This is a genomic window from Ktedonospora formicarum, from assembly GCF_016587355.1.
Classification (GTDB): domain Bacteria; phylum Chloroflexota; class Ktedonobacteria; order Ktedonobacterales; family Ktedonobacteraceae; genus Ktedonobacter; species Ktedonobacter formicarum.
Genome location: NZ_BNJF01000001.1, coordinates 1,151,086 through 1,208,756, shown reverse-complemented (window position 1 = coordinate 1,208,756; position 57,671 = coordinate 1,151,086). Strand labels below are relative to the sequence as shown.

The window sequence follows — 57,671 nt, the reverse complement described above, 5'->3', positions numbered from 1 at the left end:
CGCAATGGCACGGTTCCGTCAGGAACGCCTGATACCGGCAATGGGACGCCAGCAATTTTACCATCGCCCACTATCCGCGTACAGGATGCGCCAACTGGCTCAAAGGTGGGATACTATACTTTTATCCGGCAGAGGCAACTATGGGTGGCGCTTAATAGCGAGAGCGCGACACAGCTCACGCATTTTGATTTTGCGCAGACTCCTGAAGTGTTCTGGCAGCCTCCCTCCTGGTCGGAGAACCATAAGTATCTTGCGTTTCTCTTTAATGCTTTGCCTGTAGGGGTTGGCGGTGGGGGCTGCCCTGGTCCCGATTATACGACGACCAGTAGCCTCTATGTATTGGATACCAGTACACAGCAACTTACCGCGCTTACCCTGCCTCAGGTGACCACGGACGCGAAAGCCGAGGGGAAGCCTTATAGTGATTCCTGGCAGTATGCGGTATGGGAGGATGCGAATCACCTCCTGGCATGGTACAATGGCGTTACAGGAAAAACAAGCACCGACGCGGGTCTCTATCGCTACGATGTACAGGCCCACAGCTTGAGCAAGGTTTTCTCTGGCGATGTGCTTGGCGCGAAGAATCCAGCCAACGCCCAACAGGGGCAGCCTATGTTGCTCTCGATGCGCTATGCTCAGGGCCAATTCTACTATCAGGTTGCTGAGCAACCCGGTCAGCAGAATAGTAGTTTGTCAATTTATCGTATCGATGTTAACAATGCGAGTGCTGGTCGTCAGCAGGTGATACGGCTTGGAAGCGAAGCTTGGTGTACTACGGGTAAGAGTGGCTCTATAGTGCGTCCAGGTTGGGATATCTCGCCTGATGGTACAATGCTGGTCGTCCAGACGATTGAGAACGGCACGCCGGGGAGCGAAGTGGGCGCTATAAAAGTCATACAGCACGATGGAAGCGTCTCTCAGACGCTCTTTACTCAGGCCCCGGCAGCTTTTCTGGCCCATGATGTTGTCCTGCGCTGGAGTCCACACGATAAGATGATTGCTGCGACTGAACTGCATCGTGTGAGTGGACAGGGGCCCTATGTGACTTCGCTTGATCAGGTTGAGCAGATGCAGGTTTACACGCCTTTTGTGGCAGGGCCTATCTCCTGGCGTGGTGATGGAGAGGCGTTCGCGTTACAAAGCAGCGAGGCTGCGGAGGGGGTTGCCCCATCTGATGTGTACTTGTTTTATCCTGGTGAAAAGAGCGCGCGCCTCCTGGAGAAGGATGCTCGCCTGTTCTCTTGGGGATAATAATTTCGGGGTTACATGTACATGCAGTTTGTTATACTCTCTTTCCTGAGCATCATTGCGTATATCGCGGGTTTTGTACTCATTTTGCGTGTGTCACCCAGGTTGCTAGGTGTGCCCTTTGATGAGCCTAAGTTCATGGGTCTGGCAATCCTGGATATCCTGGGTGCCATTCTGATGTTTTGCGCGGTCGTTGTTACCTTCGCTATCTTTAATGGGGCCTTTCCGGTACGTGTGCTGGACTTTGTGTTTCTGGCAGGGATCTTTTTTATCGCTGCTCGCATAACTCTGCATAGTTTTCAGCCTCCTGCCCATCTCTTGCGAAACTCGCACCGGATATCGCGTATCGCGTCAGCCGCTTATGGCATATTCCTGCTCGTTGCCTCTATTGTCTATATCGTTCAGTTGTTCACCGCGAAGTAAGTAGAGGCTTCCTTCCACTCAAGGGGACGAATAAAAATAGGCTGGTTTGCCAACAAACCAGCCTATTTTTATTACGAGTTATCGCAGAAGGTGCCATGCTTTCAGCAGTTCCTTCGTGGTTTGGTGATGCTTACAGAGAAGTCAATCGACTTCTCTGTAAGCTCTTTAGGCCTCTTTCATAAAGCGTTCAAACCAGGAAATGGTACGCCGGATGCGATCAAGGCGTTGCTGAGGCGTGCCTACGGTAGGCCAGTCCATCAGGTGACTGGTCTGAGGATAGCGAACCAGTTGTACGGTCTGTTTGCGTTTGCGTAGCTGCACAAACAACTGGACTGATTCGCTGATAGGACAACGCAGGTCGTTTTCGGCATGTAAGAGCAGCAGTGGTGTCTTGATGTGGTCAACGTAGGTGAGTGGCGAGCGCTCATGCTGTAGTTCTGGCGTTTCCATAGATAAGTTGAACCAGAGTGTTTGGTCCGAAAGGATACCTGCATGTGCAAGGTCGCTAATCCCGTTTCGGCTAACAGCGGCTTTGAAGCGCTCGGTCTGGGTAATGGCCCAGTTTGTCATATAGCCGCCATAGCTGATACCACTAATACCCAGGCGCTGTTCATCGACTGGTTCGGTGGCTATTACATGGCCCAGACCTTCCATGAGATCCTGGAAGTCGCCTCCACCCCAGTCATTGAGAACCGCGCGGCTAAATTGCTCTCCATAGCCAGAACTACCACGCGGATTAGGTGCTAGAATGGCATAACCTCGTCCCGCCAGGACCTGAAATTCGTGAGAGTAGCTATCACCCCAGGCCAGAGTTGGACCACCATGTGGAGCAAGAATCAGAGGTGCACGCTTCCCCTGAGGGAGTGTAGGAAGGTAGAGCCAGCCCTCGATATCTGTGATGCCATCTCCGCCTTTCCAGGTGATACGTTTGGGACGGATTAATTGACGCTGGCGTAATAGCGTGTCGTTGACGCGGGTAAGCTTGTGGAGGTTTCCTCCTGCCCCGTCCATGCTCCAGATATCGCCAGGGGTAAACCAGTCCGCGCGTACCATTGTGATAGCCTGCCCGTTCCGTTGCAAATGAGGGGCGAGATAGCGTCCATTTCCGCTGGTGAGGCGCTCAATGTGGTTGTTGGTCACATTCACACGCGTAAGGTGGACCTGGCCCTGAGCCTGTGTGGGGACCATGAAGGACTGGCTATCTGGATACCATTGTGGTGCTGCCAGGAATTCACTACGCAGTTCGTCGATGATCCACATCTGGCAGTTTAGCTCATCGGCACCTGCGGCGGCTGGTCTGGCCTCTTCTTTCCCACTTGCCGCAACAATCCAGGGAGAGATGTTGCCTGTTTCGGTCTGGTCAGATGTGTAAAGAAAGGCAATGGTTTTGCCATCTGGTGACCAGGATGGCATCTGAGCCAGGCCCTCCTCTGGTGTGAGGCGGCGCAGTTGGCCCGTCGCCAGGGTTAGTACCCAGAGCGCGGAGCTAACGCTCAAGTCTGGATCAGGCCGACGGTTAGCGCTAAATGCGATCTCGTTGCCATCTGGGGACCAGCAAGATTGCATGAGGTCAACGGGCTCAGAGGTCAGGCGCGTGGCCTGACCATCCAACGTCAGTAGCCAGAGCTGTTCATGCCGCCCTTGTTTATACCCTGTGCCATCCCAGTGTGAGGCGAGACGGGTCACTGCATAGGAGGTTTCTTCCTTCTCCTGTTGCTCTTGGTCGTCGGCAGGTTTCCAGGGACTATGAGCCAGGAGCATCGAGCCATCTGGACGCCAGCTATACTCGGAGACTCCAGTGGGCAGAGAACTGACCTGGCGTGCCTCGCCTCCTTGGAGGGGAAGGATATAGATTTGAGGTGAACCGCTGCGTGTGCTCACAAAGGCCAGGCTGTGTCCATTTGGGGACCAGCGAGGCGCGAAATCAAGATGTTCTCCGCTACTTATCTGCCGAGGTTCCTGGATTCTCCCTCCCTGACTCTCAACCAGCCAGATCGCGCTGCTGGTGCTGTTCTTCTCCGCATCGCATGTGAGAGCACTAAACGCGATCAGTGAGCCATCTGGCGAGATTTGAGGCTCTCCTGCGACTTGGAACTCTGTCAGATCTTCGATTCTCATAGAGGGAAGCGCTGAGAGAGGTTTCTTCTCTTCCGCTTGAGTTGGAATGTCCTTGACGGGGACATTGATGGTGGTGGCGCTTACAGCTGGCTCCTGCTCAGGCGTAGATGCTTCCGTGCTTTGTTGGGCTTCATTGTTTATTGGTGGCGTATGTGGCGCGTTAAGATGTTGTTGGGCATCTATGGCATGCTCATGCACTGAGGTTTCTTCGGTAGCGGGTTCATCGGCACTCGCTTCAGTAATCCGCTTCTCTGGAAGTGTGATGTCCCCTACTGTGTGCAGGCATTCCTGCTCTTGTTCTATGTCCGTTTCTGGCTGTGTAGGTGATGCTGTATCTCTGTTTTGATTATGTGATTGCTCCCCTTGATTGTCGAAAGGGAAATGGGGGCGTGGTGTGGTGTTTTCTGTATCTTCAGCCATATGTTGCTCCTTACACTACGTTCTCATTATACGCAAACCTGTGTTGTGGTATGCGCACTCTCTGGACGGATGCCTGAGTGCTTTGTTCCTCCGCATGGCACTCGGCTCTATTACAGATGATCTATCTGCCTCTGCCATATGAGCAAGTGTCCCTATTAGCTTGTCTATGCATATGTACGGAGGCGCGAAAGAGAAGTTGTGCCCTGTATGTAGTTCTGTGCTATGATACACACTGTGCGCACCTGAGAAGTTAGGCTCTACGCACACTGGCGCGCGTCTCCTCTATCTCCTCGTTTGCAAATGAAGTGCTCTACTGATGCCCATATGTATCTGTTGGGAGGGCAAATGATAGTTCAAGATATCATGTCAACCAAGCCAATAACCATTGCTCCGGATGATACACTGGCTCACGCTGTGAACCTGCTACGGCAGCATGGTTTTCATCATCTGCCAGTCGCTCGTGTGCGTCATGTGGCTGATGAGCAACAGACGAAAAAGAAGAAATACAAGACTTTACATCTATTAGAGGGGATGCTCACGTCGCAGGATATTGATCTTCAGGCCATGCTCGCTCGCCAGGAAGCATCGAGTCGCGCGCTCCAGCGCTCCTGGCTTGAGCGTCGTGTTGTTGAGGTTATGCATCGCGCGCTGATCCGTGTGCAACCAACGACGAGTGTTTCTTCCGCCGTTCAGATCATGGTTGAGCGCAATTTGAACTACCTACCAGTCGTGACTTATGAGCAGATAGATGGAGAGAGCAAGGCCCTGTTAGAAGGATTAGTGACTCGTAGCGATCTTCTGCTGGCCTTTTCGCGTGCGATGGGTGCTACTGAACCTGGTATGCAATTGGTGATAATGCTTCCTCTCGGTGATAGCTTACCCCTGGCGCGTTTCCTGGAGATTGCCTCTCAGATGCATGTTTATGTGCGTAGTGTGCTTGCTGCACCAACGGATGGGGGCGTTCCTACAGTCGCGACTATACGTCTGGGTACGATTAATCCCGCGCCTTTATTGCTACGTTTGCAACAGGAAGGCATTCATTACTCTATTGGAGCATCACCAATGGAAGGGGATATGATAGATGCCTGATGCCATTTCTCAGGCTCGGGAGCCGCGTGAGTCGGTTTCACCTCGGGCGCGTTTGATCTTCGATAATGAAGAGCTTAAATATGACTTTGGACCACAACATCCACTACAACCCACGCGCCTGCGCGCCTTAATGGATCTGTTGGAGACCTCGAAACTCTGGGATCAGACCCATGAGGAGACCAGGCTCCATACTCGCCTCGCGACCCGTGAGGAGTTGGGCCTGGTCCATGCCGAGGAATATATCGACGCAGTGCAACGTCTGAGTCAGCCTTGGAACGAGACAGGTGATTCAGAGGCGCTTAAGGAGCGGAAGCAACTCGAATTGCGCTATGGCTTTGGTAGTGATGACACACCAAGTTTGCCTGGTATGCATGAAGTTTCCGCGCGCATTGCGGGTGGTACACTAGTCGCCTTGAGCGCTGTTATGGGTTTGCCCGAAGGGGGGAGCTTTCCAGAGATTGAGCGTCCGTTACGTGTCTTTCACCCCTCTGGTGGTTTGCACCATGCCTGGCATGATCGCGCCTCTGGTTTCTGTATCTATAATGACGTCGCCATCGCGGTAGCCCATATCTTGCGTTCGAGCGAAGCGAAGATACTGTATATTGATTTTGATGCCCATCACGGCGATGGCGTGCAGCGGGCTTTTTATGATGAACCACGCGTAATGACCATTTCGCTACATGAGACGGGGCGCTACCTTTTTCCTGGGACTGGTGATGTACTGGAGACTGGGAGTGGTGGAGGGCGCGGTTTCGCGATCAACGTGCCCCTTGAGCCTTTTACCGAGGATGATTCCTATGTTGAGATCATGGAATCCATTCTGCGCCCATTGGTAGCTTCTTATTCGCCTGATGTTATCGTTACCCAGCATGGGTGTGATACACATGCATGGGACCCGTTGACCCATCTCAATCTGACTATGCGTGGCATTCGCGCGCAGATCAAAATGGCTCGTTCCCTGGCCGATACCTATAGCCAGGGGCGCTGGGTCGCGGTTGGTGGTGGTGGATACGCCCTTTACCGTGTGGTGCCGCGTGCCTGGAGCTTGCTCTGGGCAGAATTATCTGAGCAAGACCTGCCTGATAAACTCCCCGAGGAGTGGGTCGCGCGTTGGCGTCCTATCTGGGAGGCTGCGCGTGATAGCGATGAGGCGGCGCAGTCCGTGATGGGGAAATCTCCTGCATGGCATGAGTTTCCTACAAGCTTTATAGATGATGCTCGTCACTTTCCACCACAACCGCGTCGTATGTCGATAAATAGTATAAATAGGCATACGGCGGCCTTGGTGCGTCACCTGGTTATTCCTCCCTCGGTGCGTCAGGCTTTTCCTGCGCAAAGACCCCGCTCTCCACTTGCTGGGCTGTTTGATCTGCTACATTTAAATCATGACCCGACAAAATCACCTTCGCGTAGTCGCTCGTTTGACACTACGAGAGGGCCTTTGCTGATGCGCGATTTCAGCCCTGTTTCGTTGGTGGAGCGCTTGCATCCCGATCCCGGATTGCATACCTTCGCGCGCCTTCCCGAGCGAGAGCATCAGCTTTTGCTGGATATCGCACGTAGCCCTGACTGTGCCTTAACTCTGACCTATACGCCACAGGGAGCCATCGTGGGACAGGTGACAATCGCGCCCGCCGATGAGTGGTGGGAAGGTATTGAGAATCTATATGAAGTTGCCATCGAGGTCAGTTCTGACTGGCGGGGATTGAATATTGCGCGTCATATGTTAGCCTTTGCTCTGGAACTAGATGCCCTTGAGGATATGATTCTCTTCGCTATTGGCCTCTCATGGCACTGGGATACTGAGAGTCTGGGCCTCTCCGTCTATCGTTATCGTCAGTTGATCTCACGTCTCTTTGGTGCTCAAGGTTTCATTGAGTATCCCACAACGGAGCCAAATGTGAGCATGGAACCAAGCAATGTGTTGCTGGCTCGCATTGGCAAGCGTGTCGAGACGCGAACCGCGAATCAATTCTTGAGCCATTTACTTAGCTCCCCTAATCTTTCACGCTTCTAAGCTTAAGCTTAAGGAATGCTTGGGCTGGCTTAGGCTTCCATTATGGAGCGAGCCAGCCTTTGTATTGAAGTTTCTCACAATTTCTCCACTATTTTTACTTGTTGGAATTTGTATCAAGATGGCTTCCAAGGCTTTATGGCATATCATATTGACCGAGAAGTTATCGCAGATATTGAATCGGCATGTATCCCTTTGGTGGGGATAATGCGTGATATAGGTAGTTCCTTCCACATCCCAACCTCACTCTAGAAAGCCTTAAGCTTAAAGAGCGCTTAGAAACTCATTAGAGAATGATTAAAAATTGACTTACCTCCTTTTAAGATTTAGCTTATGTGGTCTTAAGGTTGTTAGTTTACGCTTAAAGTCGTTTATAGCAGAGCTTTTAAGCCCCAAAAATACTTGAATTCCCAACCTCAAGCGGCTACTCTATAGGGGACAAAAGAAAGCGAGGTTGGAATAAACATGCAAGTACGTGAACGCACCAAAGCTCAAACGAAGAATGAGGCTTCCCAAATTACCGATGGTATGTTGGTACAACGTACCATGGCTGGTGACCAGACTGGCTTTGAAATGTTGGTTAGTCGGTATCAAACCCCCCTGTTTAACTTTATCTGCCGTTGTCTGGGTGATTATGACCTGGCAAGTGACATTCTCCAGCAAGTGTTCCTGCAACTCTATATTTCCATGCCGAAACTGCGCACTGGTGAGCCGCTGAAGGCGTGGTTGTTCCAGGTTGCGCGTAACCGCTGTCTTGACGAACTGCGTCGCAAGCGTGCTATTCATTTTTCTGACCTGGAGTCATCAAGTGATGATGACGATCTCTCACCTCTGGACATTATGCCTGACAATAGTCCCTTGCCTGATGAAACCGCCGAACGTAATGATTTGCAGCGTGCTCTGCGAGAGGCTATCGATAACCTTCCACCAAAATTTCGCTCTGTTGTGTTGCTTCGCTATGCCGGTCAGTTAAGCTTCTCGGAGATTGGCCGTACGCTCAAGATGCCAGAGGCAACAGCGAAGACGTACTTCCAGCGTGCTCGCCCACTCCTTCGCAACGCGCTCGCGCTCCAGTGGCAAACAATGAAAGCAACCGTCTAAGTTTCCTAAGGGGATTTTTGAAAAAAAGATAAGAAGGCTTGGAAATCTGAAACTCCTTTCTTAGATCATTCGTGATACTCTCAGAAGCGATACGAACGACGTAAGAGGGAGCAAATATGAAACAGCAGCCATTCGACAAAGACCTTTTCATTGGAAACAGCGACGATTTCATGACAGATGATGAAATTGACAAGCTCTTTTTGCAGCTTGATCAGATAGAGCCTCCTACGGAAGTAATCGAGAACATTCTTACTACCGTTTCACGTTTGCCGCTGCCTCAGTATCTCTCTGATGAGGATATCGAGGAAGCCATGCGCTCTGCTCAGACGTTGCAGGCGAACCCTGAGGATTCTCTGCCGCCCGCGTTTGAAATTGTGGATGATCTGGTGGTGCATTATCCTCACCTCCAGCCCTCCTAAAATGGTTGGAATAGAAAGAGGCTAGGCCATGTTCAGGCCACCTGGAAATAGGCGTATTCGCCCAGGACCCTCGATGCCGCATAGAAAGTCTGGCGGCACCGCAGGGTCCTTTTCTTTGTGTGTTTAGAGCGGAGACTTCTCAACGCAAAGCATCCCCTGGCCTATGCGAGCTACCGTAGGTGGCGAGGGGCCTAAGCAGTTACGTGATGAAAACAAAAAGCGTTGAGAAATCAGAGATATTGCCTCTGATTTCTCAACACCATGTACTGCTAAAACAGGCATTGGAGACCTGCGTGTTGGCCTTTTAAGCGATCTGGTCGCTCAATTTCCCATTGGCGACGAGCCAGCGTATAAATTCCAGACGACGATTTGCGATTGCGGCCCGCTGCCTTTCCTTCTCAGCGTAGTAGGCTCGCAACTTGCTCAATTGTACGACCTCATTTTCGGCGAAACCACCCTTGCGCAGAATATCACGGTCTTCCTTGCGATCCATATGAACCTCCTTATATGAGAATCAATGGCCTCTAACTGGGTGCTACCATCAACATGCGTTGCACGCGTTTGAGCAGCTTCGGCATGGTGTATGGTTTTGCCAGATGGTCGAGCGTGGCTCGGCTTTCTGCCTGGTCTCGTAACTGTTTGCGCATTCCGTTGAGCGAACTGGTTGTGAGCAAGACCGGGGTGTTCATTGAGTGCCGTAGCGTTTCGAATACCTGCCAACCGTTCAATTGCCCTGCCAGTTCGATGTCCAGAAGCACAAGGTCAGGATGACCCTTGCGCAGAAAGGCTATAGCATCTTCTCCATTCTGTACAGTAATGACGGTAAAGCCATGAGCTGCCAGAAAATTTGCTTCCAGGCTCGCAAGGTCAAGATCGTCTTCAACCAACAGGATATGTGTATGAGGCTTTTGCATTGCCGATGTTTCTCTTGTGGGTTGGACCAATGCTTGTTGCAGTGCCTGCGCTCCTTTTGACAAGCTCGCATAATCGTCGGAACCAGTGCATTCGCAATCCGCTAGTATGTTGTGCATAACACCTACATCTCGCTCATATGTGATGTTTCGCCCTGCGGCGCGTCGGCTGGTGCGACGAGGAGGCCCAATCTCTACGGCCTCTGATCCAAAGTGTACCTGAAAAAGAGTGAGAAAGACGTAAAGATCGCGCCTGTTGTGTGAAAATGGCGTGAAAAGCTATGAAATTGCCAGAAGGCCCTTCTAGGTGGTTCTCATTGCTGAGAATGCGCGCTTTCGGCCTCTGCGTCCAATTCATCCGCATCGGGTGGGGGCACATAGTATCCTACCCCTAGCTCGTTGTGCAGAAAGCGCGGACGAGCAGGATCTGGTTCGAGTTTGCGGCGCAGGTGGCGAATAAAGGTGCGCAGGTAGGTGTTCTCAGCGCTGTAATCTGGCCCCCAGACTCGTTGGAGCAATTCGCGATGCGTCAGGACTTTACCCGCATTGTGGGTGAGTTCGCAGAGCAAATCATATTCCGTTGGGGTCAGGTGTACTTCTTGTCCGCCCGCGAGCACCTGGCGACGCGCGAAGTTAACCTGGAGGCCATCTTTCCCTCCACAATGGTAGGTGGGCCTTGGGGCCTCGGGAGCGGTACTGTTGCGCAGGCGCGCGGCTTCCTCGCTTCGTCTGAGTGAGACGCGAATGCGTGCGAGCAACTCGTTGAGGCTAAAAGGTTTGGTCAGGTAGTCATCTGCGCCCATATCAAGGGCTTTAATCTTGATTGGCTCCTCATCATGAGCCGAGAGAATGATAACTGGCGCGTTACTCCATTCACGTAGGCGGCGAAGGAATGCCAAGCCATCGAGCGAGGGAAGTGAGAGGTCAAGCAGTACAATTTGGGGTTGGAAGATGGCCGCGACATCAATAGCCTGCGCCCCATCCCGTACGGCTTGTGTGTGAAAGTCGCGCGCTTTCAACTGGGCTGTGAGGAATGTGCGCATTTGCGCGTCATCTTCAATACACAGTACACGAATTTTTTTCTCACTAGCTACCATAATGGGTTTCCCTTCCAGTACGTGTCCTCGCAAACTATTTCTGTGGCTCATGAGCGGCATGAACTGGAAGCGTGAAAGCGAAACTGGCTCCCTGTCCAGGGCTGGTCTTCAGCGTCAGTTTACTTCCGTGTGCCTCGATGATCCCTCGGCTGATGTAGAGCCCCAGGCCGGTGCCCGGACTCCAGCGAGCGCTTCCGCGTTTGCGTGGAAGAGTGAGTGACTCCTGCGAACGGGTGCTCATGGATGAGAAGGTATAGAAGCGCTGGAAGATGGCTTTCTGCTTCTCCGCTGACATGCCAGGTCCATGATCGGTGACGCGTAACGTTACTCCTGGGCCCCGGCGACCTTTCCCTCCACGCGCGATTTTTGCCTCTAACTGAATTATATCCCCATCTGGCGCGTAATTAAAGGCATTACTAAGCAGATTAGTAAGCACACTCATAAGCAGTTCGTAATCCCCATCAACAGCCGGTAGCTCTTCTGGCAGGAGAATCTGGAGCTGAATTTGGGAATCGGAGATCAGGGCCTCCAGCCGCTCTTGCAGGTCCTCGAAAAGTTCGGGAATGATGATTGGCTCCCTGTCGAGTCGTAAGGCACCCGCCTCGACGCGTGAGGCATCCAGGAAGTGATTCACCATGCCAACCAGGCGTTCTACCTGCTCATCTGCTGTTTGCAGGTAGTTCATCTGCTCTTCTTGTGTGACTCGTAGATCCGGTGTGAGAAGCGCGCTCAAGTGGGCGCGGATGTTTGCCAATGGCGTCTTGAGCTCATGGGCCATGGTATTGAAGAGGTCTTCGCGTGTCCGCTCAAGCGCTTTTGTGCGACTGATGTCATGCATGACAACAACCGCGCTGGTGATGGTGCCTCCTGCCGAGAGCATAGGCGCTGCGTTGATGAGCAGGCACATAATGGAGCCATCTTCAAGTATCAAGGATAATTCAGCCTCGCTTGCTTGTCCCTTGAAGAGGGCCAGATGCATCGGGCGTTCTTCATAGGGAACTAGGCGCCCAGACGAGTCATGCATGGCGAGATTATGTAGAAGGGTGTCGCATTCTAGTCCAAGGGCTTGCTGGGCGGCCAGGTCGGGATCATCGAGCGGTTCCAGGGGGGCGCCCATCTTCTGAAGCAGTTGCACTCCTCGGCGATTAATCAGGTTGATTGTCGTGTGTGGAGCGTCTACTAGCAGCACGCCAGAAGGCATGCGCTTCAGGAGAAGTTGGAGGCGAGCATTCGTGAGTTCTTGCTCCGCCTTGGACTGTTGTAGCGCTATGTTGTGCTGGGCCAGTTCGCGTGTTCGTTTGATTACTTCGGCTTCGATTCGCTCCAGGGCAGCCGCCCCTTCTGTTACATCATGGTAGACAATGATATAGGCGAAAATGTTTTCCTGCTCATCGGGTATGGGGGTATATGAGCAGCGTAGAGTGTAAGCACGCCCCTCAGAGTTGATGAGTTTCATCTCGTCGCTGGCACGTTTCTGCGCCCGCTCCTCTAGAATGGTAACAAAGTCTGGTTTCTCTGTGATTGAGAGCGGTAGAATAGGAGCGCTTCGTTTCACTAATTGCTGAAGTGAGAGACCAGTAATTTCATCGTCCCAGTCAAAGAGCATGCGTGCTGCTGGATTGGCACCAACGACTTGCCAGTGTGGGTCGAAGATGACGATTCCATCGGGGATAGCGCTCATCATTTTCTCTTGTTGGTGGGCATGCCGATTTGCGGTCCGTGCCCAGTTCTCGACATCCCGGAAGAGGCGTGCGTTATGTATTGCCAGCCCGGCCTGTTGCGCGAAGCGCTCCAAAAGCTGTACCTCTTCGCTGGGGAAACCGCGTGCGCGTTTATGATAAACTTCGATAGTCCCAAGTGTGCTGGATGTAGGCTGCCTTTCGTGAGCGATGGAGATATGGTCGTTTCCCTCATAAGGAATATGAATGGGAACGCACAGCACGGAGCCAGGGCGACATGCAGTCCCGTGGTCGTCAATATATGGGAGGTAGAGTTCTGGCTGTGTGTTAGTGTTTGGGACGATCAAGGCGTGTCCGCTTTGAGCGACCTGATTGAACAGGGTATGTTCATCTTCTCTCGAGCCCCATTCATAAGAGGTCGGGTGAATTCCCTGGCGTGCAACTATATGGATGGTTTGCTGCGTATGCTTGTTGCTTTGTATATCAAAGGGTTCCCCCTTATGCGTAGCCTGTTCCGTGAGCAAAATCGCGCAACGCTTGGCCCCGATCATTTCATGCAATGCCTGTAGGATGCGATCAAGTACCCTGGGAAGGGCTGTTGGTCCGGCAATAGCTGTGGATATAGTATGGATCGCGTGTAGATGCAGGCGCGAGCGTGCTCGTTCTGTAACATCTTCCAGGGTCACAAGCAATGTTGGTACGTTGTCTTGCCCCTCAAAGGCTATTTGAACGTGCTCAAGTGAGATCCGCCAGTAGGTGCGTCCTCGTATTTCTAGCAAGCCTTCATAGGGCACCTCCGCGTAATGTTGAGCCTGGTTGGTGTTGGCAACCTCCTGTAAAAGAGGCAGCGCACGCAGAAATACCTCTTCTGGTATGACCTCGCGCAGATGGTGTCCGCGAAGTTCCTGGTAGCTGTCCCAGGGATCGCTTAAGAGCGCGCGTAAGTAGGCATTTACATAACGGATATGGAGTGTCTGGGCATCAAGCAGTGCGACCCCACTGGAGAGATGCTCCAGGATAGGTTCAAGTTGCATTGCGGGTACTAGTTCCATTGGTTGTCGCTTCCCTGCTGCCTGTACTCCTGAGAGCTTCGCTTGATGGTTCGACTCATTGCACAACATAGTTGCTCCTCCCCTCCCCATCAACAACATTGCCAGCCATTCATTTGCCTGAGCGCAGCCGCCTGAGAGGCTCAGGCGTCACACAACACAAACTCAGCCTGAGGTGGAACCATGTGGCGGCGAAGCCAACTGCCGCACAGGCGGCGTTGGCAAATGCTTTTTATAGCTAGCTATCAACTTAGCGCGCACCGCTCTCGACTGGCTCTATTCGAGGCTATGCGCCAGATCATTGCCTGTTTCTTCTCCCTTGGTATCTCTATTTGTTGACAGAAACTATAGTATCTTTAATTGTATCACAAGATATCATGCCTGTGTATCATGTGTATAGCGTGCGTGAAAGACAAGAGATGTAGTCCAGAGCGTAGATTTATATGCACTTGTATTATGAATCTACCTGCATTTTACTGCTTGAGGGGTGCCTGCCAGATTGACGACTTGCCAGGTGCCATCGTCAATATTGGTGCTTACCTCATTGACGGTGCCTCCTGAAACCGTACAGGTGTGGGTGTCTGTTTTCTCTATACACTCACTACCCTGTGCCGTCTTCTTTTGAACTCCTTTGCGCCAGTAATGTGCTCCATTGAATGGGCCTGGACTGCTAACGATGATGACTGAAAGGGAGCAAGGCTGGGTATCAGTCGCTTGCTGAACCTGTGAGGTGTGATTGTTGAAGAGCAGTTGACTAATCGCCACGAGGTCTGGTAAGAAGATGAAGAGCAACAATGCCGCAAGCACTACCAGGGTTGCACCTCTGACAGCCGGATAGCGCGCGATACGGAAGATATGTTGGCCCGATGCCAGTACTCTGAAGCGGAGACCTCGCTTGGGTAGCTCCAGGTCCGTGAATTTGACCTCATCTTTGGACAGGCAATCATCTTTCTCGAAGTCAGACATATGCTCTCTCGTTTAGAACAACGGCAACATAAATAGAAAAAGGTTGCCGTATGAGAAACCAGTATGGCATGCATGAATTTGTATGCATAGTATAGCATATACGATTGTCTCTCCCTTGTGATTCTGGTATGATGAGAAGACGATGAAATAATGAAGCCGCTCAAAAACCTGAGCGCGGGAGCGCTAGCCGCGAGAGCGGCGTTGGTTTTTGTATAAGAGGGTAGAGGGAAGCGAGGGTTTGTGCTATGGACCTGCGGGGAAAGCGTGTGCTGGTCATGGGCCTGGGTTTGCAAGGCTCAGGAATGGCGGCTGCTCGTTATGCTGCTCAGCAAGGCGCTATTGTGCGCGTGACAGATATGAAGTCGCCAGAGGTGCTCGCGCCGAGTGTACGAGCGCTTGCTGGTCTGCCCATTGAATTTATTCTGGGCCAGCATCGCGACGAAGACTTTGTCTGGGCTGATATTGTGATCCGTAATCCTGGTGTGCCGCGCGATTCGCGCTACCTGCTTCTGGCACAGGAGCATGGGGCACGCATCGAAATGGAGATCGCGCTCTTCTTTATGGCCTGCCCAGGGCGTATTATTGGCATTACTGGTACACGTGGCAAGACAACAACGACGAGTCTCATTCACGCCATTTTACAGACACATGGCTTACAGGTTGTCATCGGTGGAAATGTGGCGGGTGTTGAGACGCTCTCGCTCCTGCCGCAGATTACTCCGGAGACGCAGGTCGTACTGGAACTCTCTAGCTGGCAGCTTGAGGGCCTGGCCCCCATAGTATTAGTCCTTCTGTCGCAGTTATGACCAACGTTTATCCTGACCATCTCAACACATATAACGGGATGGAGGATTATGCCGAGGCTAAGGCCAACATCTTCCGTTTCCAGACTGAAGAGGGGATCGCGGTTTTTAATTATGATAACCCCTGGACGCGCCGCTTTGGTCTGGAGGCTCCCGGCCAAGCCTGGTTTATCAGCGTTGAATTAGGGGGAAGCTTCCCACGCTCCGCTCTCGTTGATGGCACTCCCACCCATGTTGAGCCCTTTACCTTTGTAGAGACTCCTCTCAAAGGCAAACATAATCTGGAAAATATCTTGCTGGCGACGACAACTGCGCGCCTTCTTGGCGTCCCCGATGAAGTTATCGCCGAGGTGGTTCGTCACTTTGGTGCTGTCTCGCATCGCCTGGAAGAGATTGGGATCTGGCGTGATGTGCGCGTTATCAATGATAGCACCAGCACCTCGCCCATCGCGGGACAGGTCGCGTTGGAGGCTTTCGATCAGCCTATCGTGCTGGTAGCGGGCGGAAATACCAAGCATCTTCCTTTAGAGCATTGGCCCGAGACGATTATCCGGCGCTGCCGCGATGTTGTGCTACTGGCTGGTAACGGAACTGATGAACTCTTGCCTGCGCTGCGTGAGGAGGTTACGCGCCAGGAGGCAAGCGATCCTGTTCGAGGTGTGTTCAGCGATTTCCAGAAGGCGCTTGATACCGCGCTCGACCTGGCGCGTCCAGGCGATGTGCTCCTCTTCTCCCCTGGCTTCACCAGTTTCGGCATGTTCTTAAATGAGTTTGATCGTGGCGACAAGTTCGTAGAATATGTGCGCTCAAAATGTGAGTCTCCCAAGCATTAAAACGTCTGCGCTCAGAGCATCTCACAGGGGAGAGAGGTTGGCTGATTACTTGAGCAGCGTTCAGAAGGCTTGAGCCTACTATATAGGCGCATAGCTTAAGCTTGCTCAGCTCAGATCTCTCCTCTGTACGTATCGAGATGGCGAAAATCCTCCCAAATTGAACGTGTTGGATGTCCAATCCCTTTGGATATTCGCGATAGCAACACGTCTACATACCTATGCGATGAGAGTGACAATGTATTAAAAGTCCAGTTATAAAAATAACTCTACTATATCTGCGTTGGTGAATATAGTGGGTGCAGCCCTTGAATGCAATGAGAGGAGATCGTATGCGTATAGACATGTCACGGCGGTTGGGGAATCTGGCATTGATTTGCGTTTTGAGCTCACTACTGGCTTTGAGTGTGAGCTTACTTGTAAGTCAGTCAGCTCTGGCTGCGAGTGGAATATTAAAGGATGACGCGCACGTTCTGAATGCCCAACAGGTCATGGCTGAGGCGAATAATCTCTCCAAAACTATAGATATCTACACTACGAACTCTTTCAACGGTGATAAGAATGCTTTTGAGGACGATATCAAGGAAAAGGCCAATAAGGAGCCAGGCCATTTTGAGATGGGGATTGATACGGCGCATCGCTATTTCTGGCTACAGGGTGGGTCGAATATTGAGCTGAAGCAATCACAGTACGATGCGGCCTATGAGGCTTTTAAAAATAAAGTGGGGAGCAACAACTATACAGAGGGGACATTGGCCCTTCTGCGTTCACTCGAAGAATCGCTGAAGGGCGGAAATACTTCCGATGGCTTTGGGGAAGGGGCTCATAGCGCACTTGTTTGTCTGGGGGCTTTAGCTTTGGGAATTGGACTATTCTTTTTCAATCGCCTGACTGGCGGGCGTTTTCGTGGTTATCGTCGCCATCACTCCTGGCATGGAGGCTATAGCGGAGGCGGTGGTTTTGGAGGTGGTGGTGGCGGTGGTGGCGCAGGCGGAAGTTTCTAGCAACTGGTCGTATGCATACAGATGTTAGTTGGTGAAGTAGGAATTGATATAAAACCAACGTTATTGGCGTGTTCAGGCATTCGCCAAGGAGTGAAGCGAAGTTTTGATGAAAGAGATACTAATGAGTCGCGCGCGATATGTATACGCTGGTATTGTTCTCGCCTGTTTGCTAGCTTGCTTTATCGTTGTGTTATGCATATCAAGCGTTAGTTTGGTCAAGGTGAGTCGAATAGGTGAGGCGTTGCAATCGACGCAACGTGTGTCTTCATTGGTGGAGGAGAGGCTGCCAGTGATGCGTATCGCTCAGATCTATACCTCTAAGATTTCGTTGTCGCAGTCCAAGCGCCCAACATATCGGTATCGTTCGCATACATATTATCATCATTCAAGTGGTTCGTCATCCAGTGGCCCTCTGTCCGCATGGACCTGGATCCTGATAATTTGCGCGCTGGTCATTTGTATCATTATTGGCGTATGGCGACATTATGCGGGTAGTGACGATGATGGTGATTCCTTCGAGAGCAATTACTACTATTCAAACAATCGGACGATAGACTCGAAAAGTTCGAGAGGCGAGACTGGTGCGAAACATATCTGGGATAATGATTAAGATCGTACAAGGGTAGATAGAGCTTTAATCACATACAACAACGGGACCTGAATGTAACGCTTCAGGTCCCGTTGTTGTATGTGGTACTCTTGATCATTTATTGGAGCTTGTGATACCAGTGGAGCAGAACGAACGTTTGTAAGGTTATATAGCGCGTCCTTCTGGGGCGCGCATAGATTTTGTTCTTATTATGCATTTAGTTGTTCATCTTCTATGGATGTGGTTATGTGGGCCTTGTATGGTTGCACTATGACCACGAATTGTATTAAACTAACGGTGGTTAGGTTCGGGCCAGATGCGTTACATGGTACTCTGCGGTTAGAGTACTGACACCATTGTTGTTGTTAGCACGCATCAAGAGAGGAAATGGCCCAAAGGAGATATGCACTTATGACAATGATGATGAGCAGGAAGGCTCTGGAAGACTACGGTTTGACGAATCTCGGTTCTATTAACTGGAATCTGCCTCCTGCGGTGTTGATTGAGCACGCGCTGACGCGTAAAGAAGGGGTGCTTGCGTCCAATGGCGCTTTTAGCGCTACTACTGGATCCCATACAGGACGCTCGCCCAAAGATAAATTCATCGTTTCGAACCAGGAAACGGCATCGAAGATCTGGTGGGGAGAGAATAATCATCCTATGTCCCCAGAGACCTTCGCGGTCGTTCGCCAGAGTCTGGCGGACTATCTTCAAGGACGCGATGTCTATATTCTGGATGCGGCGGCTGGCGCAGACCCGCACTATCGTATGCCTATTCAGGTGATTACAGAGCTTGCCTGGCATAACCTTTTTGCGCGCCAGTTATTCTTGCGTGCGAATGAGAGTGATCGTACAAGCGAAAATCCTGGTTTTACCATTCTCTGTGTGCCTCACTTCCGCACGAACCCCCGCGCCCATGGGACTCGCTCTGAGACCGCTATTATTATTGATTTTGAAGAGCGCTTGGTGTTGATTGCGGGAACAGAGTACGCAGGCGAGATGAAGAAGTCAATTTTTACGGTGCTAAACTTCATCTTGCCCGCTGAAGGGGTGCTTCCAATGCACTGCTCGGCGAACGTAGGACTTGATGGGGATGTGGCACTCTTCTTCGGACTTTCGGGCACAGGTAAAACGAGCCTCTCCGCTGACCCTGAGCGCCGCCTGATTGGCGACGATGAGCATGGCTGGGGTGAGCAGGGCGTCTTTAACTTCGAGGGGGGCTGCTACGCGAAGTGCATCAATCTCTCACAGAAGCACGAGCCGCAGATCTGGAACGCGGTTCGTTTTGGCGCAGTCTATGAGAATGTGGTGCTTAAGGGAGAGTCTCGCCAGCCCGATTACAGCGATAGCTCACTGACCGAGAACACTCGCGCGGCCTATCCTATAGACTTTATCGACAATGTCGTAGAGTCGGGAATGGGTGGACAGCCAAAAGCGGTCATCTTCCTGACCGCTGATTCATTCGGTGTCTTGCCTCCGATTTCTAAGTTGACGACAGAGCAGGCTATGTACTACTTCCTTTCTGGCTATACCAGCAAGCTAGCTGGGACAGAACGCGGTGTGACATCCCCCCAGGCCACCTTTAGTTCGTGCTTTGGCGCGGCCTTCCTGCCCTTGCGTCCAACTGAGTATGCAAACCTCTTGCGTGAGCGTATTGAGCGTTACAATGTGCGTTGCTACCTGATTAACACAGGCTGGACGGGTGGCGCGTATGGCGTGGGAGAGCGTATCAACATCAACTATACACGTCAGATGGTCAATGCAGCGATCAGCGGGGTGATTGAGCAAGCTGAGACGGCGGTTGATCCTATCTTTGGTTTGCGTGTGCCGACCAGTTGCCCTGGGGTTCCGGGTGAGATGCTTCTGCCTCGCAATACCTGGAATGATAAGATGGCCTATGATCAGCAGGCGCGCCATCTGGCGGATCTGTTTAAGAAAAACTTTACACAGTTCATACCAGATAGCAACGATGTGCTTGTCGCTGGCCCACGCTAGCCAGCCAGAAGCACAGTATCTACGTAGAAGTTAATTAAAAAGTGTCGAAAATTTGTGGTGCGCACCACAAATTTTCGACACTTTTTGATTTAAAGAGAAGAAGGGTTTCTCAGAGGGTATGAGGCTTCATGAGAGTTCAATCAGGCAACCCTCATGCGCGCGCAGATTGAATGCGGAGAGGTTACAATTCCCCACACGATCCATCTGCGTTGAGAGTAGGATGCTGCCTGATTCTTCTAAGGGCATGTGTACTGTCTGCCCTGTATCCGTGAAATTGAGTGTTATCAGGTAACGTTGGTGTTCATGCTCACGCAGGTAAGCGAGGCAGTTAATGTTCTCCTGGGCAAGTGTCCGATAGGAGCCGAGTGTGAGTGACGAAGATGAGCGGCGCAGTGTGAGCAGCGCGCGCGTGAGCATGAGGATGGAGTGTGGGTCCTGGCTCTGAGATTCGACATTGGCTGTCTGATAATCTGGTGCGATGGGGAGCCAGAGATGGCTGCCAGGAATACTAAATCCTGCATTGGGACCTTTCGTCCATTGCATAGGTGTGCGCTCGCGGTCGCGTGTGTTGTCTGGGTCGTATTTTGCCTGTGGATCATGGCGTAGTGAGGGTGGAATGTCGACGTCCTCCATACCCAGTTCGTCTCCGTAATAGCAGGTTGGAGTCCCTCGTAGTGTAAGCAAGAGCATCTGAGCGATGCGTGCCTGCTCACGTCCTACACGCGAAGCTATGCGTGGCATATCGTGATTACCCAGGACCCAGTTAGGCCACGCTTGCGCGGGTAAGGCCGCCTCATATTCTTCAATGATCTGTTTGATCGCCTGTGCTTCCCAGACGCGGTTAGTGGCGAATTGGCAGTTGAGGGGGAGATGGGCTCCGTCTAGCATCTCGCCATAGTAGGCAACAAGGCGGTGAACTGGCAGGTAAACCTCGCCAATGAAGACGCGCTCCTTGTATTTGTCGAGTACGCTGCGTATCTCGCGCACGATAGCATGAATGCCGGGTTGATCCTCAGTATATTGACCTTCTTGAAGCTTGTTGAGTAGATCACAGGGCCCCCATACTGTGCGTGCGGGATTATCGCGTAACTGTTCATCTTTGAGGAGCATCCAGAGCGCATCGACACGGAAACCATCAATACCACGATCCAGCCAGAAGCGTAGGACATCGTACATAGCGGAGCGTACCTCAGGATTACGCCAGTTGAGATCAGGCTGCTTAGCGTCGAACATGTGCAGGTAGTATTGCTCGGTTTTGGTGTCCCATTGCCAGGCGGAACCGCCGAAGAAACCTGCCCAGTTGTTTGGCGGGCCTCCGTCGGGTGCCGAATCGCTCCATAGATACCAGCTGCGGCGGGGATTAGAGCGGCTTGCGCGTGACTGTTGAAACCAGGGATGTTCGTCGGAGGTGTGATTCGGCACGTAGTCAAGAATGAGCTTGAGGTCGCGCTTGTGTGCTTCCTCGATGAGCTTGTCCATGTCTGCGAGTGTGCCAAAGAGCGGGTGGGTGTTCGTATAGTCGGATATGTCATAGCCGAAGTCCGCCATGGGTGAAGGATAGATGGGAGAGAGCCAGATGGCGTCGATGCCCAACCAGCGTAAGTAATCGAGCCTGCTCAGGATGCCGGGCAGGTCGCCAATGCCATCACCATTCTCATCCTGAAAGCTACGGGGGTAGATCTGATAGATGACGTTCGTTTGCCACCAGGAAGGGTGTTGTGCCATGGTTTACCTCTCTACGACTGGTTGGGCATGTGTAGCCGTTTCAGGGGGCGCTTGCTTCAAGTACAGTGCCTACATATGTGAGGATATGGTCCTTTCTGTATCGTCCAGGGTTATAGATACATTTATTTTATCTTGTCAGTTTTATATGTGGTGGAAAACATAGTAGTTGCCCTGCTCATTGGTTTCGATGAGTTCTCCGAGGCGTTCCAGATGCAGGTGAATCTCTGGCGGAGGTTCGCTGGCTAACAGATCCTTTTCGCTCTGCCAGAAGCTCATAACAATCAGGCGCTCTTCCTCGCTCTCGCTTTTGAGGATTTGTGCTCCTTGAAAGCCCTGTTGGATTTGTGCGCTGGGGAGCACGATATCGCGAATGATGTTTAAGGCTTCTGTGGTGGTTCCTGGTTTCAGGCGAATGATTGAGGTGCGTACATGCATTGGATTATCCTCTCTGCTTCGCGGTGCGTATACATCTTATCCTCAGCTTAGCATATCACAAACGCGAGGTGAAAAATGAGTCCCTGAAAGCTCATTTACACTTAAGTGTGAGTGCTTTTCACTCTTAAGTGGTGCTCAGATTCACCCTTCTGTGGGATGTAGGGTGAAGATCTATTGGCATATACTGCGCGTAGATGTTACGTGACAGTTCGCGTAAGACTGAGTGATCTCTGGTTTTTCCGAGTAGATTCCCATGCATGTATCGTGTGTCCATACATTCGGCTTGGAGGTTTACCAGTCATGGATAATGAGTATCAACGTGACCAGAATCTAAATCAGGGGCAAGATACGAACCTGGGGAATGAGTCCAGCGCCAGTCAGCCATCGGAGAGAAAGGGCTTGTTCGAACGCGCGAAAGACTTTGTGCTTGGAAAGAACGAGGACGAAACCTATCAGCGGGATGAGGATGTGACACAGAACGCCCCTGAGGCCGACTATGAGAGCTATGGCTCAGGTACGAGGCGTGATACTATCTCTCAACGCGATGATGACATTATGGCTCAGAGGCCAACTCAGGGCAATGTAGAGCGCGAGCCCTATCAACAAGGATCTATGCAGCCGGATCAGGACATACCTGGGGGTGGGGTATCACAAGGGCCAAGACAGGGAGATGTTTTACAAGAACCATTACAGCAAGAGCCAGCGCAAGGGGATGTATCACAAAGACCGCTCCAAGGCGATATTGCACAGGAGCCATTTCAACGGGACGTAACGCAGCAGGATCAGAGCACAATGCCTGATATGAACCAGCTTGATCGAGAGGCGTTTGATCGTAGCCAGAATATGAGTCAGGGGACGATGAAGGATAATTCCACCCCGTTAGATCGCGACCAGGGTTTGAATCAGGAGCCCCTACATTCGCAGCAGTTTGATAATCAGCCCGAAGAGAATTTTGTCACTGGCTCAGAGGAATATGATGAGGCGGGCTCGTTTGATCTCTTTAGCGAGCGTGATGAGGAGATGTACGAGCGTAGTTGGGATCGAGACGACGAAGTAGGCGAGCAATACGCACGCTCAACAGACGACACCCTAGTCGAGGAGCCCTATGAACGTCGAGATATAGAGGTTGAGGATAGTACGTCGGAACAGGATCGTTTATCCGGACGCTCAGGTGAGCGAGTGCAGGATAAGTTGAAGGATCTCTTTAAGGATTCTGGTGACGCGCGTTCTGACCGTTAATCCAGGTAGTGCGGATGTGGAATGAACGTGGCGGTATTGCATTGAAGTGGCGAGCGAGTGTTGATGGGTACAGTAATGGATGTGGGGTACTCGCTCGCCACGTTTCCCATGCAGACATCTCTAGAGATGCCCAGCCGCGCCGGTTGCTCAAACCGGCGCGGCTATTTATGCTTGATTTGCATCCACGACAATGATTTTAATCTGATTAGTGTCGCTTGGGAAGTGGTCTGTGTTAAAGGGGAGGCGTAGCTCAACTTGCGCGACGCCGGGCTGCTGGTTGAGGTACGCTAGAGCGGTAGTTGAAGTAGTGCCTTTGAGATAGTCAGGCCAACTGGCAATTTGCTGGTCAGTAAAGCTATATATCCATTGCCCTTTGACGCTAATTGTGAGATAGATAGCATTGTTCTGCCCAACTTTAGCATTGATCGTGCCTATCTGGTTGGGTTGTCCATGCAGTTTAAAATTTGTACTCAGGCTTCGGGTTGCCTCCTGTTTGAGCAGTTCTGTCGCGATGCCTGTAGCAATTCCTTTGTCGTAGCTCAGAACTGAGCCGCTGACCTGGACATTGATCTTGACGCGGTCTGTCGTCGCCCCCACCGGCTGTTCAGGCGTAATTTTGACCTCAAATTGAGGTTGAGTTGCCAGGACCTCATTTACATCCAGACTCTTCTGAAATTGCTGCGTGAGCTGTTGTTTGAGGCGTGGTACGAGGTCGGTTTTGACGCCATCGATGTCGTTCTGTTGCACGGTGTGAATGACTTGCCCATCACTACCACCACTGAATGGAGCTGTATTGCTGACGCTGATATTGTTTGCGCAACAGGGACCATCAAAAATATGTGCGTCCAGATTCCCGTTTGCTCCCGGTGTGATAGCAGTTGCGGGGACTGTGATTATGCCAGGTTTATCGCTGCCAAACCTTTTGCCGGGGACCTGGACCACTTGTGTGGTGCGTACACTGACGCCATTGTGGGTCAGTGTGATGACTCCAAGATTTGCGGGCATACGGCTGGTGTTGCTGAAGATGAGAGAGCCATGGGCCTGTACCGCATTGGTTGTGTGTGTACCAGTTGTATTGATAGTGCTGGTGCCTTGTGTGCTCTGCTTGAGCAGATGGGCGGGAATGCGATGTGTGGCGAGGTCGGCGCTGTGTACCTGAGGAGAGGCTGTCAGGATAAAAGTGTTTTGCAGTGTTTTATCCTGTGCGGTCACGTAAACAGTGGCGATGGGCGCGCCGCCAAAGATAGGGAATCCGGGCGCGAAGAGGCTGGCTCCAAAGGCACGCGTTCCGATTAGCGCGAGTAGCACCAGAACGGCCAAGGCCACAGAGGTGATAATAAGAGGTTTGGCAGGTTGCTTACGTCTGCGTTTGCGCACGGGTTGATGCGCGCGTATGATCTTCACCTCGGTGGGCTCTTCTGTGACGCGCTGCTGATAGCTCTTTGCGAACTTAGGGCGAATCTCGCCAGTAGTACGCGGCTGTCGCTGCTGCATGATGATGGGTTGAGGTTGCAGTGGATCGGCTTCCAGTGTGGTCTCCTGCCCGAGTCTTCTGGGTGAGGAGACCTCATGCACGCTTGCCTCGCGAGGGAATGGACGAGGTGCTCGCTCGCTATTGGGGACTGTCGAGTCGCTATGGAAGTCTGGATTGGGTTTGATGCCGGGCGCGAGGAAGTGATCTACGATCTCTTCGGGCTGGTCGTCAGTATCGGTAAAGAGTTCGACGCGGGGACCAGATATGGCTTTAAGGAAGGCGTCGCGTAGCTCGCTTACGCTCTGATAGCGATCTTCAGGGTTTTTCGCCATTGCCTTATAAACGACGCCTTCCAGTTCGCGGGGGATGGAGGCGTCGCGCTCGCAGGGAGAGGGTATGGGATTATATAGCTGCATCTCAATGACACGGATATCATCATCGCTGTCATAGGGAAGCTCGCCCGTAAGCATCTGGAAGAGTAGTACGCCCAGAGCATAAATATCGGTCAATGGGGTGACGATGCCACGTGTTTGCTCTGGGGCCATATAGTGTGGAGTTCCTGGAACCTGATCGAGTGGAATGGGTTTGCCACTCTGTGAGGCTTCGCCGGGCCAACTCGCGCCATTGTGTCGCCTGCGTCCGCCCCTTGTGCTTTTGATGCGTACCAGGCCAAAGTCACCCAGGTAGATATGAGGAACCTTTCCGCGTCGCATCTCTAGCATGATATTGGAGGACTTGATGTCGCGATGGATCAAGCCCTCGTCATGCGCGTTTTCGACGGCGTCGAGGATCTGCTGATAGAGATTTGTGACCTCTGCGAGATCAGGGAGACTACGGCGGAGGTAGCTGGTGAGTGTGCCACCATCGATGAAGGGCATGACCAGGAAGAGAATACCACGTTCCTCGCCAAACTCGATCAGGGGCAGGATGTTAGGATGGTGCAGGTCCGCGACAGTGCGTGCCTCGCGCATGAAACGACGGCGCATATCCTGATCTTTGGCGAAGTCGCCCAGAATAACCTTGATGGCGACGCGTCGATCAAAGGCGGTGCGTTGCCGACCCTCATAGACGGCCCCCATACCGCCTACACGGATGCGGCGAATAACGTCGTAGTTCCCTAATTGCTTGCCTTCCAGCGAGAGCATTGACGACTCTATTCCTTTCCTGACCGGCCCCTCATGTGGTGTGCTACATATCGGTGCCAGCATGGTTGCGTTAGTATCGCTGCTAAAGCGATGCGGCTACATATAGGCTCATGACGCTTTGTGATGGTTAGCCATTTCCCTCCTGGGGAGTAGTGGTGGGCGCGGTAAGAGTGGGTGTCCCCTGTCCTGGCGGGAGATCACCCAGCCCCTGAATGTTCTGGATCGTAAAGGTAATCTCGCCGGTATCACCTGGGAGTGTGTCGCCACTGGTCTGGATGTTGACCTTACCAATACCTTTGGTGCTTTCAAGGATGGTTTTTGCCTCGTTGACGCTCTTGCCCGCGATGCGTTTGGCTAGATCCTGTTCCATGGTAGTGCTGATCTGGTAGACCCAGATGCCTTGTGCCTCCATGAGCCAGGAGATGTTTTCGCCAGCCTGCCGTTGCTGGATGGTGCGTGGTTGGATCTTGCCAACGAGCTTATAGCCGTTGCCCAGGTCGGTATCAGCCTTTACCTGAAGCTTACTGCTGACCAGATCTTGAAGCTGTTGCTTATTATAGACCTGCGCGGTACAGGTCACGCTGACACTAATATTGGTTGAGGGGATGTTTTCCCCGGTATCTCCGATTGGCTGTGAGCTATTGACCTTTGGTGTGCATTGCGGATTACCAGCCATCTCCTCGCCATTCTGCATCTGTCCACGTAGTTTGGTCAGCGCTGTCTGAGCGGTCCGTGTCTTTAACTTATCAGAGACTTTGTTCACGTCCTGCTGTGTGACAAAACTATAATTTTGTGGGTCCTGCCCTCCTGTGAAGGCATTAGTATTCTTGACAAAAACGAAATTGCCACTCGCGCAACAGTTCTTGTTGACGGCCTGACTTCCAATATTGCCATTCGCTCCTGGATTGGCTGCGTGAGCACGAATAGTTACCTGTCCACCCTGGTTGGTGCTTGTGTTATAAGCAGGTATGACTGCTGGGACATCGGTGACTACTGTGAGGCCCCCACCGTTCGTAGTGATGGCTGTACCAGATGCTACCGTGAAAGATGATGAGGAGCCGTTTGAGAATGTCAAATTCCCCGAGGAGCGGACGCCTTCGGTTTGCTTGCGCCCGGTTCCCTGGGCGGTTTCGTTGCCGGATTGGAGAGAGGTAGATATTTGGCGTGCGGAGATTTGGAGCTTAGCGGGATCGGGATTCTCCTTGACGCCTGTGATGATATAGCTGTTCTTCTCCAGGCGGTTATCTGGCGTGAGAGTGATTGTGACGGGTTGCTGGCCTGTGATGGCATTGCGTACCTGTCCTACAAGGGCTGGTTGGGCGTAAACGGTGCCAGCACAGAGCAGGAGCAGTAGAACAATGATAGCCGCGACAATCCAGGGCCAGCCGCGTCTGCGCTGGCGTTTAGTGGGAGGTGGGGTGCCACCGCCACTGCTTCTGCCGCCGCGCGTGGTGGAGCGTCCCCCACCATTGTTGTTAGGGGGTAATGTGGAGACTCCTGTGCCCGCGCCAACCGCTGCTGTTTTGCCTGTATTGCGCTTGAGTGGGTTCCCGTTGCGGGTTCCTGTTTCTTCCTGAGCGAGTGCGCTGCCTGCAAGCGCACCAGCGGCGGCTCCTGCCACGAATCCCGCGCCGTGATTTCGATCTCTGCTGAGGTCTGAATCGTTTCTGCCGATCTTCCCACTAGGACGCTTTGAGCGTGTGAGTGAGGCGGCCTTCTCTGCCGCCTCGGGGGCAGAGCTATTGAGATTGACAGTGGTGCGCCTGCGCGTCTTGTTCACGGGTTGGAGTTCGATGGGCTCAGGTTCTGGTCCGCCCACCTTGGTGTTCTGTGCTGTGCGGGTCGCGAGCGCGCCAGCACCCGCGCCAGCCGCCGCCGCCAGTCCAAGGCTTGCGAGACCTGGGCCCTTGCTTTCCTCTGTTTTATCAGGTGGTGGGGCTTGCGTAGGCTTGTCTTTAGCCGTCTTGCCAGTGTTTCGCCGTGGCGCGGGTGTATCAGCATTCAGATTACGCGCGGGGCGTTGGCTCTTGCCGCGAGCGTTCTTGCCGGTTGTCCGTCGTGTATTGGTTGGGCGTGGCGCGTCGGCTTCGAGCGGCATTTCGATGGTTTCAAGGTCTTCGGGAGATATGTTGTCTGCACGCCGGATACCCAGTTCCTCGTCCATCTGTTCAGGTGTGGGTGGAGCTAGCAGATCACCATCATCGTCGAAGTCGGGGTTGAAGCTACCAGGATTTGGTGTGCTCTCGGATGGTGGTGGTGTGACACGATCCGAGTTGCTGGCTTGCTCAACCTCTTCGGTCTGTGGTGGCTGGCTCTCGACGATGCGTGGACGTGGGCGTCCGGCAAGGGAGGTGCTTGCAGTGGCAGCGCCACCCAGCAAGACCGGATTAATCTCCTGTGATTTGCGCTTCCCATTACCCGAGTCCGGCTCGCGAGGTTCCTCCTCCACTGGTTCCGGCGCCTGTGGCTCCTGAACAGGTTTCGGATTTTTCTTCTCACCTTTTTTGAACAGGCCGAAGAAGCCTCCATTACGGTTGCTGGCTGCTGTGCTAGCGACGACCTCTGACCCTTCTTCTAATGATTGAGTGAATCCTTCCAGCGATGAAAAGACTGTGAAGTTGCGTTGGCGAGCGAAATTGGCGGGAGGGGAACCGCTGGGAGCAACAAATATTAGCTGTGCCCGCAGCTTCTTGCGGAGCGATTTTAACCCATCGAAGTCGGTGGGGCGTTGAAAGGCTTTGTTTTGGGCGGGTAAGATAATCGCGATCCGTTCGCGGCCAACCTTTTCCTGGGTCAGGATAGCCGTAAGCACATTTTTATGTTCATCGTTGGGCGACACATAAATCATGCCTATTTTCTGGCTCCGGGGGTCATTAACTCCCAGGACATCCGAACCATTTCCTTGTCTCATAAGAACCTCGAATCCTTCAAAGTCTGTCTCTATCGCTTCGCAGACATTGTACTATATAGTGCGCTGCTAGTAAACGCCGTATTTGCCGGAGTTGTGCGAGCCAATACGAATTTAGCGGCGCTAAAGCGATAGCTTAGCGCCTTCTTATAATTTTGAATCTTCTCTTTCAGTTAACGTGCATAACATGTGCTTTCCGCCTCACCATTGCGAGCAGTTGCGGAATTATGTGGAATTGTCATTGTGAACGATTCAGGATTTGATCGCGATGGTGATCTGGTCGGGATTGGTGGGCAGGAGGTCGCCGGGATAGTCGATAGTGAGAGATGCGACACCGGGCTGACCCTGTAGCCATGAACGAGCTTCCGCGACGGAGCGCCCCGCGAGATAGTGTGCGACCTGCTGACGCGAGGTCTTGCTCCAGGCATAGGTCCAGGTGCCGCTGGCCTCAACGACCCAGGAGATCTGCTCACCAGATACCTTGGCCTGGCTGAAACGTATCGCCATGCCCCCGTGTTGCGTATAGCCATTGCCAAGATCGGTGCTGGCTTTCTGTTGAAGTTTTGGCGCGAGGAGCTTTTGCAGTTCCTGCTGGCTATAGGCCTGAGCCTGGCATGTGACGCTTACGCTGACCTGTGAACTGGTTATATTGGTGCCATTATCGCCGATGGCGGGGTTGGCGGCGAGTTTGCTGGTGCATTGTGGCTCGCCTGCCATTGCCTCACCAGTGCGTAATTGCTGACGGAGTCGGTCGCGAGCCTGTGTGGTGGTCTGCTCCAAAGTGGCTTTCATGCCCTCCTGAGCATCCTGCTGCGTGACAAAGCGATAGTCCTGCGGGTCCTGCCCCCCTGTGAAAGGCTCTGTATTCTTAACGAAGACGAAGTCTTTGCCGCAGCAGTTTTGATTGATTGTGAGAGTGGCAATATTTCCTTTTGTGTTTAGCTCTGCTGCATGTGCTTTGACAGTGGATTGACCAGCAACCTGCTTATTTGGGTCTGCTGGTGGTATCGTAATTTCTTCATCTGTCAGAACTATGATGCCGTTGGAAGCCTTTATTTGTGTTCCCTTGCCAAGGGTGAAGCTTGCGAAAGACCCGTTGGAAAATAATAAGCTCCCTGTAGCGGCTTTTCCGGGGGATTGGGTTTTTCCCGTGGCCTGGATAGTCTGGGGAGGAGACTGGAGGGTTGCGGTGATGGGGTGGGTTGTCAACTGGAATTTGGTGGTATCGGGATCGCGGGGAACGCCGATGACGGTGTAGGTGTCGCGTTCGATCTGGCTGGAGGCGGTGATGGTGATGGTCGCGTGATTACGACCAAGAATGGTGATGATGGGCGCGGTGAGAGGGCGTAGCCCTGGTAGCGCGAAGAGAGCGCTTCCGATGAGTACAAGGAGCAAGATGGTCGCAAGCACGATGGTGCGATAAGGATGGCGGGTAGGAGGGGACCCGGTGCTGGAGCGCTTATGGCGGGATAATGGAGAACTCTCGCGTGTGGTTCTAGCTGATTGACGACGGGAAGGTGTGAGGGATCGTTGCACTGAGGCATCGCCGGAGTGTTGGCGAGAACGAGCGAGAGATACTTGACTGGAACCTGATTGGGAGCGGCGTTGATGTTTGGGGACGAGCGATTCGAGAAGCGAGTCGTCCTGGGAGCGCTGTCTTTGGCGAGGTGTGAGGGATCGCTGCATTGAATCGATTTGAGAGCGCGGCCTCTTGCGAAGTGTGAGGGATTGCTGCATTGAGTCTGGTTGAGCAGATGGGTGTGATGACTGCCCTGATCCGAATTGCTTGTCTGAAAGTGTGAGAGATCGCTGCATTGGCTGTGAGGAGAAGGCCGCAGGGGAATCGGGGACGAGCTCATCATCCCCTGAGAGGGCGTTGAAGGCATCATCGTTGTTGTCTAGATCGTCGAGGTTGGTGGGGTTGGAGAGGAAGTCCTCAGAGGCAAGGTCTATGCTTTGAAAATCGCCAGGAGGTAGCGGTGTGATGCGCGTCATGCGGGGGCTGGTAAAGGTACTGCTCACATTGGGAGAGGGTTCGAGGAGCGCGGCGCGAGCGGAGGTCCAGAAGTCCTCCGCGTTCTGGTAGCGTTGCTGAGGATCATGGGCCAGGGCGCGCAAGATGACCATGTCCAGATCGGGCGGAAGAAGGGGTTGAAGGCTGCTAGGTGGTGGCGGTGATTGTAATTCCTTGTTGTTTGCTATGTCACGCCCTATTTCATAGAGAGTGCGGCGGAATGGCAGGCGACCAGTACAGAGCTGATAGAGAATCACACCGAGCGCGAAGATATCGCTCTCTGGAATGGCTGCGCCCCGAAATTGTTCGGGAGCCATATAGGGGAGAGTTCCACCGCTCGCATATGTATGGTGGGTCGCACTGATTTCAACGGCGAGCCCGAAATCGCTCAAAACTACCTGCTCACTCGCGTCTGGAAGGACGCGGAAAAGAATGTTGAGTGGCTTGAGGTCGCGGTGAATCACACCATGTTTATGGGCATAAGCCACCGCACTGCAAAGCTGTGAGCCGAGGGTCAGGATGCCATTAAGCGAGAATGGCTGGCCTGGACGTAAGCGCTTGTGCAAGTCGCCACCAGCGGCGTATTCCATTACAATATAGGGAACCATCGAGCCGTGCGCGGGGTCAATTAGTTCGAGCTTGAGATCGCTATATACCTGTAGGATATGTGGATGTTGCCAATGAGCGATCTTGGATGCTTCCTTCATGAAGCGGTTGAGGGCGCGTTGATCTAATTCGTCAGGCTTGATGACCTTGATGGCAACCTCGCGCTGCTCGCGGGCATCCCACGCCAGACAGACATCGGCCATCCCGCCGCTGCCAAGCAGCCTGCGCAGGTGATAGCGCCCTTCTAGAGTTTCTAGCTCATGCTGATAACGCCACAATCTCACAGTAGATCGCCTCCTCACTTCCTTGTAGAGACTTTCAGGTGTAGGGAAGAAATAGGTATGGGTGCTTATACGCGTCTACCCCTCAATTACATCCAGCACCAGATGCTTTTGATACTATGAAATATAGCTGATAGGATGCATTATTGCATGTGAGTAGGAAAAGAGCAATGCTTTTCGTGTAGTACGAGTGAAAGTGCTGTAAGGGGTAGTGAAAGGGGATGGAGTTCGTCAGATCTAGCGACCTTCTTCGCGAAAAACCTGCGTGTGTGAGGAAGTGGTGAGAGAAGGAACGGCGGGAGATGAGGAGTGACTCATCTCCCGCCTTCTATGTTCGATGCGGATGGCCTTATTACTGAGCCATCGTTGTGCTGGTTGCCAATTGAGGAACTTGGCTCATGCTACCCATCGAGTCCACGGTATTTGGATTCATGCTCGTTATCGGAGCCTGAGTTGTCATTGGTGCCTGAGTGATGGCAGGATTGAGATTCCCAGTAGGAGCCTGTGTGATGGCAGGATTGAGATTCCCCATAGGAGCCTGCTGAGTGATGGCAGGATTGAGATTCCCAGTAGGAACCTGTGTGATGGCAGGATTGAGATTCCCCATAGGAACCTGTGTGATGGCAGGATTGGTAGTACTCTCGATACGAAGAGCAGGATCGCTGGATTTCTTCATCATGCGATGATGCTTACGATGCTTATGTGCACTGACCTTAACGATGCAGTTGGCTGCTTTTTTAAACTCGATCTCACTGCCATTTACCTTGACTGTGAGATTAGTGCTATTAGGTGCATAGACGGCGAAGACAATGTTGGTTGAGCAAATCGAGATGGGACCTTTCCCTTTGTGATCGGCCTTCAGGCTAGCGGCATGAGCCGATGAAGCTTGTCCGAAGACCGTAAAGAGCATACAGAGGCTACCCAGAACAAACACACTTGCGCATTTAGTGATGCACGAACGCGACATTGTTTCGTCCTTTCCGACTCCTCCCTGAGTCGTATTACTAACCCGTAAACAACATACAGAGTGTGCAACATCTGCTGTGATACTGGTGGATCCATAGCACCAGCTATGGACCATCACTACTGTGTTCGCGCTACAGGAGAGTCATTATCTGCCAGCCAGGGTGAAGCCGTCTGTCTGAGGAGGGAGCATTGCAACCCTGCGGCAGGTGTTCTCTTTTGTTATAGAGGTTGGCACAAGCTCTGCGTATCAAGTGGGTTGCCCATGCGTATTTTCGGGGTTGCCTTGCTGTTCACATTGTCGGTAAAACCCGACTGTTTATCCATTTTGCCCGTCAAGCCTGAATATCGGCTGAAGCTGTTCTGGATTTATGTTGCACCTTGGGATAGTTTATGGCATACTTGAGCATGAGGGAAGATCTCTAGTCCTAATAGTCATATTGATAGTCATATTGTTTGTAAGCATAAAGCTCGGCGGACGTCAGAGACGCCCGCCGTTCTTGTTATGCGATGCACCATCGCGTAAGGATTTATTGTGGCGTTGTTTCGCTCAAGCGAAAGACAACTTACCAGTAATAGCAACCATACCAGCAGGGGCGATAGCCACCACCTTTGCCGCCAAAGCTGTAGCCATAACTATAACCATAGGAATAACCATAGCTATAGCCATAACTACCGCCGATGCCGCCATAGCCACCCCATTGTGAGTTCGCTGATATTTGTGCTTTTGTGGGGGTCAAACTGGCTGCTGAGGCAAAGCCTGTGCTACTACCGAACAGTAACGCGAGCGCTAATACGCCACTGAGCATAATCACACAAACAGCCTTGCGAAGGTTCAAAAGTGCCATTTTTGACTCCTTTTCCTTACTCCTTATTCGAAAACCTGTGTGTGCTTATTGCTACGAACATTGACACAGCCTTAGTGGCAGTTAGCGAACCCCCATACTGTGAACACCTGCGCGTAAGCGCTAATCGCGACCTCCATGTGGGGACACGGCAGCGACGTTGGAGTTCATAGCAAATGGATTGCGCTCAGATGTTCGTGCAAGGTGTATGCACTAGCCGCGAAAACGGCGCTGGTTTTCGCATAAGGCCTTAGTGCTTTGGGTGCTTAGGAATGCTTGGGATATCGTGGATTACTATCCGGCGTGTCCACATTGGACACGCCTGGATAGTTTTTTGCGTGTGCAATTGTTTAGGTTGGCCTGATATGCTGGCCTAGGTTGGTGCTTAGCGGAATCCGCGCCCGAAGCCGCCACCAAAGCCGCGCCCGAAGCCGCCACCAAAGCCACGACCGAAGCCGAAGCCGCGACCATAGCCGCCACCAAAGCCACGACCGAAGCCGAAGCCGCGACCATAGCCATAACCGAAGCCACGACCATAAAAGCCGCGACCATAACCGTAGCCGCCCCAACCGAAGCCGCGACCGAAGCCGAAGCCTCGACCGTAACCGTATCCGCCACCCCAACCGAAGCCGCGACCGTAGCCGCCACCCCAACCTCTGCCACCCCAACCGCCTTTGCCCCACTGGGCTGCGGTATGTATCTGTGCTTTAGCTGGTGCAAGGCTAGAAGCTGAAGCGGAGGTAGCCGTTCCCACCATTAAGCCAAAGGCGATGACGGCGCTGAGCATGATCAGACATAGGGTCTTCCGTACTACGGAGAGTTTCATGTCTTTCTTTCTCCTTGGTGCCTGAGCCTGTATTGCTCTTGTCTTGAATGTCGTTTGAGGATGTTGCTACTATTGACGCATTCTCTGATGGCACTACGGTTATGCACTACAGGGCTTACTTCTGGCTTCAGTATACAGAAGGGTATAAACTCATAAATAATGTTAATGCGCGCCTCCGATGGTGCTGCGAAGCAAAAGTGTTTTCTGTTTTCTCCTCGGGGCTTGCATTTTGATTGGTGGAGAGGCGGTAGAGTGCCTCAAGCCGACCAGACAATAATTGTGTGTTGAAAACCTATATCTTAAACAAAACCTAACGCCGCTCATGCGGCGCTTTCAGGTAGATACAAGGATATCAAGCAAAGCAGCGGTAGCTGCTGTGCCATCGATTACCGTCATACCAGCTATAGCCGAAGCGCCAGGTGTAGCCATTGTACCAGCGGAAAGGCTGACAGTGTTTGTTGCGCGCATGTCCGGGCTTATGGCAAGTGTGCGTGATTGCGTTAGTATGCTGGCTGTTGAGCGTGCTGGCGGATGCCGGGAGTGGAGATAGCAAAGTGAGTAAGAGTAAGAGCGTTACGCACCCGGCGCTTGCTATAGTTGTTGTTAAAGCGACGTGATCAAATATGGTGGACGACCAGCAAACCAGGGCCCATGTACCAGTATGCCTAGAGAGGCGGTTGTGTCCATGAGGGTACCTGGATATATAGTCGCGACTAAAGCGTACGTGACTGCATATCGTGGGCTCGCGTAGAAGACATATAGCTATTCTATCTTGCATGGAGATACACCAATCTCTCGTCTGGCATGAGAACGAGCGCTGGTTGTAGCGCGTTCTCTCTGGCAGGAATGGGTCCGTTTGTTTTCTAATTTCCTCTAGTAGATACGATGTAGGTTACAGGAATATGTTGAGGTGCTAAATAGAGGAAACCTCCTGGAGGACGACGCTGACACTGTGTCGCGCCACACTTCAGGAGGTTTCGCGCGGGCTTATTAAGTTCTCTATTGGAGAGCTAATAAGCCTGGTTTAATTCAGGGAATATTAGCAGCCGCAGCCACCGCCGAAGCCACCAAAGCCCCCACCGAAGCCACCAAAGCCCCCACCGAAGCCCTTGCCGAAGCCATGACCGCCAAAGCCTTTGCCGAAACCTTTGCCAAAGCCATGACCGCCAAAGCCATAACCACCGAAGCCACCGAAGCCGGTGCCATAGCCGAGGCCGTAGCCACTGAAGCCGGTGCCATAGCCGAGGCCATAACCACCAAAGCCGGTGCCATAGCCGAGGCCATAACCACCGAAGCCGCCACCATAACCACCACCGAAGCCGAAGCCACCTTTACCGCAGTGCAGCGAACTTGCGGACGCTGAGGTAGCTGTGCCGAACATTAGCAGCACTGCCAGGGCGCAGGAGAAGATAGCCATACAGACGGTTCTCTTGACAAGTGACATGGTTGTTCCTTTCCTTGTTTGAGTAAATCAATGCTCTCACTTTCCAGAAGGAGGTGTGAGCGTTTACACAAACAGACAATGTTCTGGAAACATCATCCACTTCCCCAGAGGAAGTGAAAAGGCGAACGGAGTCCCCCTGCCAGTGGCAGAGTTCCCGCTTCCAGTGCCATTATACGAGGGGCTTTAAACTCGTATATATGTATGCCTGTATCTATATGTAGAGGTGGAACGGGGGGAAAGAGGAATGGGAGAGAGGCTTGTCAGCCATCTCCCCCACTTCGGAAATCTTATTAGATGAGCTATTGACGAACGGATGTCATACGACCGTGAGTATCTCGGGCTCGCCAGTAGTGATCGCGATAGTATGCTCAAACTGGGCTGAGAGCTTGTTGTCGGCGGTACAAACTGTCCACTGATCGGAGAGGGTTCGCGTCTGAGCGGTGCCCTGATTAATCATAGGCTCAATAGTGAAGACCATACCTGGGCGGATGCGTAGACCCGTACCGCGTTTACCGAAATGCGAGACATGAGGATCTTCATGGAGGGAGCGCCCCACACCGTGACCACCCAGCTCGCGTACGCTAGAGTAACCATGTGCCTCGGCGTACTCCTGAATGACCGCGCCAATATCGCCCAGACGTTTATTGGCAAGAGCTTCCTCAATGCCAAGTTCAGTGCAACGTTTGGCGACTTCCATAAGCTTTTTGGCCTCTGGACTGATCTCACCAACCGCATAGGTAACGCAGGAGTCACCAACCCAGCCATCGAGCAGGACACCGATATCAACGCCGACGATATCGCCCTCCTTGAGTTTGATTTTCTCACTAGGGATGCCATGGCAGACCACCTCATTGATCGAGATGCAAATGGTGCCAGGGAAGGGAGGAACGGCTGGCATACCCCGGAAAGCCGCGCGCGCGCCATACCCTTTATAAATGGGAATCGCGCCCTTGCTGCGAATATAGTCCTCTGCAATTTTATCGAGTTCCAGAGTTGTCACACCGGGTTTGACATATGGGCGCATAACCTCAAAGGTTTGCGCGACCAGCCTTCCTGCTTCGCGCAGTTTGGCGATTTCTTGTCGAGATTTCAACATCACTGCCATATCTATGTATCCTCAATTTCTGCTGTGATCTTAAACGAAAACCAACCTTTATGTGAGGGCACAATGCCGCAGGCGCGGCTAATATGCTCAGGTTTTCTTGGGATATATGCCTTTGCTGGGAACAGGAGGTCAGGAGCTACGTCTATGAGCGTTAGAGATCGAAGCATCTTCCTGTCGATTCTCTTCCCAAAGAAGCAGATCATTAACCGTTACAGTGAAGTAACGGTTGAAATAGTTGAGCAACTGATCCACTGTTGTATAGTCGATGCGCCGATTCTGCCCGCGATGCAAAGCCGCCAGAACGCTCAACGAGACACCGCTCTCCTGTGCCAGCCGTCGTAAGCTCAGAGATTGATGGCCCTCTCTGGCGCGCTCGACATTTGCTCTTGCCAGTAGCAGGCGTAATCTACATGAGATAGTCACTCTCTTCCTCCTCCAAACCCTATCAAGGGTCTATGAGCATAGCTTTGTTCCCTATTTACGGTAGTCAGCACGTAGCGATGACTATCACTCTGTGCGTACCATAACAGAATTGTACTGACATGTCAATACAAAAGATCGAGATCGAAACACAATGCTTGCTTATAGAATTTACAGGGCAGACGAAAGCGCTGAATTTACATATACCCATTCTGATAGTAGTGCCAAGGGGGATGGTTGCATGAGGCGTGTAAGCGCTGGAGCCAGCTTATTAGTACGGTCTGGAAGGGGTTTGTATAGAAGAAGTTGTATTTTAATGATACAATCGCAGAGGCATTGCCTACTGAAGATTACGATACAAGCAAAGGATGCAGACTGATATGGCGAAATTCTGGGGCATTATCATAGTTGGCATTTTTATTTACGCGGTGGCTCTAATAGGAGCGATTATACTTAGCAGATTTGACCCGCTCAAAGACTACCGTTGGAAGCGTGAGAAGTCGATGGAGAAGGTCTTATTGCGCTTTGGGATTGATTACGCGCATGGCTTGTTGATTGGTCTCTTCTTTGTGCTAGCGACAATTGTGACGGGAGGGCTCGCATTCTACACGACTAAGACATCGGATGCGCTCCCACATGACATGTATATCATGGTAAGTGAGTTGTTTGGCTGGTTTAGCAATGGTTTTTTTGTGATTGCGGGCCTGACGGCATTGATCTGGGTATTAGGCGCGTTGGGCACAACTATTGTGGGCAACAAAGGGGCACGTGGGCGTGGGCTGGGCTTATTGACGAGCCTGATCGTGTTGGTCTGGGAATATCTTTATGGTCACCAGTGGTACCAGGCATTCCTCCATTGGAATCCTGGCTTGTTATCTTAAAGTTGCTCTGTAGAGGAATAGAGCAGCGGGGTTCAGTGCTCGCGAAAGGGGAGCGCCTGCATATAGGGCTCAATGCTTTTACGTATTGCTGTGAGTGAGAGGGAAAAGATTATGCAATGGTTCATACAAACCTTCTTTCAAAATTTCTGGTTGATTGTGATCTTCCTCTTTATCTTTGGTGGCTCGATCACAGCTTTTGTGCGCTGGATGTTTAACGCGGGATATGAGCATCAGTTAAAGATGCAGGAAAAGAAGAATGAGGAACTGCGCCTGCGTCTGGAACTGGCACGTATGCAGCAGAAACCGGGTCGTGGGCGTGAGATGCCTGAACCGAAGGAATCGACCTGGGATGAGCAGCCAGTCGCCTCATATGAGGGAGGATATCAGTCTCAGGAGTCACCGGAGAGAGCGGCATGGAGCGAGGCCGAGAGCGATCCAGAGCCTGTAGAGAAGACTTCACAATTTCAGGAGATGCCACCACAGACGCAGAAGTAGGGGAGAGGATGGCGTAGGCTCAAGTCTCTCTTTTTCCATGTGCTTCCACTCATCCTTGCGGATCGGTTTGTGAGGCTGGCGCAGTTGTCTCGATCAAAATTGTGGCGACAAGACTGGCCTCAAGCTCCGTGCCTACATATGGGGCTTGAAATTTTTATGTATGGTTGTCGCGTGTGCGTTTTTGCGACATGAAGTATGAGGACGAGATATTTCTTTGTACTTCTACCTCAGCAGTGCTTACAGATGCTGTTTATGCTATACTGGGGGAACATAGCAAGTGTCGCGTAATCGGAGTGGACTTTAGGCGGAAACGCCGGGCTTTCTGCTTCAAAAAGGCGGCAGATGTTTTTCACTAAACACTACTGTGCATCGACGAGGTTGCAATGATAGATTCCAAGAAAGATCAGGCCCCCTTACAAGAGGGCAATATGCGTTACTATCGCTCACTACTAGAGGGCATTGGTAACACACCACTAGTACAGCTTAAGCGCATTGCTAGTGATGTGCCGCCACTGGTATTAGCGAAGGTAGAGTTTTTTAATCCGGGTGGGAGCGTGAAGGACCGCATCGGTCCGGCGATGATTGAGTATTGTGAGCAGCAGGGGTTGCTGCGCCCGGGTGGAACGATTGTGGAGCCAACGAGCGGTAATACTGGTCATGGGTTGGCAATTGCCGCCGCTATTAAGGGCTATCACTGCATCTTTGTCATGACAGACAAGGCGAGCGAGGAGAAGCGCAGCCTGCTGCGAGCCTATGGCGCGGAGGTGGTTATTTGCCCAAGTAGTGTTACCCACGATTCGCCCGAATATTACAAGAACGTCGCGTATCGTCTGGCGAAGGAGATCCCTGGTGCCTGCTGCCCCGACCAGTACTCCAATCCTGCCAATCCCGCCGCTCATTATGCTTCTACGGGACCCGAAATCTGGCGCGACACGGCTGGCAAAATCACAGCCTTTGTTGCGGGCATCGGCACGGGCGGCACTATTTCTGGCACCAGCCGATATTTAAAAGAGCAGAATCCCGCTCTCAAGATCATTGGCGCTGACCCTCCAGGCTCGGTCTATTCGGGTGATACCCCAAGCCGTATAAGGTCGAGGGTATTGGCATGGATATGTTCCCCCGTAACTACGACACCTCAGTCGTTGACGAAGTCATCAGGATCGACGATCGTAGCTCATTCTACTGGGCGCGGCGATTGGCCCGTGAAGAAGGCATTCTCGTTGGTGGTTCGGGTGGTACTGCCCTGGCGGCTGCCATGACCTATGCGCGTCGCCTGACGCCACAAGATATCCTGGTGGTATTGCTGCCGGATACCGGTCGTGGCTATCTCTCCAAGCAGTATAATGACACATGGCTGAGAGAGAATGGGCTTCTGGTGCAGGCTGAGGGTGATCAGCCAACTATGTCTGACGTGCTGGCGTATCGCCGCTCGCATTCGCAGAGCATGCCAATGGTTGTCAGCATTGGTCCCGAGGATTCAATCGCGGACGCTGTCGAACTCTTGCGGCGGTATGGAATCAGCCAGACGCCAGTCATGGAGAAAGGCGAGATGGTAGGGAGCCTGACTGAGGATCTACTGCTGCGTCGCTTGTTGAGCGGTGAGCCGCTGGAAACGACGACAGTAGGTCAATTGCAGGGACCGCCTTTCTCGGTCCTGGACGCGGGCGCGGCAGCACGTGAGGCCTATACACTCTTCAATGCTGGTCAGTCAGCGGTGGCGGTGACCCATAATGGCCTGTTAGAGGGGCTGGTGACTAAGAGTGACCTGCTAGAGTTCTGGGCGCATGCCAGGTAAGAGGGCGCGAAGAGCATAAGAATAAGGAAAGGGACGCGAGGGGAAAGGCCTCTCGCGTCCCTTTTTGGCTCAAATGCTCAGATTAGGGCTAAAATTGCCTGAAAATGTATTGACAAATCACAATATCATAGGTACTATTTAAGCATTAAGACCTTATGCGAAAACTAGCGCCGCTGGCGCACTCAGGTTTTCGTATAGTAGATTAAGAAAACTTCATGAGAAAGGAAGGGCAACCATATGTATTGTCTTAAACACTTTACCCCTACATATTCCACATTTGCTGGATTGCCCAATGAAGGCTATGTTTGTGCCTGAGCTTTCTCACCCCTATGAAGTTTTTGAGCATACTGCGGATATTGGGCTACATGCCTATGGTCGGGACCTGCCAGAGCTCTTTATACATGCCGCACAGGGCATGGAAAGTCTCATGGTCTCGCCAGAGCAGGTACAGTTAGCCACAACGCAGGAAATCGGTGTCGAAGCTCACGATCATCTCTCACTCTTGATTGCCTGGCTTGACGAGCTGATATTCCTGTTTGATACGCAGTTTTTTCTCCCGCGCACGTTTGAGATGCTGGACTTCTCTGAGACGCATCTGCGAGCCAGAGCGACAGGCGAAGCCTATGACGCGCAGCGCCACGAGATGAGTAGTGCGATCAAAGCTGTGACCTGGCACGAAGCCGCAATCACACGCGATGACAACAGTCGCTACCAGGCGCGTATTATCTTTGATATCTAGACCCTGGGGGTCAGGCTTGAGAAGAATCGCGCTTTAACACGTGGGAGCTCCGATGCGCGTTTTGCCAGTGGGTTGAAAAACTTCATGCGCAAACATCGATCCAGTATGCACTATATCCCTTCTCTGTAATGTGTTGCCCTGGTTTTCGCGGTGAGTAGCCGCGCGATAAGTCATCGTGGCACCACATCTTAGCCGGAGGTAAGGATGTAGGTATGTCGTGCCCTTTTATAACCAGAGCCCCTTTGCTTGATTGTGATCGAGCTCATTGCTGGCTGCCTGCTTATCAGGCAAAATGAGCAACAGGGGCAGCTCTCTAACTGTATTGACACTCTTACCGGAGGAACGGCAATGTTAACCATCAAGAACAAGACCAGGACCACCGAGCCAGTTACGACTACGAAGCGGTGGAACATTGGTACAGAGCAGCCCCAGCTTCGCCGAACCGTCACTGTCGCCGCTCCGGTAAGCAGGAGCGCGATACACATCCCGAAGCATCGAACCTACGTGTATACTCGCCTGCATCGTTCTCTGTTGCGGCGTGGTGTGCAAGAGGAATAAAAGGCATTTATGTTATTAGGAAGGAGCCACTAAGGTCTTATGCGAAAACCTGAGCGCGCTTGGGTTTTCGCATAAGGAGTAAATGTTATGAGTAGCTTGATCGTTCCCGTTGCGACCATTGATGCGATTGTGCCGCATAGTAATGCCGATGCGTTGGAGCTGGCACATGTGCTTGGCTGGCAGGTAGTGATTCGGAAGGGAGAGTATAGCATTGGCGATAAGATCGTCTACTTTCCCCCAGATACTGTGCTGCCACTGGAGCTCTCAGAGCGCTTTGGGGTTACGAAATATCTCAGTAAACAGCGTCTCCGATGTGCGAAATTGCGTGGCGAGCCCTCGTTTGGCCTGATTGTCAGGCCAGATGATGCCTTCTGGGACATAGGACGGAACGTCGCCGATTGGTACGGCGTGACAAAATATGAGCCACCATTGCGAGCGAGTGCTGGAGATGCTGAGATGGAGCATCCACTCTTTTGCGGCTATACCGAGATCGAGAATATGCGCAACTACCCTGACATCTTGCAGGAAGGGGAGACTGTGCTGGTGAGTGAGAAGATTCACGGCACATCGTGCCGTATAGGTATGATCGAGGGGGAACGGATGGCTGGCTCAAAGGCTGTGAGGCGCAAGCGCCCATTTGATGATGCGTTCGTGGGCAACACCTACTGGTTTCCATGGTCGCTGGCACCAGTGCGAGACATGCTAGAGGCATTGGGAGCGGAGCATCGCCAGGTCATTGTCTTTGGTGAGGTCTACGGAAGTCGCATTCAGTCCTTCAACTATGGGCTGGGGAACGGGCGCATAAGCTTCCGAGCCTTTGACATGCTTGTTGATGGAAAATATCTCGATTGGCCGGAGTTCTTGGGGCTCTGCGAGCAATATGGCGTTGATGTGGTTCCACAACTCAATGCTATTCCCTTTAGTCTGGCGGAGATCCGGCTCTTGAGTGAGGGGCCTACTCTGGTTGGTGAAGGGGCACATATACGCGAAGGGGTCGTAGTGCGCCCGATACGCGAGCGGATCTCGCCCAAAATTGGACGTGTCATTCTGAAGTATGTCAGCGACTCATACCTCTTTGGCTCAAAGACTGACTACACTGATAGATAGAGGTTAGGTATGGGAGCCCGTATGGCTCCCATACTCTGATGAGATGAAGCGCTTATAGTTCATTCATAAGGCCTTAAACGAAAACCAACCCTCATACGAGGGCACGGCGCCGCTGGCGCGCTCAGGTTTTAGAATAAGGAATAAAGCAAGGTAACATGCTCGCGATAGCGGGCTGCGAATAAATTTAGGAGCAAGCAAAAATGGGCAATCAGTCCAGTCACAACATCCCTTTGGAACGCATTGACGCGAACCGCTGGCGTATTCCAACACGCTTTAATGAGGCAATGCGGGTTCCTGGTGTCGTCTATGCAGACGATGAATTGATTCAGCAGATTATCTCTGACAACGCGCTAACGCAGGTCGCTAATGTCGCCACGTTGCCTGGTATTGTGGGGCATTCTTTGGGAATGCCGGATATCCACTGGGGGTATGGTTTTCCCGTGGGTGGTGTCGCCGCGACCGATGCGCGTGACGGCGTTGTCTCGCCGGGTGGCATTGGCTTTGATATCAACTGTGGTGTGCGCTTGCTGGCGACCGATCTGCTTCGTGACCAGATCAAGGGTAGTGTCGACAATCTGGCAGACGCGCTCTTCCGTGCTCTCCCGTCTGGTGTAGGTGGCTATGGGATGCGTAAGCTCACCTCCGACGAGATGCGACAGGTCATGCTTCACGGTGCTCGCTGGGCCGTGGAAGAAGGTTATGGTTTAGAGAGTGATCTGGAAGTGACAGAAGAGAACGGCTGTCTGGCGGGGGCGAAGCCAGAGGCAGTGAGCCGTAAGGCACTGGAACGCGGTATTGGTCAATTGGGGAGTCTGGGATCGGGGAACCACTTCGCGGAAGTGCAATATGTGGAGCATATCTACGACAAGGAAGCCGCTAAGGCGCTGGGCATCGGGCAGATTGGGCAGGTGGTCACGACGATCCACTGCGGAAGTCGCGGCTTTGGGCACCAGATCGCGGAAGACTACATCAAGCTTGCCGAGGCGAAGCAGAAGGAGTATGGCTACGAGCTGCCAGATCGCCAGCTTGCCTGTATGCCAATCAACTCTGAAGGAGGGCAGGCGTATCTGGGGGCGATGGCCTGCGCGGCGAACTTTGCCTGGGCTAACCGGCAACTTCTCATGAATGGCGTCCGTGAAGCTTTCGCCAGCGTTTTCGGACGTAAGGCGCGCGCTAAGGACATGCCCATGGTCTATGATGTCTGTCATAACATCGCCAAAATCGAGGAATACGAGGTTGACGGCGAGCTAAGGCAGGTATGCGTACACCGCAAGGGCGCGACGCGAGCCTTCCCCAAGGGACACCCCGCCATTCCTGAGCAGTACCGTGCCGTGGGCCAGCCAGTGCTGATCCCTGGCGATATGGGGCGCTACTCGTTTGTGCTGGTTGGAGCGCAGGGCTCGATGGAGCAGAGCTTTGGCTCATGTTGCCACGGTGCGGGGCGTCGCCAGAGTCGTACCGCCGCCAAGAAGTCGATTACAAGTAAGGAACTGTTATCCAAGCTGGAAGCGCGTGGGGTAACGGTGCGTGTGCATAGCAAGAACCTTCTGCCAGAGGAAGCGCCGTCTGCGTACAAGGACGCGCAGGAAGTTGTTAACGTCGTGCACAATGCGGGGCTGGCGCAGCTTGTGGCGCGCCTCAAGCCGATAGTTGTAGTGAAGGGATAAGGAAGTGAGAGGGATATGACGTGCATACGTTATATCCCTCTCGTTGTGTTTATGCTTGTCTTATAGAATGCTTCTCCTTATAATACTGACAAGCAAGAGGATTGTATGTGAGGTCTTATGCGAAAACCAACCCTCATTCGAGGGCATGGTGCCGCTGGTTGCGGCTAGCGCTAACTCCTTGTTTGAACCCCTGAGCGCATCAGCGCTAGCAGCCGTTCAGGCAGTGTTGGGGCTCGTTTCAAAAATACGCGCTCAGGTTTCCGGATAAGGAGTAATTCATATAGACAGAAGTGATACAATTGCATGCGTTGATAGATCTACAAGGAATGTAGGAGGATAAACGAATATACTATGCAATGTAATCGATGCGGTATAGTCTTACCCCAGGCGCGCCAGTCTGTCCTCGCTGCGCCAATCCCACGCCATATAACGTGGGAGGCTCAGCCCCCAACCAATATGGGCCAACACCAGCACCACAGTATGGGCGGCCTCCTGGCCCACCTCCTCAATATGGGCCGGTTCCTGGTCCACCTCCCCAATATGGGCCGGCTCCTTATCCAGGCCCATATGTTCAGCCACCGATGAGACCATATACGCCACCTCCTAAGAAGGGCGGTGGTTTCGTTGCTGGCCTGGGAGTGGGTATTCTTCTGCTGGTTGTTTGCCTCTGCTGTGGGGGTGTATGGTGGGCACAATCGAACCATGAGAGGGATAAAAACACTGAATCGACCGCTGATACTGGTGATTACTATGCTACAGCGACAGCGATACAAGCAACCTCAGATACCCGCCTGACTCCCACACCCTATTCGGAGACATCACCACCCTCGAACCAGCGCTTCTCGAACCGTGCCCAAGGCATTGTCACAAATGCCCAGTTGGCGAGCAAAATGTATGATGACAAGCAGCCTGAATTAGTTACAAAGACATTTAATGTTTCGCAATATATCTATGCATCTTTTAAATTGTCTCCTGACCAGAGCGGATATATTGCTGCGAAGTGGTATATCAATGGCGGGTCGGGCGAGTGGAGCAACTCGATATCGGCTCAAGGGCGGGTTGGCTATGGATATTTCTCAGCCAGTTATAGCGGTCCCGGTCAAGGGGCGGTCGAATATTATTGGTGTCCAAGCTCGGATTGTAGTGATGGAGAGCTGGCCTGGGTCCGTACCTTTGAGGTGAGGTAATAGCAATTTAATATGTAGGGTTTGTGCGTGCATGGTACAAAATAACAAAAAAATGGGAGAAGCTAGGAATATTTTCCTGAGCTCCTCCCATTTGTGTTGGAAGCTAGGCTAAAGCCTGAAGATTGGGTAGCTCACGTGTGGGGAGATCCTGCACAGGCGTTGAGACTGGCTCGATATGAATATTACTACGACGGTGGATCAAGATGTGACGCTCGCTCTTATTTGCGAGCGCAAAAGGAATCGCGACGCAAAGGCAGAGCAGAGCTGGGATCACCATACTACCACGCGTTCCCAGCAATGGGATCAGCATCCCCATTGAGAACGGTATCGTCATACCTGCCAGACCCGTGCTAACGAGTACGAGACAGGAAATGAGTGCAGGTGTCCGTGAGAAGCGGCGCGTCGCAATCGATTGTAGGCTAGGGTAAATTGGGCCAATGAAGATACCCTCTAGCAGGCTGCCGATAAAGCAGATCGGTGGGTTACAGAGGAAGGCTGTGACCAGAAGCCCACTGAGACAACCGCCAGCGATACAGACATAGAGTAGGCGCACACCAGTCACATAGCCACGCTTGATAAGCTGGGCTACGATGAAGCGTCCGAGCGTGATACCAACCCAGAAGAGTGTCGCGGCAGGTGTCGCCATGGGTAAAGCGATAGACGCGCTCTGACTAATCGAGGTCACCAGCCAGTTGCTAAAGCCGGACTCCGCACCCACATAGAGACAGATCTGAAGTGCCATGAACCAGAAGAGAGCGTTCTTAATCAGGTGCATGGGATTGACCCTGGCCTTGTGCGGCTGGTGGTCTGATGCCTCTGTTGATTGAGTGGTAGGGGCTTTAGAGACAAAGTGCAATGTATATAGTGTGAGCAGACATATCAAGCTGACCAGTGTCACAACAGTAAAGGCTGTGAGCAGGCTATGTGTCAGAGAGAGTGTAAACGACAGCAAAACCGGACCAAACAAAGAGCCGACGCCAGCTGAGCTATGCAGCATATTGAGTTTCTCACTCAGACGATCACCGAAATTGAAGGTCAGGGTCATGACCAGCCCCACACTGATAAATGTCCCGCTCACACCCTGAAGAATCTGGGCAATGAACCAGAGCGTAAAGCTTGAAGTGATAGGAATAATCAGGCTCGTTGCGATCAATCCTGCCAGACCCAGGATAATGACCAGCTTTGAGTTAGTAGCTTTCACAAGATAGCAAGTGCTGAGGATGACAGCGAGAATTGTCCCGAAAGCACTGCCAGTAAAAGTCAGACCCGCTGTGCTGAGTGAGACATGGGTATTGTGCGCAAGTAGAGCTAAGCTGGAGCTCGGAAGCACACCCATCAAGCCATTGGCGATATAGGCGAGGCAGCAAGTGCCAAAGAGCGCGTTTGGGTTGTGGCGAATGTTTCCAAATAGCATAGAGTAACAAATCCTTCAGTTACATTTCAAGTTGGGCGGGAAATTTTATTTGCGCTGTTTTCTATGAATGATGGTAGTAGTATTTATGTACTTTGTGCGCACAAAGTGCCTCTAGATTTTCTGGTTTGTCATTTGCTATCTGTCGAGGATTGATAGTGTCATCAACCCTATACCTTCAAGAGGATGCCATCTAATCTAGATGGGCACATGTGCTGTGTGCAATCGAGCAGATAGAATTCTATGAGTGGGAAGATTGCTCCCAGCATATGACCACTACTGAATCCATCATTGTCTTGTCTCACTATCGACGCCAGGAGTGATTTCATCAATGGGCATAACTATGGTGTGAGCGAGAAAGGAGGAAAAATCAGTACTTTTTGGGGTAATATATTGTACTAGAGCTTTTCGGTGTCGAAGATCTCTAGTACACGACCTAACTCTTCGTGATGCTGGTCCGCGTCATGGACATGGCTCAGGCAGACAACCAGGAGCGTGTGTATATGAGTGTCATCCAGAGTGTAGAAGACCTGTTTGCCCCGACGCTGGCTCTTAACCAGGCGAAGTTGGCGAAGAATGCGGAGATGTTGGGAGACAGAGGATTCGGAACTGCCGATGATCGCGGCGAGGTCACAGGTACAAAGCTCCTGCTTAAGCAAGCTATAGACGATCTTGATACGGCTGGAGTCGCCAAGCGCGCGGAATATTTCGGCGACCTCAATAGCGATATTCTCGGAGAAGAGGTTGGCTCGCCCACGCTGCACGCGTTCGTGATCGGCTCCTGGTATTTGACAGAGGTCGACATTGCGCTTGTTGCTCTGATTGAGAGGTGACGTCGTCTTGCTAGGTGCTGTATCTGTCATAGTTCTCTCTCCACCGTTGCTCAGCCAAATGGCGAATATTGCCCGTATAGATCGGCCTATCAATCGTCCGCTCTTCTGGCATTATAGCGCGACGCTTGAGCCTTCACAAGGGGGAGTGCCAAACTGGGGTCAGAAACCCTTGACGCGGCATACATCAATGGCTATGCTTGGATGGTATTTAGAAGAGTAGAGAAAAGTTTAAATGGGAATAATCGATGATTGATCTGCTTGCAATGATTATTGTGGTAGAACTTCTGGGCCTCGCGTGCCTGCCTTTAACCACTACCGTATTTCGTAACCTGCCAGATCGCGGTTGGGCTTTTAGCAAAGGGCTGGCAGTCGCGGTACTAACCTTTGGTGCCTGGTTCCCTCTCATGGTCCTGCGCTTTCTGCCTTTCACTCAGGGCTTCCTGGTAGGAGTCGTACTGTTACTACTGGCATGCAATGTGCCAGGCTTTGTGCGCATGAGGCATACGCTCACACAGTTGATAAAAACGCAGTGGCGGTATATTGTGGTCAGCGAGATTGTCTTTGTAGGGATGGTCCTGCTTTTAGGTTATATTCGCTCGTATGGGCCGAACATCTACTCCTTTGAGATGTTCATGGATGGTGGCTTCCTGGCCTCTATCATGCGGAGTGAGCATCTGCCGCCCAGGGATGTATGGTACGCGGGTTATGCCATCAATTATTATTATTATGGGCATTTCACAGTGGCTGTGCTGGCGAAGTTGCTGGGGCAAACGGCATCAATCGCCTTCAATACAGGTTTCTGCCTCCTTTTTGGTCTCTGTGCCTCAAACCTATTTGGTGTAACGAGCAATATAGTGGCCTGGGCTAAGGTCTTGCGCTTGCGCAAGAGCGCGGAACTGAGCGGCGAAGACACATCTCAGATTGTACCACCGCTATGGCAAGCTGTTCCTTACGGTGGTGCTAGCCTGCTCTTTGGGTTAATCCTGGGCAACATGGCGGCGACCTGGCAATGGTGGAAGGACTCGCGAGCGGGAACCCTCTATGACTGGTTTGCACCTTCCCGCGTAATTAATAAAACTATTGACGAGTTTCCTGCCTTTAGTTACCTGCTTTCGGATTTCCACGCGCATGTACTGACCTACTCCTTTACCTTTCTGGCGATTGGTATGGCTCTGAACCTGCTATTCGCTTCCGCGGAAAAGGGGCTTGACCTCTTTGGTCGTGGATGGGGGCGTATTCTCACAATTGTTGTTATTGCGTTGGTGTTGGGCAGCCTCTTTATAATGAACGGTTGGGATTATCCAACCTATATGGGTCTGACGATAGTCTGTATCGCGTTGCAGCAATGGCTGGCACATGAGAAACGGTGGAGTTGGGTGCTGGTGGCTGATGTCTTCGTAGGTGCGGGCATCTTGATCGCACTCTCATTTCTGCTTTTCTTGCCTTTCTACTTTAATTTTGTCTCACCATCGCAGGGGATAGGCATCGTCCCAGTTGGCGAGCGTTCGCCACTAGAGCAGGAATTGCTGATTTTTGGTCTGTTCGCCTTCGTCTTTCTCTCTCTTCTCGCTTGTAGCCTCTACCGTGTCATAGGGCAGCGTGTCGCGCAACAGGGGATGAATGAGCCCACAAGAGATTGGCGTCCGCTCTGGATTGTGTTGGGTGGCATACTTGCCATCTGGCTGCTCGCTGTCCTGATCGTGGTCGACCTCCGCACATTTCTTATAGCAATAATGTTAGTTGCAGTGGCGGTCTACCTCATTGTGAAGTTGGTAGAGGATCGGGCGTATGCCTTTACACTTTTGTTGGGAGCGCTGGCCTTGCTTTTGATTGCCGGGTGTGAGGTCGTCTATCTGCGCGATGTCTTTGCGGATTCTTATCCACGTATGAATAGCGTCTTCAAGTTCTACTTCCAGGCATGGGGCTTACTGGCTATCGCGTCTGGGGCTGGCCTCTTCTTCATAGTAGAGATTTTCGCGCGTCAGGTGAAGCAGGGGCAAGGGACGAGCTGGATGTTTATTGGTGCCAAATATGTGTGGTCATTGGGGTTGCTGGCATTGATAATGGCTGGCTTGGCTTATCCTCTGAGCGCCCCTTACGCGCGCTACGTGCAGAACCAGCCGCTTACGGGGCAACGCTACTTGCAAAATACTTTTAGCCTGGATGGTTTAGAATACCTCAAGAACTCTACTGATCCGGGGGAGAGGGGTGATTATGAGGCCATACGCTGGATTAACACTCATATCAGCGGTACGCCAGGGATTATTGAGGCTATTGGAGACGATTATTCCCGGTATGCACGTGTCTCCGCACTCACGGGCTTGCCGACTCCCATGGGCTGGATTGGGCATGAGTACCAGTGGCGTGTCAACTGGCTGCGTAATCCAGTGAACTCGGCAGATTTCCAGCGCAGGCAGAATGATGTGAGTAGCATCTACACCACCGCCGATGCGGCTCAGATAAAAGAGCTTATGAATCACTACCAGGCCGAGTATTTATATGTAGGTGACCTGGAGCGGACAGCCTATGGAAACGCGGATCTCACGCGCTTCCGAAACTTCATGCAAGTTGTGTATCAGGCCGATGGCGTCACCATCTACAAGGTCAAGTAGTGTGATGATGTTCTTTCCCCCCGCGCGCAAATTGGGTCGCTTATGGGCTGCTTTTCTGCTGATCGCGACTGTTCTTATCTTAGGATCGTTCGCGCTGAGCATAGTTGCCCTTGCGACCTTATTACGTCTGCAGCAGGACCCCGCCGCCTTTTGGCAAGCACCTTCTAAAGCTGATAGTGCTTCACAGCGTCTTCCAACGCCGCCAGGTATCTACCTGGAGAATGGTGGCATTGTCATGCGTATAGATCCCGTGACGGGAGTGGTTCGCTGGGCTTACCGTTTAAATGTCGCGCAGGCACCCAACACTCAGCTCACAAATGCTGATAGTATCGTGAGCGTCGCCAACAATACCGTCTATGTAGAGAAGCCCGATGGCTATGTCTATGCTTTGGAAGCCAGTACAGGTAGGTTGCGTTGGCGTGTTGCTATTGGCGAGCGGCTAGATATGGCGCGTACCAGTAAGGCACAATCTTCTGGTAACAGATTGTATGTGCCGGGTCGAGACCGTTTATATGTCTTGCGAATCACTGATGGGCATGTGATGAGGACTATCATGACCCCGGCGTTAACCGCCTTCACTCTGTCAGGGGACGACCTGTATACCACAAGTGGCGCTTCGCTCCAGGCATACCAGTTGCCAGCAGGTACATTGCGCTGGTCAGCCGGGGTTAACGCTGATGAAGATTTCACCCAACCACGTATGCTAGGTGATACGCTCTATAGTGCTGCCTATAGCCAAAATCGGCATGTCAGCACCCTATATGCCTTGGATGTCACTACAGGGCAGCAACTCTGGCATTCCCAACCAGAGGAGGGGCGTATAAGTGACGTGACACCAACGAACGATGCGCTTTATGCTGGCGCATATATGGGATATGTCTACGCATATGATTCTCAAAACGGGCGGCTCCTATGGCAGAGTGCGTCTTCTGGTTTTGTGGGTAAGGCCCCAGAGGTTGGTGATGGCGCGCTCTTCTTTACAGGAAACGCAGCCGTGGATCAGGATAAAATCGCACGTGCGCGAAGTGTCCTCTGTCTGGATGCCAGGACTGGCGTGACTCGCTGGACTTACACCCCCAGTTCTCCGGTGACGGTCGATTCAGTAAGCGTACGCCAGGGGAAGATCTACATTGATCGCGAGAACGGGATCGATGTGCTGGATGAGCGGGGAAGCATCCTCTTGCGTGCCCGAGCGCGAGGGGGCGCGCAATATACCGCGATTGAGGTCATCCTTTAAGAAATATATATCCTCTTTGAGTATTGGGGAATGTCAATGGTGTGGTGAGCGCAAATGCGTTCAGGTTTTCGAGGGGGCTTATACTTGTTAGAGATTTTACGGATAAATGAGTAGTGTTTATCAAGGCGACTCAGACAAGTAGAGGTGTGATATGCGTATGTTACGTGGAATTGGACACCCTTCGAAACCAGAACCTTTGACCTGGAGGAGGCGCATCTGGCTTCTCTTTCGTGCCCTCGCGATGATCGTCTTTGGCATCTTTCTGTTGCTTTTAACGCGTATAACGCTATTCCTCTTTATCGCGGCATTTGGCACATTAGCTCTTGTCGACGGCATTGCCTCTGTCGTAGCAGGATTCAATCGGCGTCAGCACGATCCACGCTGGTGGTTGGTGGCGCTTGGTGGCATTGTGGGCATTGTCATTGCTGGGTTGGCCTTTTTCGCCTCGGGGTGGACGAAGATGACCTTAATATACATCTTCGCCATCTGGGCGATAATCGTTGGCATAACACAAATGCTAGCCTTTTTCCGCACGCGCCGCTTGCGCACCGATTGGGCGGCGCTTTTGCCAGCAGTCTTTTCCTTACTGGTAGGAGCCTATCTCCTATTCAAGCCTTCACCCAATATCATAAATGATTTCAGGTTGATTGCCCTCTACACAATAGTTTTTGGTATTCTTACACTGACTCAGGCTTTTCAGATCCGGCGTCAGGCACCGGCCCTTGAGCAAGCGCCAGCGCCACATCAGGATATGCGGCGCTGGTAGCAGCATGGCTATGCTTTTTCGCTAGCGTCCAAGGGCTGCTATCACAATACCTGGTACCTTCCAGAGAGCAGGGCTTGCTTCAAGATCGGTGAGACGCTTGAAGGTTTTGGTGAGCGTCGCGCTTCTGCTCGCAAACCAGGGAGGTGTGGGTATGCTACGGAAAGGCGCGCGAATCACACTCTTTTGAGGCTGGGAGAACATCAATGTGTTATGGACGACACCAATCCCAGATTGAATGTCGTCAAGAGTATGCCCAGGGTACGCGCCCCAGGTGGTTGTGCCAAGTGTGAAGCTTGTTCCTGCCCAGTAGTTCACGCTCACTGTCCCATAGCGTAGATCGGCGATAGCTTGTTCCACCGCAGCTGCAATGGCTGGGTCCTTCAGCGATGTGGGATGGACCAGTAGTGTCACATTGAGGGTTCCCCATAGGTGTTTATTCGCGAAGGCTACAGCATGAGCGATATAATCTACGACGCTCCTGGCTTCAAGCGCGGTTTCCGCGAAGAGGCTACAAAAGGCCTCAGTGGTGAAGCAGATATCATTTGTGGCTTGCGCATCGAGGTCGGCGATTAATGTCCAGGGGGTATGTTCATTGGTGCGATCCCCAAATTGTTCGGCTTCTGGATGGGCTGCGACAAAGCTCTGCATCCGTTGCTGTGCGCCGGGATAGTACGCTACGCGGGATGGTTGGGACGCCATACACACGCGTAGCTTTTGGAGAAGAGGATCTCTCTGATCCCAACTCGCGTGCTGGATGATGACGCGTGTGGCATTGCAGTTGAAGCCCCCATTCATCGTGAGCATTGAGAAGAGATGTTCCGCCTGATAAGCAAGGTCCGTATCACTCCAGGGGCCAGGAACAATGATAACCGGGCTCACATTGCCGAGTTCACCCGTTATTCGCTTCTGGTTGAGTGGCTGCATTGCCCCTTTGCGTCTTGTCCCCTCGCTGCCAGTTCCAAACACAATGGCCTCAAAGGTCTTATCAGAGCCAGTGATGTGTATCTCATCGATGTCAGGATGCTCACAGAGGAAAGCCCCTTGCTCAGCCCCCCATAGACAATACGCAGGAAGTCACGCTCAATGAGAGGCTGAAAGCATCGTTCGATAATGGGGCCGAGATAGGCATTAACCGGATTCATCTTGAGTAGTGTCACTTGATGCTCGACAAAGAGCTTGTAGAGTACATCGGTAAGCACGATAGACGAGACATTGCCTGCCCCAAGAACGAGGGCGACCTTCCCCTGTGCCTGCTGATTAGCCTGATAGGTAAGCGCCTGTGTCTGGGGAAGAGTGTCAGCGTTGACGCCAGGCTCCATCCAGATCTCGGCTGTCATACCAGGGAAGAAGACGCGATCATAGCCGGTGGTAGGGAATACCTGCGCCACGACTTGTCCATCCGGGCGGGTTGTGACGGGTCCAGGGATGCGAGGGCGACCGAAGGCCTCGATATCAAGCAGTGATTGACGTAACTGGCGCAGGTGGCGTAATGTCGGCCAGGGGCCTATGCTCCATTCCTCGCCTGCCTGCTGGGGAGTGAGCCCTTTGGCCTGGCAGCACACCTCGACCCAGAGTTGGGCCTCCGATGAGACATTGGCTATCAACAGTTCCAGAATTGTAATGCGCGTGCGTAGTGGGAGTGTGGTCCAGGTATTTTTCTGCTGTTGGAGTAATTGAATGGCCTGCCCCATTTCCTCGTGAGTCGAGATGCTACTCTCAATAGAAGGAAACTGCGGTGACCCGTGAAGTGTTGTAGACATCGATGGACACCTTCTGCTATCTATAAATTGCATATGCGCAGCTATGGATGCGCCTCATTGTGAAGGGAGGGAGCCACTTCATTATATGCTATTAGCCATCCGAGCGTAAACTAAATCTGATTTTAGCCCTACGCACATATCAGATGCCTACGAAGTAGCTCACTCAAGAAAATAAATAGCTCTGGGTTCAGCCAGCCACATTGCCTCGTTAGGGCGGTGTGGCTGGCTGCATATTGTACTGTTTCGAGTATTGCCTGGAATTCGAGTGGGAGAATGGGCAAGGTGCTAAGGTATTGAAGAGAAGTGATTTAGTGTGAAAGCATACTGACAAACGCCTCATGCCCCAGGCGTGTATAGCGTGGACTACGGATATGCCGCCAGTTGCTGAGGAAGGCCAGAGTGAGAAGCACAAAGAGGGTGTTGCGAACCGTCACCCACTCGAAGAAGCCGGGTACATGCGTCAAATCGGGCGAATGAGAGTAGAAATAAGCATATATAAAGGTCGTGAGCAGCGAGATGGCTCCCCAGGTAAGTAGCCAGATGCCCTCGGTGGAATACACATATGCAAGCAGAGGGAGAAGCCAAATCAAATATTGTGGGCTGAAGACCTTGCCAGTCGCGATGAATACCAGATGAAGCGCGATGAAACACTGACCAAGTGTCAGCCTACCGCGCCATTGGAGATAGAGAGCATAGCTATAGCCCGCGACCAGACCAAGCGTGCTGAGTTTGGAAGTCATATCTCCCAGCGCGCTATTGATATTAATCGAGCCAAAATCATAGCTAGTTGTAATGGGATAGCCTACGTGACTGGCGAGCCAGAGGAGTGAGCCACCCACCGACTCGACCTGTAGCGGACGCTTGAAGAAGTACTCAAGCTGGCTCAGGACCGCACCGTCGAAGTTCAGTAGCGCGAACAAGCCAGTCACTCCCAGAATACTGGCGAAGCAGAGCAAGCAATTGCGCCAGGACCAGTGCCGTACTTCGCGGAGGGTTGACCATAGAGCATGAGGGAGCGCGCGCATATCGATGTGGCGTGGTGGCTGGTAGAAGCGTCCAAGTGAGCGCTGCTCTGCGATGAAGAGAGCGGGTAGGAGGAGTAAAGGGTATAGTTTAAGCAGCGTTCCCAGAGCCAGTGCCAGGTAGGCACTGGTCCAGTGTTTGCGCTCAGCCGCGATCAAGGCTATGAGCGTCAATGCGGCAGGCAGGATATCGAAACGGACCTGTGTTGTAGCGACAGCCCCAATAAGCAGATAGAAAGTATAGGTGAGCGCGGACTGGTAGGGACCGTAGCGTAGGAGTAGCCAGTAGATACAGAATGCCATCAATGACATAAGAAAGGCAAAAACAAGCTGATAGTAAGGCAGGGGAGCAAGTAGTGCCAGAGAGAAGGGAATAATAGTTAGAGAAGGATATTCAAGCGGTAACATGCGGAATGGCGAGCTTTGAAGCATGCTAGAGAGAAACGCGCACTGCTCGGCGGGAAGCATCTTGATGGCATTGCCGCCAAACCAGAATGTAAGCGCGTAGCATTGGTAGCGAGCGGGATCGCTCTTCGGCAAGAAGAGTTGCCATGAAGTTCCAATGAACATCGCGATAGTAGCAAAAATAATAGGTATATAAGCGGCCAGCTTGCGTGGATTATGCAGTGTCTCCATAAAAGGCAAGAACCAGCCGTGCCGTTTTTCTGTATATGTTAACTGTAATTCCTCTTGAGCCAAGGTCCCTTGCTCCCTTGCGCGCAAAGCGCGATATCTTTACATGTTCGATGTTGCTGTGTTGATGATAACAAGTATCGAGCGCGTTTCCAGGTGTATGCCTACATTTATTGCACCCTGCAAGCCTATTTGCTATACTTGGCACGTAGTTTGAGGCATATAGGTGATATGTTATACCCTATACTCAAAGCGGCCGAAGAGAAGAAACATGTTATCGATAGGGCTTCGTTGCGCGTGTGTCCATGTGGGTGATGTGTTTCCGCCTGGTTTCGCACCATACAAGACGAGTAGTGTGTGCGACCGGTAACCAGTTCGCAAGTAGCGTTTGTGAAAAGTTGGCCTTAACGTTAGAGTGGGTAATGCCTTAATGTATGCTTGCGTACGTACATCCCTGTTATGGCTGCGCGACCTGGGTATTTGTATCTGAACCAAGAAGAGAGAAAAGGAAGGATTCGTCTATGGATAGTAGAAATCGCACCGAAACCAAAACCTTGAAGGTGGGTGACGTTGCCCCTGATTTTCAACTGGGCACTGAAGCTAAAGAGAATTGGCGTCTCAGCGACTTCCGGGGGAAGAAGAACGTGGTGCTTGCCTTTGTTCCTTTCGCGTTCAGTGGAGTTTGTTCCGCTCAGTTACCTGCCTATGAGTCGGAACTGGATCGTTTTAAAGATTATGACACTGAAGTTGTGAGCATTAGTATGGATAGTCCGTACGCACTTGAGGCCTGGCAGAAAGCCATGCATACAACCTTCCATCATCTCTCAGACTTTTACCCTCAAGGGAAAGTTGTTGATCTCTATGGCGTGCGTCACCCTGCTGGTATGGCTGAGCGTGCTTTGTTTGTTCTCGATAAAGAGGGCACCATTCGTTATATTGAAGTGCAGCATGCGCCAGGTGAAATGCCTGATAACGAAGACCTCTTTGAGGCACTACGTAAGCTCTAATCGAGCCATAGAAAAGATGCCTAAGTGTGCGTGGGTAGCTGACACATGTTGGTTATCTACGCATTTTTCTTTGGAAGATCCGTCATATACTCCTTGCGTATCGCGCGTGCATATGACATACTAAGAGAAATAAGACCTTCGGGGCAGGGTGCAATTCCCGACCGGCGGTGTTGCCTTGCATGGGACCTCCTTCCAGGGACCAGAGGCAGAGCCCGCGAGTCCACAAGTCTGGCTTGTGTGATTGATTCGGTGTAAATCCGAAGCCGACGGTATAGTCCGGATGGGAGAAGGTTTATATGTGGACCACTGCATGCTCGTCAGCATCGTGAAGCGATGGGGCGAGTCGCGTAGTTACGCACGATGCGAACGCTGCGGACTACTACTTCATGGTCTCTATTGCTCTCCCTCAAAGCCTCCCCGAGTCAGTTAATTGGTGGATTCCCTATTGTCAGTTCCACCAGTAGAGCTTACCGAGGGATGTTAATGAGCATGACAACTTCAACGCACCGGCATCATGAGCCTTCAATGGCGATGCCAGCGCACCTCAACCCAAGCGAGCATGTGACTGCTCGCTCTCCACGTCGCCACGCCGAGACGAATCAGCGTAGGTTGACCTGGTCGCTTTCCGTGGCACCTCCTGTGCTTGTGGCTATCATCTTGCTGATTGGTTGGTATGTAAGCACAACATCCGGATATGTCAATGCATTGTTCCTGCCTGCGCCTGCTGATGTTCTCCAGAGTTTGAGTGATGGTATAAGTTCAGGGATCTACTTGAA

The 57,671-nt window shown here is 52.2% G+C and carries 48 protein-coding genes, 1 pseudogene and 1 riboswitch (2 of these 50 only partly in view); of the genes and pseudogenes, 26 read left to right on the top strand and 23 right to left on the bottom strand.

The genetic code is table 11. The annotated features are described in order from the left end of the window. Both K3T82_RS05205 and K3T82_RS05200 read left to right on the top strand, forming a co-directional pair. Nucleotides 1-1,251 carry the 3' portion of a hypothetical protein gene (locus K3T82_RS05205; protein ID WP_220192424.1) on the top strand. It extends 75 nt beyond the left edge of the window, so only the last 1,251 of its 1,326 coding nucleotides appear in the window; its start codon lies off the left edge, out of view; its stop codon occupies nucleotides 1,249-1,251. 21 nt (nucleotides 1,252-1,272) lie between these two features. Then, nucleotides 1,273-1,671, top strand: a complete 399-nt coding sequence (locus tag K3T82_RS05200) for a hypothetical protein (RefSeq protein WP_220192423.1) — start codon at nucleotides 1,273-1,275, stop codon at nucleotides 1,669-1,671. A 165-nt stretch (nucleotides 1,672-1,836) separates the two neighbouring features. Here the strand turns inward: K3T82_RS05200 and K3T82_RS05195 are convergent, their stop codons facing one another. Then, nucleotides 1,837-4,209, bottom strand: coding sequence for a S9 family peptidase (locus K3T82_RS05195; protein WP_220192422.1), 2,373 nt, complete (start codon nucleotides 4,207-4,209; stop codon nucleotides 1,837-1,839). Between the two features lie 345 nt (nucleotides 4,210-4,554). Here K3T82_RS05195 and K3T82_RS05190 point away from each other — a divergent pair, with 345 nt between their 5' ends. From K3T82_RS05190 to K3T82_RS05175, 4 genes are all read left to right on the top strand, one after another. After that, nucleotides 4,555-5,298, top strand: coding sequence for a CBS domain-containing protein (locus tag K3T82_RS05190; RefSeq protein ID WP_220192421.1), 744 nt, complete (start codon nucleotides 4,555-4,557; stop codon nucleotides 5,296-5,298). Continuing rightward, nucleotides 5,291-7,315, top strand: coding sequence for an acetoin utilization protein AcuC (locus K3T82_RS05185; RefSeq protein WP_220192420.1), 2,025 nt, complete (start codon nucleotides 5,291-5,293; stop codon nucleotides 7,313-7,315). The genes K3T82_RS05190 and K3T82_RS05185 overlap by 8 nt, the downstream gene beginning before the upstream one ends. A 462-nt stretch (nucleotides 7,316-7,777) precedes the next feature. After that, a complete protein-coding gene (locus tag K3T82_RS05180) occupies nucleotides 7,778-8,413 on the top strand; it encodes an RNA polymerase sigma factor (protein WP_220192419.1) in 636 nt (211 codons plus the stop codon). Nucleotides 8,414-8,529: 116 nt separating this feature from the next. After that, on the top strand, nucleotides 8,530-8,832 hold the full coding sequence (locus K3T82_RS05175; RefSeq protein WP_220192418.1) for a hypothetical protein: 303 nt from the start codon (nucleotides 8,530-8,532) through the stop codon (nucleotides 8,830-8,832). Nucleotides 8,833-9,136: 304 nt separating this feature from the next. Here K3T82_RS05175 and K3T82_RS05170 read toward each other — a convergent pair whose 3' ends face one another. The 5 genes from K3T82_RS05170 to K3T82_RS05150 form a co-directional block, all read right to left on the bottom strand. Further along, on the bottom strand, nucleotides 9,137-9,325 hold the full coding sequence (locus K3T82_RS05170) for a hypothetical protein (RefSeq protein ID WP_220192417.1): 189 nt from the start codon (nucleotides 9,323-9,325) through the stop codon (nucleotides 9,137-9,139). Nucleotides 9,326-9,356: 31 nt separating this feature from the next. Beyond that, complete coding sequence (locus K3T82_RS05165) at nucleotides 9,357-9,746, bottom strand: response regulator transcription factor (RefSeq protein WP_220192416.1); 390 nt, start codon at nucleotides 9,744-9,746, stop codon at nucleotides 9,357-9,359. Nucleotides 9,747-10,057: 311 nt separating this feature from the next. Then, nucleotides 10,058-10,840 (bottom strand): response regulator, encoded by a 783-nt coding sequence (locus tag K3T82_RS05160; RefSeq protein WP_220192415.1) that lies wholly within the window; start codon nucleotides 10,838-10,840, stop codon nucleotides 10,058-10,060. A 34-nt stretch (nucleotides 10,841-10,874) separates the two neighbouring features. Beyond that, nucleotides 10,875-13,640, bottom strand: a complete 2,766-nt coding sequence (locus K3T82_RS05155) for a sensor histidine kinase (RefSeq protein WP_220192414.1) — start codon at nucleotides 13,638-13,640, stop codon at nucleotides 10,875-10,877. A 390-nt stretch (nucleotides 13,641-14,030) separates the two neighbouring features. Continuing rightward, nucleotides 14,031-14,534: a hypothetical protein gene (locus K3T82_RS05150; protein WP_220192413.1), complete on the bottom strand. Its 504-nt coding sequence runs from the start codon at nucleotides 14,532-14,534 to the stop codon at nucleotides 14,031-14,033. Nucleotides 14,535-14,779: 245 nt separating this feature from the next. Between K3T82_RS05150 and K3T82_RS48995 the strand changes: the two genes are divergently transcribed. The 5 genes from K3T82_RS48995 (at nucleotide 14,780) to pckA (ending at nucleotide 19,755) form a co-directional block, all read left to right on the top strand. Beyond that, a complete protein-coding gene (locus K3T82_RS48995) occupies nucleotides 14,780-15,340 on the top strand; it encodes a Mur ligase family protein (RefSeq protein WP_220192412.1) in 561 nt (186 codons plus the stop codon). Further along, nucleotides 15,337-16,170: a Mur ligase family protein gene (locus K3T82_RS05140; protein WP_220192411.1), complete on the top strand. Its 834-nt coding sequence runs from the start codon at nucleotides 15,337-15,339 to the stop codon at nucleotides 16,168-16,170. The genes K3T82_RS48995 and K3T82_RS05140 overlap by 4 nt, the downstream gene beginning before the upstream one ends. Nucleotides 16,171-16,499: 329 nt before the next feature. Continuing rightward, the gene (locus K3T82_RS05135; protein ID WP_220192410.1) at nucleotides 16,500-17,171 is read left to right on the top strand and encodes a hypothetical protein; all 672 of its coding nucleotides are present in this window, start codon (nucleotides 16,500-16,502) and stop codon (nucleotides 17,169-17,171) included. Between the two features lie 121 nt (nucleotides 17,172-17,292). Beyond that, entirely contained in the window at nucleotides 17,293-17,781 is a 489-nt protein-coding gene (locus K3T82_RS05130; RefSeq protein ID WP_220192409.1) for a hypothetical protein, read from the top strand. Between the two features lie 390 nt (nucleotides 17,782-18,171). Continuing rightward, entirely contained in the window at nucleotides 18,172-19,755 is a 1,584-nt protein-coding gene (gene pckA, locus K3T82_RS05125) for a phosphoenolpyruvate carboxykinase (ATP) (RefSeq protein WP_220192408.1), read from the top strand. Between the two features lie 126 nt (nucleotides 19,756-19,881). On the opposite strand, the gene K3T82_RS05120 is transcribed toward pckA, so the two are convergent. Beyond that, nucleotides 19,882-21,480, bottom strand: a complete 1,599-nt coding sequence (locus K3T82_RS05120) for an alpha-amylase family glycosyl hydrolase (RefSeq protein ID WP_220192407.1) — start codon at nucleotides 21,478-21,480, stop codon at nucleotides 19,882-19,884. Between the two features lie 141 nt (nucleotides 21,481-21,621). After that, entirely contained in the window at nucleotides 21,622-21,915 is a 294-nt protein-coding gene (locus K3T82_RS05115; RefSeq protein WP_220192406.1) for an antibiotic biosynthesis monooxygenase family protein, read from the bottom strand. Nucleotides 21,916-22,215: 300 nt separating this feature from the next. Between K3T82_RS05115 and K3T82_RS05110 the strand changes: the two genes are divergently transcribed. Continuing rightward, entirely contained in the window at nucleotides 22,216-23,154 is a 939-nt protein-coding gene (locus K3T82_RS05110; protein WP_220192405.1) for a hypothetical protein, read from the top strand. Nucleotides 23,155-23,319: 165 nt separating this feature from the next. On the opposite strand, the gene K3T82_RS05105 is transcribed toward K3T82_RS05110, so the two are convergent. The 6 genes from K3T82_RS05105 to K3T82_RS05080 all read right to left on the bottom strand — a co-directional run bounded on the left by K3T82_RS05105 (nucleotide 23,320) and on the right by K3T82_RS05080 (nucleotide 34,216). Further along, a complete protein-coding gene (locus tag K3T82_RS05105) occupies nucleotides 23,320-25,773 on the bottom strand; it encodes a protein kinase domain-containing protein (protein ID WP_220192404.1) in 2,454 nt (817 codons plus the stop codon). A 127-nt stretch (nucleotides 25,774-25,900) separates the two neighbouring features. Continuing rightward, nucleotides 25,901-28,684 (bottom strand): hypothetical protein, encoded by a 2,784-nt coding sequence (locus K3T82_RS05100; RefSeq protein ID WP_220192403.1) that lies wholly within the window; start codon nucleotides 28,682-28,684, stop codon nucleotides 25,901-25,903. A 249-nt stretch (nucleotides 28,685-28,933) separates the two neighbouring features. Continuing rightward, complete coding sequence (locus tag K3T82_RS05095) at nucleotides 28,934-31,585, bottom strand: serine/threonine-protein kinase (protein ID WP_220192402.1); 2,652 nt, start codon at nucleotides 31,583-31,585, stop codon at nucleotides 28,934-28,936. A 349-nt stretch (nucleotides 31,586-31,934) separates the two neighbouring features. After that, the gene (locus tag K3T82_RS05090) at nucleotides 31,935-32,549 is read right to left on the bottom strand and encodes a hypothetical protein (protein ID WP_220192401.1); all 615 of its coding nucleotides are present in this window, start codon (nucleotides 32,547-32,549) and stop codon (nucleotides 31,935-31,937) included. A 562-nt stretch (nucleotides 32,550-33,111) separates the two neighbouring features. After that, nucleotides 33,112-33,393 carry a hypothetical protein gene (locus K3T82_RS05085; protein WP_220192400.1) on the bottom strand — a complete coding sequence of 94 codons (282 nt, stop codon included), beginning with the start codon at nucleotides 33,391-33,393 and terminating at the stop codon, nucleotides 33,112-33,114. A 382-nt stretch (nucleotides 33,394-33,775) separates the two neighbouring features. Further along, a complete protein-coding gene (locus K3T82_RS05080; RefSeq protein WP_220192399.1) occupies nucleotides 33,776-34,216 on the bottom strand; it encodes a hypothetical protein in 441 nt (146 codons plus the stop codon). 376 nt (nucleotides 34,217-34,592) lie between these two features. On the opposite strand from K3T82_RS05080, the gene K3T82_RS05075 reads away from it, so the two are divergent. Then, complete coding sequence (locus K3T82_RS05075; RefSeq protein WP_220192398.1) at nucleotides 34,593-34,766, top strand: hypothetical protein; 174 nt, start codon at nucleotides 34,593-34,595, stop codon at nucleotides 34,764-34,766. Between the two features lie 489 nt (nucleotides 34,767-35,255). Here the strand turns inward: K3T82_RS05075 and K3T82_RS05070 are convergent, their stop codons facing one another. The 3 genes from K3T82_RS05070 to K3T82_RS05060 all read right to left on the bottom strand — a co-directional run bounded on the left by K3T82_RS05070 (nucleotide 35,256) and on the right by K3T82_RS05060 (nucleotide 37,188). Beyond that, nucleotides 35,256-35,660: a hypothetical protein gene (locus tag K3T82_RS05070; RefSeq protein ID WP_220192397.1), complete on the bottom strand. Its 405-nt coding sequence runs from the start codon at nucleotides 35,658-35,660 to the stop codon at nucleotides 35,256-35,258. Between the two features lie 316 nt (nucleotides 35,661-35,976). Continuing rightward, nucleotides 35,977-36,765 (bottom strand): type I methionyl aminopeptidase, encoded by a 789-nt coding sequence (map, locus tag K3T82_RS05065; RefSeq protein ID WP_220192396.1) that lies wholly within the window; start codon nucleotides 36,763-36,765, stop codon nucleotides 35,977-35,979. Nucleotides 36,766-36,894: 129 nt separating this feature from the next. Continuing rightward, the gene (locus tag K3T82_RS05060; RefSeq protein ID WP_220192395.1) at nucleotides 36,895-37,188 is read right to left on the bottom strand and encodes a helix-turn-helix domain-containing protein; all 294 of its coding nucleotides are present in this window, start codon (nucleotides 37,186-37,188) and stop codon (nucleotides 36,895-36,897) included. 377 nt (nucleotides 37,189-37,565) lie between these two features. Between K3T82_RS05060 and K3T82_RS05055 the strand changes: the two genes are divergently transcribed. The 7 genes and pseudogenes from K3T82_RS05055 to K3T82_RS05020 all read left to right on the top strand — a co-directional run bounded on the left by K3T82_RS05055 (nucleotide 37,566) and on the right by K3T82_RS05020 (nucleotide 44,427). Beyond that, a complete protein-coding gene (locus K3T82_RS05055; protein ID WP_220192394.1) occupies nucleotides 37,566-38,066 on the top strand; it encodes a hypothetical protein in 501 nt (166 codons plus the stop codon). 111 nt (nucleotides 38,067-38,177) lie between these two features. Continuing rightward, a complete protein-coding gene (locus tag K3T82_RS05050; RefSeq protein ID WP_220192393.1) occupies nucleotides 38,178-38,561 on the top strand; it encodes a hypothetical protein in 384 nt (127 codons plus the stop codon). 428 nt (nucleotides 38,562-38,989) lie between these two features. Next, nucleotides 38,990-40,356: pseudogene (locus tag K3T82_RS49805) on the top strand (cystathionine beta-synthase). 292 nt (nucleotides 40,357-40,648) lie between these two features. Next, complete coding sequence (locus tag K3T82_RS05035; RefSeq protein WP_220192390.1) at nucleotides 40,649-41,095, top strand: archease; 447 nt, start codon at nucleotides 40,649-40,651, stop codon at nucleotides 41,093-41,095. A 246-nt stretch (nucleotides 41,096-41,341) separates the two neighbouring features. Further along, nucleotides 41,342-41,653 carry a hypothetical protein gene (locus K3T82_RS05030; protein WP_220192389.1) on the top strand — a complete coding sequence of 104 codons (312 nt, stop codon included), beginning with the start codon at nucleotides 41,342-41,344 and terminating at the stop codon, nucleotides 41,651-41,653. An 87-nt stretch (nucleotides 41,654-41,740) separates the two neighbouring features. Continuing rightward, complete coding sequence (locus K3T82_RS05025) at nucleotides 41,741-42,760, top strand: RNA ligase (ATP) (protein ID WP_220192388.1); 1,020 nt, start codon at nucleotides 41,741-41,743, stop codon at nucleotides 42,758-42,760. 200 nt (nucleotides 42,761-42,960) lie between these two features. After that, a complete protein-coding gene (locus tag K3T82_RS05020) occupies nucleotides 42,961-44,427 on the top strand; it encodes an RtcB family protein (protein ID WP_220192387.1) in 1,467 nt (488 codons plus the stop codon). A 378-nt stretch (nucleotides 44,428-44,805) separates the two neighbouring features. On the opposite strand, the gene K3T82_RS05015 is transcribed toward K3T82_RS05020, so the two are convergent. Continuing rightward, a complete protein-coding gene (locus K3T82_RS05015) occupies nucleotides 44,806-45,018 on the bottom strand; it encodes a hypothetical protein (RefSeq protein WP_220192386.1) in 213 nt (70 codons plus the stop codon). Between K3T82_RS05015 and K3T82_RS05010 the strand changes: the two genes are divergently transcribed. Next, nucleotides 45,009-45,614 (top strand): hypothetical protein, encoded by a 606-nt coding sequence (locus tag K3T82_RS05010; protein WP_220192385.1) that lies wholly within the window; start codon nucleotides 45,009-45,011, stop codon nucleotides 45,612-45,614. The genes K3T82_RS05015 and K3T82_RS05010 overlap by 10 nt on opposite strands. A 103-nt stretch (nucleotides 45,615-45,717) precedes the next feature. Here K3T82_RS05010 and K3T82_RS05005 read toward each other — a convergent pair whose 3' ends face one another. After that, nucleotides 45,718-47,028 carry an MFS transporter gene (locus K3T82_RS05005; protein ID WP_220192384.1) on the bottom strand — a complete coding sequence of 437 codons (1,311 nt, stop codon included), beginning with the start codon at nucleotides 47,026-47,028 and terminating at the stop codon, nucleotides 45,718-45,720. 395 nt (nucleotides 47,029-47,423) lie between these two features. After that, a complete protein-coding gene (locus K3T82_RS05000) occupies nucleotides 47,424-47,888 on the bottom strand; it encodes an ArsR/SmtB family transcription factor (protein WP_220192383.1) in 465 nt (154 codons plus the stop codon). A 215-nt stretch (nucleotides 47,889-48,103) separates the two neighbouring features. Here K3T82_RS05000 and K3T82_RS04995 point away from each other — a divergent pair, with 215 nt between their 5' ends. The 3 genes from K3T82_RS04995 (at nucleotide 48,104) to K3T82_RS04985 (ending at nucleotide 52,473) form a co-directional block, all read left to right on the top strand. Next, nucleotides 48,104-50,470, top strand: coding sequence for a DUF2298 domain-containing protein (locus K3T82_RS04995; protein WP_220192382.1), 2,367 nt, complete (start codon nucleotides 48,104-48,106; stop codon nucleotides 50,468-50,470). 4 nt (nucleotides 50,471-50,474) lie between these two features. Then, nucleotides 50,475-51,707: an outer membrane protein assembly factor BamB family protein gene (locus tag K3T82_RS04990; protein WP_220192381.1), complete on the top strand. Its 1,233-nt coding sequence runs from the start codon at nucleotides 50,475-50,477 to the stop codon at nucleotides 51,705-51,707. 157 nt (nucleotides 51,708-51,864) lie between these two features. Continuing rightward, nucleotides 51,865-52,473, top strand: a complete 609-nt coding sequence (locus K3T82_RS04985) for an HdeD family acid-resistance protein (protein WP_220192380.1) — start codon at nucleotides 51,865-51,867, stop codon at nucleotides 52,471-52,473. Between the two features lie 21 nt (nucleotides 52,474-52,494). On the opposite strand, the gene K3T82_RS04980 is transcribed toward K3T82_RS04985, so the two are convergent. The 3 genes from K3T82_RS04980 to K3T82_RS04970 all read right to left on the bottom strand — a co-directional run bounded on the left by K3T82_RS04980 (nucleotide 52,495) and on the right by K3T82_RS04970 (nucleotide 55,954). Beyond that, nucleotides 52,495-53,472: a hypothetical protein gene (locus K3T82_RS04980; protein WP_236031242.1), complete on the bottom strand. Its 978-nt coding sequence runs from the start codon at nucleotides 53,470-53,472 to the stop codon at nucleotides 52,495-52,497. Further along, nucleotides 53,370-54,233: a hypothetical protein gene (locus K3T82_RS04975; protein ID WP_220192379.1), complete on the bottom strand. Its 864-nt coding sequence runs from the start codon at nucleotides 54,231-54,233 to the stop codon at nucleotides 53,370-53,372. Before K3T82_RS04975 ends, K3T82_RS04980 begins: the two co-directional genes overlap by 103 nt. Before the next feature lie 308 nt (nucleotides 54,234-54,541). Continuing rightward, nucleotides 54,542-55,954 carry a hypothetical protein gene (locus K3T82_RS04970; protein WP_220192378.1) on the bottom strand — a complete coding sequence of 471 codons (1,413 nt, stop codon included), beginning with the start codon at nucleotides 55,952-55,954 and terminating at the stop codon, nucleotides 54,542-54,544. Nucleotides 55,955-56,409: 455 nt separating this feature from the next. On the opposite strand from K3T82_RS04970, the gene K3T82_RS04965 reads away from it, so the two are divergent. Further along, on the top strand, nucleotides 56,410-56,895 hold the full coding sequence (locus tag K3T82_RS04965; RefSeq protein ID WP_220192377.1) for a redoxin domain-containing protein: 486 nt from the start codon (nucleotides 56,410-56,412) through the stop codon (nucleotides 56,893-56,895). 130 nt (nucleotides 56,896-57,025) lie between these two features. After that, a riboswitch (FMN riboswitch) is annotated at nucleotides 57,026-57,191 on the top strand. Nucleotides 57,192-57,384: 193 nt separating this feature from the next. Then, nucleotides 57,385-57,671, top strand: partial view of an ABC transporter permease gene (locus K3T82_RS04960; protein WP_220192376.1) — the 5' portion only. 586 nt of this gene lie beyond the right edge of the window; 287 of the gene's 873 nt are visible here — the first part of the coding sequence; the start codon lies at nucleotides 57,385-57,387; its stop codon lies beyond the right edge, outside the window.

Bases quoted from the DNA above. Each gene is read 5' to 3' on its own strand.
- pckA (WP_220192408.1), top strand. From the start codon at position 18,172: ATGACAATGATGATGAGCAGGAAGGCTCTGGAAGACTACGGTTTGACG.
- K3T82_RS04985 (WP_220192380.1), top strand. From the start codon at position 51,865: ATGTTACGTGGAATTGGACACCCTTCGAAACCAGAACCTTTGACCTGG.
- K3T82_RS05110 (WP_220192405.1), top strand. From the start codon at position 22,216: ATGGATAATGAGTATCAACGTGACCAGAATCTAAATCAGGGGCAAGAT.
- K3T82_RS48995 (WP_220192412.1), top strand. From the start codon at position 14,780: ATGGACCTGCGGGGAAAGCGTGTGCTGGTCATGGGCCTGGGTTTGCAA.
- K3T82_RS05080 (WP_220192399.1), bottom strand. From the start codon at position 34,216: ATGAAACTCTCCGTAGTACGGAAGACCCTATGTCTGATCATGCTCAGC.
- K3T82_RS05165 (WP_220192416.1), bottom strand. From the start codon at position 9,746: ATGCAAAAGCCTCATACACATATCCTGTTGGTTGAAGACGATCTTGAC.
- K3T82_RS05135 (WP_220192410.1), top strand. From the start codon at position 16,500: ATGCGTATAGACATGTCACGGCGGTTGGGGAATCTGGCATTGATTTGC.
- map (WP_220192396.1), bottom strand. From the start codon at position 36,765: ATGGCAGTGATGTTGAAATCTCGACAAGAAATCGCCAAACTGCGCGAA.
- K3T82_RS05035 (WP_220192390.1), top strand. From the start codon at position 40,649: ATGAAGGCTATGTTTGTGCCTGAGCTTTCTCACCCCTATGAAGTTTTT.
- K3T82_RS05180 (WP_220192419.1), top strand. From the start codon at position 7,778: ATGCAAGTACGTGAACGCACCAAAGCTCAAACGAAGAATGAGGCTTCC.
- K3T82_RS05195 (WP_220192422.1), bottom strand. From the start codon at position 4,209: ATGGCTGAAGATACAGAAAACACCACACCACGCCCCCATTTCCCTTTC.
- K3T82_RS04995 (WP_220192382.1), top strand. From the start codon at position 48,104: ATGATTGATCTGCTTGCAATGATTATTGTGGTAGAACTTCTGGGCCTC.
- K3T82_RS05190 (WP_220192421.1), top strand. From the start codon at position 4,555: ATGATAGTTCAAGATATCATGTCAACCAAGCCAATAACCATTGCTCCG.
- K3T82_RS05115 (WP_220192406.1), bottom strand. From the start codon at position 21,915: ATGCATGTACGCACCTCAATCATTCGCCTGAAACCAGGAACCACCACA.
- K3T82_RS04975 (WP_220192379.1), bottom strand. From the start codon at position 54,233: ATGTCTACAACACTTCACGGGTCACCGCAGTTTCCTTCTATTGAGAGT.
- K3T82_RS05100 (WP_220192403.1), bottom strand. From the start codon at position 28,684: ATGAGACAAGGAAATGGTTCGGATGTCCTGGGAGTTAATGACCCCCGG.
- K3T82_RS05005 (WP_220192384.1), bottom strand. From the start codon at position 47,028: ATGCTATTTGGAAACATTCGCCACAACCCAAACGCGCTCTTTGGCACT.
- K3T82_RS05175 (WP_220192418.1), top strand. From the start codon at position 8,530: ATGAAACAGCAGCCATTCGACAAAGACCTTTTCATTGGAAACAGCGAC.
- K3T82_RS05010 (WP_220192385.1), top strand. From the start codon at position 45,009: ATGAGACCATATACGCCACCTCCTAAGAAGGGCGGTGGTTTCGTTGCT.
- K3T82_RS05025 (WP_220192388.1), top strand. From the start codon at position 41,741: ATGAGTAGCTTGATCGTTCCCGTTGCGACCATTGATGCGATTGTGCCG.
- K3T82_RS05200 (WP_220192423.1), top strand. From the start codon at position 1,273: ATGCAGTTTGTTATACTCTCTTTCCTGAGCATCATTGCGTATATCGCG.
- K3T82_RS05085 (WP_220192400.1), bottom strand. From the start codon at position 33,393: ATGGCACTTTTGAACCTTCGCAAGGCTGTTTGTGTGATTATGCTCAGT.
- K3T82_RS05140 (WP_220192411.1), top strand. From the start codon at position 15,337: ATGACCAACGTTTATCCTGACCATCTCAACACATATAACGGGATGGAG.
- K3T82_RS05000 (WP_220192383.1), bottom strand. From the start codon at position 47,888: ATGACAGATACAGCACCTAGCAAGACGACGTCACCTCTCAATCAGAGC.
- K3T82_RS05170 (WP_220192417.1), bottom strand. From the start codon at position 9,325: ATGGATCGCAAGGAAGACCGTGATATTCTGCGCAAGGGTGGTTTCGCC.
- K3T82_RS05160 (WP_220192415.1), bottom strand. From the start codon at position 10,840: ATGGTAGCTAGTGAGAAAAAAATTCGTGTACTGTGTATTGAAGATGAC.
- K3T82_RS05015 (WP_220192386.1), bottom strand. From the start codon at position 45,018: ATGGTCTCATCGGTGGCTGAACATATGGGCCTGGATAAGGAGCCGGCC.
- K3T82_RS05185 (WP_220192420.1), top strand. From the start codon at position 5,291: ATGCCTGATGCCATTTCTCAGGCTCGGGAGCCGCGTGAGTCGGTTTCA.
- K3T82_RS05020 (WP_220192387.1), top strand. From the start codon at position 42,961: ATGGGCAATCAGTCCAGTCACAACATCCCTTTGGAACGCATTGACGCG.
- K3T82_RS05120 (WP_220192407.1), bottom strand. From the start codon at position 21,480: ATGGCACAACACCCTTCCTGGTGGCAAACGAACGTCATCTATCAGATC.
- K3T82_RS05050 (WP_220192393.1), top strand. From the start codon at position 38,178: ATGCAATGGTTCATACAAACCTTCTTTCAAAATTTCTGGTTGATTGTG.
- K3T82_RS04965 (WP_220192377.1), top strand. From the start codon at position 56,410: ATGGATAGTAGAAATCGCACCGAAACCAAAACCTTGAAGGTGGGTGAC.
- K3T82_RS05090 (WP_220192401.1), bottom strand. From the start codon at position 32,549: ATGTCGCGTTCGTGCATCACTAAATGCGCAAGTGTGTTTGTTCTGGGT.
- K3T82_RS05070 (WP_220192397.1), bottom strand. From the start codon at position 35,660: ATGTCACTTGTCAAGAGAACCGTCTGTATGGCTATCTTCTCCTGCGCC.
- K3T82_RS05105 (WP_220192404.1), bottom strand. From the start codon at position 25,773: ATGCTCTCGCTGGAAGGCAAGCAATTAGGGAACTACGACGTTATTCGC.
- K3T82_RS04990 (WP_220192381.1), top strand. From the start codon at position 50,475: ATGATGTTCTTTCCCCCCGCGCGCAAATTGGGTCGCTTATGGGCTGCT.
- K3T82_RS05130 (WP_220192409.1), top strand. From the start codon at position 17,293: ATGAGTCGCGCGCGATATGTATACGCTGGTATTGTTCTCGCCTGTTTG.
- K3T82_RS05055 (WP_220192394.1), top strand. From the start codon at position 37,566: ATGGCGAAATTCTGGGGCATTATCATAGTTGGCATTTTTATTTACGCG.
- K3T82_RS05150 (WP_220192413.1), bottom strand. From the start codon at position 14,534: ATGTCTGACTTCGAGAAAGATGATTGCCTGTCCAAAGATGAGGTCAAA.
- K3T82_RS05155 (WP_220192414.1), bottom strand. From the start codon at position 13,640: ATGTTGTGCAATGAGTCGAACCATCAAGCGAAGCTCTCAGGAGTACAG.